The 56,837-nt window shown below is 66.7% G+C and carries 49 protein-coding genes, 1 tRNA gene and 1 pseudogene (1 of these 51 running past the window's edge); 29 read left to right on the top strand and 22 right to left on the bottom strand.

Features of this window, described 5'->3' with window-relative positions; all coding sequences use genetic code 11:
* Together ACSF9G_RS06445 and ACSF9G_RS06450 are read right to left on the bottom strand one after the other, a co-directional pair.
* Positions 1-905: pseudogene (locus ACSF9G_RS06445) on the bottom strand (IS3 family transposase); the annotation flags it as partial.
* Positions 906-979: 74 nt separating this feature from the next.
* Positions 980-1,930 carry a LysR family transcriptional regulator gene (locus tag ACSF9G_RS06450; protein ID WP_436639695.1) on the bottom strand — a complete coding sequence of 317 codons (951 nt, stop codon included), beginning with the start codon at positions 1,928-1,930 and terminating at the stop codon, positions 980-982.
* Between the two features lie 99 nt (positions 1,931-2,029).
* Here ACSF9G_RS06450 and ACSF9G_RS06455 point away from each other — a divergent pair, with 99 nt between their 5' ends.
* The 12 genes from ACSF9G_RS06455 (at position 2,030) to ACSF9G_RS06510 (ending at position 15,280) form a co-directional block, all read left to right on the top strand.
* Entirely contained in the window at positions 2,030-3,322 is a 1,293-nt protein-coding gene (locus tag ACSF9G_RS06455) for an acyclic terpene utilization AtuA family protein (RefSeq protein WP_436639697.1), read from the top strand.
* Positions 3,315-3,713 (top strand): AtuA-related protein, encoded by a 399-nt coding sequence (locus ACSF9G_RS06460; protein ID WP_436639699.1) that lies wholly within the window; start codon positions 3,315-3,317, stop codon positions 3,711-3,713. Before ACSF9G_RS06455 ends, ACSF9G_RS06460 begins: the two co-directional genes overlap by 8 nt.
* A gap of 30 nt (positions 3,714-3,743) precedes the next feature.
* Positions 3,744-4,784, top strand: a complete 1,041-nt coding sequence (locus tag ACSF9G_RS06465; protein WP_436639701.1) for a TRAP transporter substrate-binding protein — start codon at positions 3,744-3,746, stop codon at positions 4,782-4,784.
* A 47-nt stretch (positions 4,785-4,831) separates the two neighbouring features.
* Positions 4,832-5,374 carry a TRAP transporter small permease subunit gene (locus tag ACSF9G_RS06470; protein WP_436639703.1) on the top strand — a complete coding sequence of 181 codons (543 nt, stop codon included), beginning with the start codon at positions 4,832-4,834 and terminating at the stop codon, positions 5,372-5,374.
* Positions 5,367-6,698, top strand: a complete 1,332-nt coding sequence (locus ACSF9G_RS06475; RefSeq protein WP_436639704.1) for a TRAP transporter large permease — start codon at positions 5,367-5,369, stop codon at positions 6,696-6,698. Before ACSF9G_RS06470 ends, ACSF9G_RS06475 begins: the two co-directional genes overlap by 8 nt.
* 62 nt (positions 6,699-6,760) lie before the next feature.
* Positions 6,761-8,200, top strand: a complete 1,440-nt coding sequence (locus tag ACSF9G_RS06480) for an NAD-dependent succinate-semialdehyde dehydrogenase (RefSeq protein WP_436639705.1) — start codon at positions 6,761-6,763, stop codon at positions 8,198-8,200.
* An 11-nt stretch (positions 8,201-8,211) separates the two neighbouring features.
* The gene (locus ACSF9G_RS06485; protein WP_436639706.1) at positions 8,212-9,084 is read left to right on the top strand and encodes a beta-keto acid cleavage family enzyme; all 873 of its coding nucleotides are present in this window, start codon (positions 8,212-8,214) and stop codon (positions 9,082-9,084) included.
* Between the two features lie 68 nt (positions 9,085-9,152).
* Positions 9,153-9,884 carry an SDR family NAD(P)-dependent oxidoreductase gene (locus tag ACSF9G_RS06490; RefSeq protein ID WP_436639707.1) on the top strand — a complete coding sequence of 244 codons (732 nt, stop codon included), beginning with the start codon at positions 9,153-9,155 and terminating at the stop codon, positions 9,882-9,884.
* Positions 9,885-9,899: 15 nt separating this feature from the next.
* On the top strand, positions 9,900-10,631 hold the full coding sequence (locus tag ACSF9G_RS06495; protein WP_436639708.1) for an SDR family NAD(P)-dependent oxidoreductase: 732 nt from the start codon (positions 9,900-9,902) through the stop codon (positions 10,629-10,631).
* Between the two features lie 826 nt (positions 10,632-11,457).
* Positions 11,458-13,575 carry an acetate--CoA ligase family protein gene (locus ACSF9G_RS06500; RefSeq protein WP_436639709.1) on the top strand — a complete coding sequence of 706 codons (2,118 nt, stop codon included), beginning with the start codon at positions 11,458-11,460 and terminating at the stop codon, positions 13,573-13,575.
* Positions 13,572-14,513, top strand: coding sequence for a CoA transferase subunit A (locus ACSF9G_RS06505; protein ID WP_436639711.1), 942 nt, complete (start codon positions 13,572-13,574; stop codon positions 14,511-14,513). The genes ACSF9G_RS06500 and ACSF9G_RS06505 overlap by 4 nt, the downstream gene beginning before the upstream one ends.
* Positions 14,510-15,280 carry a CoA-transferase subunit beta gene (locus ACSF9G_RS06510; RefSeq protein WP_436639713.1) on the top strand — a complete coding sequence of 257 codons (771 nt, stop codon included), beginning with the start codon at positions 14,510-14,512 and terminating at the stop codon, positions 15,278-15,280. Before ACSF9G_RS06505 ends, ACSF9G_RS06510 begins: the two co-directional genes overlap by 4 nt.
* A 10-nt stretch (positions 15,281-15,290) precedes the next feature.
* Here the strand turns inward: ACSF9G_RS06510 and ACSF9G_RS06515 are convergent, their stop codons facing one another.
* From ACSF9G_RS06515 to ACSF9G_RS06530, 4 genes are read right to left on the bottom strand one after another with little or no spacing between them, the layout of a single operon-like run.
* Positions 15,291-16,088 (bottom strand): enoyl-CoA hydratase-related protein, encoded by a 798-nt coding sequence (locus ACSF9G_RS06515; protein ID WP_436639715.1) that lies wholly within the window; start codon positions 16,086-16,088, stop codon positions 15,291-15,293.
* Positions 16,085-17,002, bottom strand: coding sequence for an IclR family transcriptional regulator (locus ACSF9G_RS06520; protein ID WP_436639717.1), 918 nt, complete (start codon positions 17,000-17,002; stop codon positions 16,085-16,087). The genes ACSF9G_RS06515 and ACSF9G_RS06520 overlap by 4 nt, the downstream gene beginning before the upstream one ends.
* Positions 17,003-17,004: 2 nt before the next feature.
* Positions 17,005-17,805: an IclR family transcriptional regulator gene (locus ACSF9G_RS06525; protein WP_436639719.1), complete on the bottom strand. Its 801-nt coding sequence runs from the start codon at positions 17,803-17,805 to the stop codon at positions 17,005-17,007.
* A gap of 22 nt (positions 17,806-17,827) precedes the next feature.
* Entirely contained in the window at positions 17,828-18,613 is a 786-nt protein-coding gene (locus ACSF9G_RS06530; RefSeq protein WP_436639721.1) for an enoyl-CoA hydratase-related protein, read from the bottom strand.
* A gap of 280 nt (positions 18,614-18,893) precedes the next feature.
* On the opposite strand from ACSF9G_RS06530, the gene ACSF9G_RS06535 reads away from it, so the two are divergent.
* Positions 18,894-19,847: a TAXI family TRAP transporter solute-binding subunit gene (locus ACSF9G_RS06535; RefSeq protein WP_436639723.1), complete on the top strand. Its 954-nt coding sequence runs from the start codon at positions 18,894-18,896 to the stop codon at positions 19,845-19,847.
* Positions 19,848-19,942: 95 nt separating this feature from the next.
* Positions 19,943-21,916 carry a TRAP transporter permease gene (locus ACSF9G_RS06540; protein WP_436639725.1) on the top strand — a complete coding sequence of 658 codons (1,974 nt, stop codon included), beginning with the start codon at positions 19,943-19,945 and terminating at the stop codon, positions 21,914-21,916.
* Between the two features lie 40 nt (positions 21,917-21,956).
* Here ACSF9G_RS06540 and ACSF9G_RS06545 read toward each other — a convergent pair whose 3' ends face one another.
* From ACSF9G_RS06545 to ACSF9G_RS06560, 4 genes are read right to left on the bottom strand one after another with little or no spacing between them, the layout of a single operon-like run.
* Positions 21,957-23,051 (bottom strand): NADH:flavin oxidoreductase/NADH oxidase, encoded by a 1,095-nt coding sequence (locus ACSF9G_RS06545; RefSeq protein WP_436639727.1) that lies wholly within the window; start codon positions 23,049-23,051, stop codon positions 21,957-21,959.
* Positions 23,048-24,190 carry an acyl-CoA dehydrogenase family protein gene (locus ACSF9G_RS06550; protein WP_436639729.1) on the bottom strand — a complete coding sequence of 381 codons (1,143 nt, stop codon included), beginning with the start codon at positions 24,188-24,190 and terminating at the stop codon, positions 23,048-23,050. Before ACSF9G_RS06550 ends, ACSF9G_RS06545 begins: the two co-directional genes overlap by 4 nt.
* On the bottom strand, positions 24,187-24,672 hold the full coding sequence (locus tag ACSF9G_RS06555; RefSeq protein ID WP_436639731.1) for a MaoC/PaaZ C-terminal domain-containing protein: 486 nt from the start codon (positions 24,670-24,672) through the stop codon (positions 24,187-24,189). Before ACSF9G_RS06555 ends, ACSF9G_RS06550 begins: the two co-directional genes overlap by 4 nt.
* Positions 24,673-24,700: 28 nt before the next feature.
* Positions 24,701-25,492, bottom strand: coding sequence for an enoyl-CoA hydratase/isomerase family protein (locus ACSF9G_RS06560; protein WP_436639733.1), 792 nt, complete (start codon positions 25,490-25,492; stop codon positions 24,701-24,703).
* 288 nt (positions 25,493-25,780) lie between these two features.
* Between ACSF9G_RS06560 and ACSF9G_RS06565 the strand changes: the two genes are divergently transcribed.
* The 5 genes from ACSF9G_RS06565 to ACSF9G_RS06585 are packed head-to-tail and all read left to right on the top strand — an operon-like array spanning position 25,781 to position 32,221.
* Positions 25,781-27,145, top strand: a complete 1,365-nt coding sequence (locus ACSF9G_RS06565) for an acyclic terpene utilization AtuA family protein (RefSeq protein WP_436639735.1) — start codon at positions 25,781-25,783, stop codon at positions 27,143-27,145.
* Positions 27,146-27,147: 2 nt separating this feature from the next.
* Complete coding sequence (locus tag ACSF9G_RS06570; RefSeq protein ID WP_261614919.1) at positions 27,148-27,462, top strand: AtuA-related protein; 315 nt, start codon at positions 27,148-27,150, stop codon at positions 27,460-27,462.
* Positions 27,463-27,469: 7 nt separating this feature from the next.
* A complete protein-coding gene (locus ACSF9G_RS06575; protein ID WP_436639737.1) occupies positions 27,470-29,062 on the top strand; it encodes a carboxyl transferase domain-containing protein in 1,593 nt (530 codons plus the stop codon).
* A gap of 2 nt (positions 29,063-29,064) precedes the next feature.
* Positions 29,065-31,059, top strand: a complete 1,995-nt coding sequence (locus tag ACSF9G_RS06580; protein ID WP_436639739.1) for an acetyl/propionyl/methylcrotonyl-CoA carboxylase subunit alpha — start codon at positions 29,065-29,067, stop codon at positions 31,057-31,059.
* A 13-nt stretch (positions 31,060-31,072) separates the two neighbouring features.
* Positions 31,073-32,221 (top strand): acyl-CoA dehydrogenase family protein, encoded by a 1,149-nt coding sequence (locus tag ACSF9G_RS06585; RefSeq protein WP_436639741.1) that lies wholly within the window; start codon positions 31,073-31,075, stop codon positions 32,219-32,221.
* 380 nt (positions 32,222-32,601) lie between these two features.
* On the opposite strand, the gene ACSF9G_RS06590 is transcribed toward ACSF9G_RS06585, so the two are convergent.
* Positions 32,602-32,678 (bottom strand) — tRNA-Pro (locus ACSF9G_RS06590).
* Positions 32,679-33,093: 415 nt separating this feature from the next.
* Between ACSF9G_RS06590 and ACSF9G_RS06595 the strand changes: the two genes are divergently transcribed.
* From ACSF9G_RS06595 to ACSF9G_RS06610, 4 genes are all read left to right on the top strand, one after another.
* The gene (locus ACSF9G_RS06595; protein WP_436639746.1) at positions 33,094-34,173 is read left to right on the top strand and encodes an adenylate/guanylate cyclase domain-containing protein; all 1,080 of its coding nucleotides are present in this window, start codon (positions 33,094-33,096) and stop codon (positions 34,171-34,173) included.
* Between the two features lie 374 nt (positions 34,174-34,547).
* Positions 34,548-37,277 carry a PAS domain S-box protein gene (locus ACSF9G_RS06600; RefSeq protein WP_436639749.1) on the top strand — a complete coding sequence of 910 codons (2,730 nt, stop codon included), beginning with the start codon at positions 34,548-34,550 and terminating at the stop codon, positions 37,275-37,277.
* The gene (locus ACSF9G_RS06605; protein WP_436642059.1) at positions 37,277-38,044 is read left to right on the top strand and encodes a response regulator; all 768 of its coding nucleotides are present in this window, start codon (positions 37,277-37,279) and stop codon (positions 38,042-38,044) included. Before ACSF9G_RS06600 ends, ACSF9G_RS06605 begins: the two co-directional genes overlap by 1 nt.
* Before the next feature lie 148 nt (positions 38,045-38,192).
* Entirely contained in the window at positions 38,193-39,503 is a 1,311-nt protein-coding gene (locus tag ACSF9G_RS06610; RefSeq protein WP_436639767.1) for an O-acetylhomoserine aminocarboxypropyltransferase/cysteine synthase family protein, read from the top strand.
* Positions 39,504-39,642: 139 nt separating this feature from the next.
* Here the strand turns inward: ACSF9G_RS06610 and ACSF9G_RS06615 are convergent, their stop codons facing one another.
* Positions 39,643-42,054, bottom strand: a complete 2,412-nt coding sequence (locus ACSF9G_RS06615) for a metallophosphoesterase (RefSeq protein ID WP_436639769.1) — start codon at positions 42,052-42,054, stop codon at positions 39,643-39,645.
* 271 nt (positions 42,055-42,325) lie between these two features.
* On the opposite strand from ACSF9G_RS06615, the gene ACSF9G_RS06620 reads away from it, so the two are divergent.
* Positions 42,326-42,535, top strand: a complete 210-nt coding sequence (locus ACSF9G_RS06620) for a hypothetical protein (protein ID WP_436639771.1) — start codon at positions 42,326-42,328, stop codon at positions 42,533-42,535.
* 84 nt (positions 42,536-42,619) lie between these two features.
* Here the strand turns inward: ACSF9G_RS06620 and ACSF9G_RS06625 are convergent, their stop codons facing one another.
* Both ACSF9G_RS06625 and ACSF9G_RS06630 read right to left on the bottom strand, forming a co-directional pair.
* Positions 42,620-42,952 carry a phage tail protein gene (locus tag ACSF9G_RS06625; RefSeq protein WP_436639773.1) on the bottom strand — a complete coding sequence of 111 codons (333 nt, stop codon included), beginning with the start codon at positions 42,950-42,952 and terminating at the stop codon, positions 42,620-42,622.
* A 107-nt stretch (positions 42,953-43,059) separates the two neighbouring features.
* Positions 43,060-43,551, bottom strand: a complete 492-nt coding sequence (locus ACSF9G_RS06630; protein ID WP_436639775.1) for a hypothetical protein — start codon at positions 43,549-43,551, stop codon at positions 43,060-43,062.
* A 192-nt stretch (positions 43,552-43,743) separates the two neighbouring features.
* On the opposite strand from ACSF9G_RS06630, the gene ACSF9G_RS06635 reads away from it, so the two are divergent.
* The 4 genes from ACSF9G_RS06635 to ACSF9G_RS06650 all read left to right on the top strand — a co-directional run bounded on the left by ACSF9G_RS06635 (position 43,744) and on the right by ACSF9G_RS06650 (position 47,359).
* Entirely contained in the window at positions 43,744-44,538 is a 795-nt protein-coding gene (locus ACSF9G_RS06635; RefSeq protein ID WP_436639777.1) for an ion transporter, read from the top strand.
* Between the two features lie 205 nt (positions 44,539-44,743).
* Entirely contained in the window at positions 44,744-44,986 is a 243-nt protein-coding gene (locus tag ACSF9G_RS06640) for a DUF1127 domain-containing protein (RefSeq protein ID WP_436639779.1), read from the top strand.
* Complete coding sequence (locus ACSF9G_RS06645) at positions 44,973-45,821, top strand: alpha/beta fold hydrolase (protein ID WP_436639781.1); 849 nt, start codon at positions 44,973-44,975, stop codon at positions 45,819-45,821. The genes ACSF9G_RS06640 and ACSF9G_RS06645 overlap by 14 nt, the downstream gene beginning before the upstream one ends.
* Before the next feature lie 239 nt (positions 45,822-46,060).
* The gene (locus ACSF9G_RS06650) at positions 46,061-47,359 is read left to right on the top strand and encodes a flavin-dependent oxidoreductase (RefSeq protein ID WP_436639783.1); all 1,299 of its coding nucleotides are present in this window, start codon (positions 46,061-46,063) and stop codon (positions 47,357-47,359) included.
* Positions 47,360-47,414: 55 nt separating this feature from the next.
* Here ACSF9G_RS06650 and ACSF9G_RS06655 read toward each other — a convergent pair whose 3' ends face one another.
* The 4 genes from ACSF9G_RS06655 to ACSF9G_RS06670 form a co-directional block, all read right to left on the bottom strand.
* Positions 47,415-47,780: an Omp10 family outer membrane lipoprotein gene (locus ACSF9G_RS06655; protein WP_436639785.1), complete on the bottom strand. Its 366-nt coding sequence runs from the start codon at positions 47,778-47,780 to the stop codon at positions 47,415-47,417.
* 138 nt (positions 47,781-47,918) lie between these two features.
* Positions 47,919-48,371: a TadE/TadG family type IV pilus assembly protein gene (locus ACSF9G_RS06660; RefSeq protein ID WP_436639787.1), complete on the bottom strand. Its 453-nt coding sequence runs from the start codon at positions 48,369-48,371 to the stop codon at positions 47,919-47,921.
* Positions 48,355-48,783, bottom strand: coding sequence for a TadE/TadG family type IV pilus assembly protein (locus tag ACSF9G_RS06665; RefSeq protein WP_436639789.1), 429 nt, complete (start codon positions 48,781-48,783; stop codon positions 48,355-48,357). Before ACSF9G_RS06665 ends, ACSF9G_RS06660 begins: the two co-directional genes overlap by 17 nt.
* 24 nt (positions 48,784-48,807) lie before the next feature.
* Positions 48,808-50,049 (bottom strand): pilus assembly protein TadG-related protein, encoded by a 1,242-nt coding sequence (locus ACSF9G_RS06670; RefSeq protein WP_436639791.1) that lies wholly within the window; start codon positions 50,047-50,049, stop codon positions 48,808-48,810.
* Positions 50,050-50,500: 451 nt separating this feature from the next.
* Here ACSF9G_RS06670 and ACSF9G_RS06675 point away from each other — a divergent pair, with 451 nt between their 5' ends.
* Positions 50,501-52,561 (top strand): adenylate/guanylate cyclase domain-containing protein, encoded by a 2,061-nt coding sequence (locus ACSF9G_RS06675; RefSeq protein ID WP_436639793.1) that lies wholly within the window; start codon positions 50,501-50,503, stop codon positions 52,559-52,561.
* Between the two features lie 28 nt (positions 52,562-52,589).
* Here ACSF9G_RS06675 and ACSF9G_RS06680 read toward each other — a convergent pair whose 3' ends face one another.
* The 4 genes from ACSF9G_RS06680 to ACSF9G_RS06695 all read right to left on the bottom strand — a co-directional run.
* On the bottom strand, positions 52,590-53,489 hold the full coding sequence (locus ACSF9G_RS06680; RefSeq protein WP_436639795.1) for a DUF2182 domain-containing protein: 900 nt from the start codon (positions 53,487-53,489) through the stop codon (positions 52,590-52,592).
* 130 nt (positions 53,490-53,619) lie between these two features.
* Positions 53,620-54,237 carry a DUF1326 domain-containing protein gene (locus ACSF9G_RS06685; RefSeq protein WP_436639797.1) on the bottom strand — a complete coding sequence of 206 codons (618 nt, stop codon included), beginning with the start codon at positions 54,235-54,237 and terminating at the stop codon, positions 53,620-53,622.
* Positions 54,238-54,754: 517 nt separating this feature from the next.
* Positions 54,755-55,042, bottom strand: a complete 288-nt coding sequence (locus ACSF9G_RS06690; RefSeq protein ID WP_436639799.1) for a GIY-YIG nuclease family protein — start codon at positions 55,040-55,042, stop codon at positions 54,755-54,757.
* A gap of 560 nt (positions 55,043-55,602) precedes the next feature.
* A protein-coding gene (locus ACSF9G_RS06695) for an AsmA family protein (RefSeq protein WP_436639801.1) crosses the window boundary here: on the bottom strand, positions 55,603-56,837 show its final stretch. It continues 1,978 nt past the right edge of the window; 1,235 of the gene's 3,213 nt are visible here — the last part of the coding sequence; the start codon falls outside the window, past its right edge — the gene reads right to left on this strand; the stop codon is at positions 55,603-55,605.

Raw genomic sequence — 56,837 nt, forward strand, 5'->3', positions numbered from 1 at the left:
TTCTATGTAGAGTGTCTTCACGTCGAGCCTTGCCAGCCAGTCTCGCAGCGCGGTGGCGATGAACTCAGGCCCATTGTTGGACCGTATGTGCTCCGGCGGACCGTGCGTGACGAACAAATCGGCGAGCGTATCCAGCACACGCTGCGAGTTGAGCTTTCGGTCGACCTCGATCGCCAGGCATTCGCGGGTGTGTTCATCGATCACGACCAGCATCCGGAACGCCCTGCCATCATGGGTGCGATCCTGCACGAAGTCATAGGACCAGACGTGGTTGCGATGGGTCGGCCTCAGCCGCACACACGATCCGTCCGCTAGCCACAGACGCCCGCGCTTCGGTTGCTTCATGGGTACCTTGAGCCCCTCGCGCTGCCAGATGCGATAGACGCGCTTGACGTTCACCACCCAACCTTCGGCATTCAGCAGTGCCGTGATCCGGCGGTAGCCATATCGACCATATTGCTCAGCCAGGCGAATGACCGCTCTGGTTAGCGCGGCCTCATCCTGCCGGCCCTGTGGCTGCTTGCGCTGGGTGGAGCGATGCTGGCCGACCACATGGCAGGCACGGCGCACTGAGACGCCGAGATCCCTCACCACGTGGTCGACACAGGCACGACGGCGCGAGGGGCTTAGAAGTTTCCCTTTGCAGCCTCTTTCAGGATCATCGCGTCCAGAGTCAGATCGGCAACGGCTTTGCGAAGCCTCTGGTTCTCACGCTCCAGATCCTTCAGCCGTCTTGCCTGATCGACTTTCAGCCCGCCGTACTCCCGGCGCCAGCGGTAATAACTCTGCTCCGACACCGCCAGCATGCGGCAGATCTGGCCTACCGTCTCGCCCTGGCTGAGACGAACCTCCGCCTCACGCAGCATCGCGATGATCTCTTCAGGGGAATAGCGCTTTCTCGGCATTCTCAGCTCCAGTTTTGGAGCCGAACTCTAACTTAGACCAATGGCCACTTTCCGGGGAGCATACCACGTCGGCCCTAATCGCCGGCCCTCATCATGGCGACACGCTCGCCTTGCCCGGGCGGGTCGAAGGCGGGCTGCGTTTCCTTCAGCAGGCCGTGCAGGATGTCGGCGAAGACCTGTGCGCTCGGGGAACGGGTCCGTCCGCGGCGGCTCACCGCGCCGATCCTGCGGTCGATGGTCGGATCCGCCAGGTACTGGACGGCGAGGTCGTCCCCGTCGTCCAGCCGCAGCGCGAACGAGGGCAGGATGCCGATGCCGATGCCGTTGCGCACCATGGTGTGCATCGTCGCGAGGTTGGTCACCTCGACGACCGGTGGAATGGTGTCGGGGAACTTGGGCAGATGCTTGTCGAGCAGGGACGGGATGCCGGTGCGCTCTGTCATCGCGATGCGCGGCAGCGTCAGCGCCTTTCGCCAGGTCAGCTTGCGGATTTCCGGAAAGTGCACCCGCGAATAGAAGACGCCCAGCCGTTCCACTGCGAGCGGCGTGAACAGCAGGTCGTCATAGGCCAGCGTGTCGGCGCAGATGCCCATGTCCACGGTCCCCTCGCGGACCTGCTGGGCGACGCCGCCGGAATTGGCCTCGTTGATCACCAGCCGGATCGACGGATAGCGCTCCTTCAACTGCCGGACCGCATTCGGCACCACCGAGATGGCCAGCGAGGACAGGCACGCGATTTCGAGGTTGCCGAGCCGGCTGTCGCGGAACGCTTCGATGTCCTTCAACATCGCGTCATATTCCGCGATTACAGCCCGCATGCGCGACACGATCAGGTCGCCGAAGGCGGTGGGGCCGATGTAGCGCGTGGTTCTGTCGAACAGCCGTGCCCCGAACTTCTCCTCGGTGGCCTGTATGACGGCGCTCAGCGACGGCTGGCTGATGCCCAGATGCCGGGCCGCCCGGCTGAATCCGCCGAAGTCCGCGGCTGCGACCACCCATCGCATGTGCTGAACGCTCAGGCTCATAGGCTTTACCTATCAATATATCGATATTCATGGCGTTAACTTGTAAAGGCGGCTATGTCAATTTCCCGCCACCTGAAACCCGAAGCGGATGGCTTGAGAGTGCGCAATTCGGTACGTATCGGTGGCGGCGCGGGGTTTGCGTCCGACCGGATCGACGCGTTGGGGCCCCTGATCAGGAACGGCTCCGTCGATTACATCATTCTGGAAATGCTGGCCGAGCGGACGCTCGCCATCCTGCAGGGCGCCCAGGAAATCGGCCGCGACGGCTTCTTTCCCAGCCTGCTGCACCGCCTGGACCGCTATCTTCCCGAATGCCTCGATAAGGGCATCGGCATCATCACCAATGGCGGCGGCGTGGACCCGCTCGGGGCGGCGAAGCGCATCGCCGAGACACGGTCGCGCCGCGACATTCCGTGCCGCATCGGCGTGGTGACCGGTGACGACGTGCGCGCGGCGATCCTGCGCGACGACGTCATGATCCCGGAATATGGCGTGCGGCTCAGCGAGATCGGCCGCGGCTGCATCTCCGCGCATGCCTATCTCGGGTCCGAGGGCATCGAGCGCTGCCTCGCCGATGGGGCGCATGTCGTGATTACCGGCCGCGTCGCCGATCCGGCGCTGGTGCTCGGCCCGGTGCGTCATGCGCTCGGCTGGTCGCCCACGGACTTCGATCTGGCCGCGCGCGGCCTCGTCGCCGGCCATCTCGTCGAATGCGGCGCCCAGGCGACCGGCGGCTATTTCGCCGATGCCGTCAACAAGACCGTGCCGGATCTCGAGACCGTCGGCTACCCGATCGCCGAAGTCCATTGCGACGGCCGCATCGTCATTTCCAAGCCGTCGGAGACCGGTGGCGTCGTCGATCGCCGCACGGTGACCGAGCAGCTTCTCTACGAGGTGCACGACCCCTCGCAGTATCTGACGCCCGACGCCGTCATCGACCTGAGCCAGGCGGAAGTCGACGAGGCGCAGGACGGCGTGCACGTCACCGGCATCGCCGGCCGGCCCGCGCCGGAGACGCTGAAGGTGCTGGTGGCGCTGGAGAACGGCTATCTCGTCGAAGGTGGCATTTCCTATCACGGGCCGGGCGCGCTCGAGCGCGCGGCGCTGGCCGAGGACATCCTGCGCAAGCGCTTCAAGCTGATCCTTCGCGGCAAGGCGCGGGACATCTGGTTCACCCGATACGGAACCGGCGACGTGCGGCTGCACATGTGCGCGCGGGTGCGCGACACCCAGCAGGCCGACATTCTCGCCGCCGAGGTCGAGGCGCTCTACACCAACGGCCCGGCCGGCGGCGGCGGTGCCCGCGCCGTGGTGCGCCGGTCCCTCGAGATCGTCAGCACCCTTATCCCCCGCGACACCGTGTCCGTCTCCGTGGAGATGATCGATGCCTGAGATAGAGCCTAAGGTTTCACTGCCGCTCTACGACCTGGCCCATGCGCGCGCCGGCGACAAGGGCGACACGCTGAGCATCTGCGTGATCGCCTACGACCGGGCCGACTACGCGCTGATCGGCGAGCAGGCCACGCCGGAACGGGTGGCCGCGCATTTCGGCGACGACGTCAAAGGGGCCGTGCGGCGCTACGACCTGCCACGCCTCGGTGCCTACAATTTCGTGCTCGAGCAGGCCCTGGCGGGCGGCGTCAGCAAGGCGCTGACGCTCGACACCCACGGCAAGGCCAAGAGCGGCACGTTGCTGGCGATGACGGTCGAGGTCCCGCAGGACCATCCCGCCGCCGCCCGGAACGCGGAAGACCGGCGCGACGAAGACACCAGTTCGAAATAGTCACCTAGCTGTAAAATGGAGGAAATACCGATGTCCAAGAGCACGAAGGCGCTCGCAATCACGATGGCGATCTGCGGTGCGACCGCGTTGACGCCGGCCTATGCCAAGACGCTCGAGGTTCAGAGCGTCTACCCGAACAACATGCTGTATCAGGGCGAATCCTCGCTGCGCTTCGCCGAGCAGCTCGAAGCCGTGACCGGTGGCGACCTCAAGGTCAAGGTGTTCTCGGCCAACGAGCTGGTCCCGTCCTTCGAGGTGTTCGACGCCGTCAGCTCCGGCGCGATCGAGGCCGGCTGGGACTGGACCTCCTATTGGGGTTCGAAGATCCCGGTCGCCAATCTCATCGGCGCGATGCCGTTCGGCCCGCAGGGCGAGGTGTTCGTCGGCTGGATGTATCAGGGCGGCGGCCTGGAGCTGCTGCGCGAGGCGTATGCGCCTTACGACGTGGTTCCGGTACCCTGCCACCTGACCGCGCCGGAGCCGGGCGGTTGGTTCAACGTCGAGATCAACGAGCCGGGCGACCTGAAGGGCCTGTCGATGCGTATCGGCGGCCTGGGTGCCAAGGTGGTGGAGAAGCTCGGTGTCACGCCGCTGCTCATCCCCGGCGGCGAGGTGTATCTGGCGCTGGAACGTGGTCGCATCGACGCGGCCGAGTTCTCCCATCCCTCGCTCGACCGTCAGCTCGGCTTGCCGGAAGTCGGCAAGTACTATTACTTCCCGGGCTGGCATCAGCCGGGTAGCTGGAACTCGCTGCTGGTCAACAAGACCACGTGGGAGGGCCTGACCGACGCGCAGCGCGCGGCGATCGAGACCACCTGCCAGGCGAACGTGCTGTGGTCGCTCTACGCCATCAACGCCCTCCAGGGCGACATCCTGGTCGAACTGGAGAAAGAGGGCGTCGAGGTCCGGGAGTTCCCGGAGACCGTGATGGCCGCGCTCAAGACCGCCACCGACGAGACGCTGGCTGAACAGGCCGAGCAGGACGAGCTCTTCAAGCGCGCGCTCGAGTCCATCAACGCCTATGTGGCGAGCGTCGACGTGTGGAACGCGAAAGTGCTGCCGCGCAAGTAACGGCGACGGTTGCCGTCCGCGGGCGGCCGCTGCAAGGAGGACTTGTGGTGATTGGATATCTCGTAAATGGGGCAGGGCGGCTGAGCGCCGCCCTCCTCCTGCCGCTGATCGCTCTGGTTCTGATCGGCATCGGCGCCCGCCTGCTCGGGTTCAACGAGGTCGTGTCGTGGCCCGTGTCGCTGCCCGTCATCGGCAGCGGCGTCACCGCCAACACGCTGATCGAGCTGCAGTCCTTCCTGTTCGGCATCATGTTCCTGTTCGCCGGGGCGAGTGCCTTGCGCCGCGGCGAGCACGTCATGGTCGACATGCTGAGCGGAACGTTCTCGGACAGGACGCGCGCCGTGATCGACAGCCTCGCGATCCTGTTCCTGATGCTGCCCTTCCTGGCGGTGACCGGCTGGGCCTCGATCGGCTTCGTCGAGCGCTCGTGGTTTGCCGCCGAGACGTCGCATTCGGGCAGCCTGACGCACATCTTCCTGTTCAAGGCGGCCATCCCGGTCGGACTTTTCCTGCTCGCGCTGGAAACCCTGTCGCGCCTGTGCGGCAACATCGTCTTCCTGGTCAAGGGGGAGCCCGTCCGCCATGACTGAAATGCTGCCCCTGGTGATGATCGGGCTTCTGATCGTCTTCATCTTCCTCGGCTTTCCGGTCGCGTTCGTGCTCGGCGGCGTCGGTATCGGCGTCGGCCTGCTGGCCGGCCTGCCGCTGGGCTTCTTCAACATCGTGGTGTCGCGCATCTACGTGAACGTCATGATGAACTGGCTGCTGCTGGCCATCCCGCTGTTCATCTTCATGGGGCTGGTGCTGGAACGCTCCGGCATCGTGCGCACGCTGCTGCTGTCGTCGGCGCGCATGATGGGACGCTTTCCCGGCAACATCGCGCTTTCGGTGGTGATCATCGGCGTGATCTTCGCCGCCGCGACGGGTGTCATCGGTGCCTCCGTGGTGCTGCTCGGCATCATCGCGCTGCCGGCCATGCACGCGGCCGGCTACCGCCAGGAGCTTGCCGCCGGCGTCGTCATGGCATCGAGCACACTGGGCATCCTCATTCCGCCGAGCATCATGCTCGTGCTGATCGGCGACCAGATGCAGGTGTCTGTCGGCAAGCTGTTCGCCGGGGCCATCATGCCGGGCCTGGTCATTGCCGGCCTGATGTTCGTGACGATCCTGTCCTATTGCTTTCTCAGGCCCCAGGCCGCGCCCGCCTATGTCGACAAGGACTGGGAGGAGCTCAGCTTCCTGACCCAGCTGCGCGGCTTCGTCGAGCCGCTGGTGCTGATCACCATCGTGCTCGGATCGATCCTGGCCGGCATAGCCACGCCGACGGAAGCCGCCGCGATCGGCGCGGCCGGGGCGATGGTCCTGGCGGCGATGCATGGCGGGCTCAACCGGCGCATCCTCGGCGAGGCGACGCGCTCGACCGTGACCACCACGGCGATGGTCCTTTGGCTGATGGTCGGGGCGACGTGCTTCTCCCTGGTCTTCACCCGCCTTGGCGGCAACGACCTGGTGGCCTCGGCCACCGACGCGATGGGGCTTGGGCCCTACGGCACGATGATCGCCGTGCTGGCGCTCGTGTTCGTCCTCGGCTTCTTCCTGGAATGGATCGAGATCACCTACATCGTCGTGCCGATCTTCCTGCCGGTGATCGTCGGTCTGGATTTTGGTGCAGGCGTGGAACCCCAGGACATCGCCCTTTGGTTCGGCGTGCTGCTGGCTGTCTGCCTGCAGACCTCGTTCCTCACGCCGCCCTTCGGCTTTGCCCTGTTCTACCTGAAGGGCATCGCCAAGCAGACGATAAGCGTCAAGAACATCTACAAGGGCGCGATCCCGTTCGTGCTCATCCAGTTGATCGCCCTGACGGCGACGATCCTGTTCCCCGGGATCATCCTGTGGCTGCCGAGCCTGATGTAGCCGGCGCCCGGGCGGTTTCCCCTGACAACGACCTGTGACCTGCGAATAGAGGGATGAACTCTATGTATCCGACGTTGAAACTGTACATCGATGGTGTCTGGCGCGACGGCTCCGAGGGCGCGTCCGAGCCGGTCTACAATCCGGCGACGGGCGAAGTGATCGCCACGCTGCCGCATGCCAGCCGGGCCGACCTCGATGACGCCCTGGCGTCGTCGCGCGCGGCCTTCGCCAAGTGGAAGAAGGTTTCGGCCCACGAGCGCTCGACCTACCTGAAGAAAGTCGCCGCGCTGCTGCGCGAGCGCAGCGAACAGATCTCGCAGGTGCTGACGCTGGAGCAGGGCAAGCCGTTGCCGGAAGCCCGTGTCGAGATGGTCTACACCGCGGACGTGTTCGAATGGTACGCCGAGGAAGCGCGCCGCACCTACGGCCACATCATCCCCGCGCGCAACACCACCCATCGCCAGATGGTGCTGAAGGAGCCGATCGGCCCGGCCCTCGGCCTGTCGCCCTGGAACTTCCCGGGCATCGTGCCCGCGCGCAAGGTCGGCGCGGCGCTGGCCGCCGGCTGCGTGTCGATCATCAAGGCGTCGGAGGAAACGCCGGGCACCTGCGTCGAGATCGTCCGCGCCTGCCACGATGCGGGCATTCCCGCCGGCGTGGTCAACATGGTGTTCGGCGTTCCCGCCGAGATCTCGTCCTACCTGATGGCGTCCGACGTTATCCGGCAGGTCTCCTTCACCGGCTCGATCCCCGTCGGCAAGCATCTGGCCCGGCTGGCCAGCGACAACCTGATCCGCTGCACGCTGGAGCTGGGCGGTCATGCCCCCGTCATCGTGCTGAAGGATGCCGACGTGCGCAAGGCGGCCCGTGTCGCGGCGACCGGCAAGTTCTACCGCAACGCCGGCCAGGTCTGCGTGTCGCCGACCCGTTTCCTGGTCGAGGCGCCGGTCTACGACGCTTTCGTCGAGGAGATGACGACGATCGCCAACAGCGTGAAAGTGGGCAACGGCGCCGTCGACGGCACCGAGATGGGGCCGCTCGCCAATCCGCGCCGCCTCGACGTGATGGAGGAACTGGTCGCCGACGCCCGCACCCGCGGGGCCAGGATTGCTGCCGGCGGCAACCGGGTCGGCAACCAGGGTAATTTCTGGGCCCCGACCGTGATTGCCGACGTCACGACCGAATGCCAGATCATGAACGACGAGCCGTTCGGCCCGCTGGCGCCGATCATGCCCGTCGACAGCCTGGATGCCGCCATCGCCGAGGCCAACCGGCTTCCCGTCGGGCTCGCCTCCTACGTCTTCACCAGTGCAATGGACACCGCGCGCCAGGCGGCCGAGGAGATCGAGGCCGGCGTCGTCACCATCAACCACGTCATCGCCTCGATGGCCGAGACGCCGTTCGGCGGCGTCAAGCAGAGCGGCGACGGCCGCGAGGGCGGGGCCGAAGGCCTGGAAGAGTTCCTGGTCACGAAATACGTGTCCGAAGGCCCGGCGGTCTGAGAAGCGGCGTCATGAGACAGAACCCGATCATAACCTGCGCCATTACCGGTTCGGCCGATACCGCCGACAAGAGCCCGGCCGTGCCGGTCTCGCCGGCGCAGATCGCGGACTCGGCGCTCGCGGCGGCCGAGGCCGGCGCGGCGATTGTGCACCTGCATGTGCGCGAGCCCGAGACCGGGCAGCCCTCGATGCGGCTCGATCTCTACGAGGAGACGGTTGCGCTGATCCGTGAGCGCAATCAGGAGGTCATCGTCAACCTGACGACGGGCGCCGGCGCGCGCTTCGTTCCCGACGAGGCGCGTCCGCAGGTCGGCGCGCCGGGAACGACGCTCGAGGGCACGGCCAAGCGCATGGAGCATGTGCTTAAGATCCGCCCTGACATCTGCACCCTGGATGTCGGCAGCATGAACTTCGGCGAGCATGTCTTCGTCAACACGCCCGGCCACCTGCGGACGATGGCCAGCGAGATCACCAGGGCCGGCGTCACGATCGAGGCCGAGGTGTTCGATCTCGGCCACATTCGCCTGGCGCGGCGCCTGTTGGACGAGGGCGTGTTCCACACCAGGCCGATCTTCCAGCTCTGCCTGGGCGTGCCGTGGGGCGCGGAGGCCGATCCGGCGACGCTCCTGCAGATGCGCGACCGCTTGCCGCAGGATGTCGAGTGGTCTGCCTTCGGAATTGGTGCCATGCAGTTCCCCATGGTGGCGCAGAGCTGGCTCGCGGGTGGGCATGTGCGCGTGGGGCTGGAGGACAACCTCTATATCGCCCGCGGCGAACTGGCCGACAGCAACGCGCAGCTGGTCAGGCGCGCCGTCGATATCCTGGCCAGTCTTGGCGCGAGCCCGGCATCGGCCACGCAGGCCAGAACGCTCCTGGGGTTGTGACGGGACGCGCCGTCTTCCGGGACGGCCCCCCGAACCGCCTATTCGAAAAGCAGACAACGAGGCGCTGAATGTTCAGCTTTGAAAACAAGATCGTCGTTATCACCGGGGCCGCCGGCGGCATTCCGACCGCGACGGCGAAGCTCTTCTATGATCTCGGCGCCAGCCTGGCGCTGGGCGATCTGGACGTCGACAAGATCACCGGCGCGACCGCCGCCATGGACGGCGACCGGGTGCTGTGCCACGCGCTCGACGTCACCAGCACGACGTCGTTCGACAGCTTCAAGGCCGCGGTCACGGAGCGGTATGGTCGCTGCGACGTGCTGGTGACGGCCGCCGGGCTCTATCGCGACCGGATGGTGGCCGAGATGACCGACGCGGAATGGGCGGCGATGATGGCCGTCAACGTCGACGGCGTGTTCCGCGCCTGCCGCGCTTTCGGCGATGCCATGGGCGAGGGCGGAGCGATCGTCAACATCGCCTCGCTGGCCGGCCACAAGGGATCGCGCGAGCATGCCCACTACGCCGCCGCCAAGGGCGCCGTGCTGAGCTTCTCGCGCAGCCTTGCCGCGGAACTTGCGCCGCGCGTGCGCGTGAACTGCGTCTCGCCGGGCCTCGTCGACACCGGCTTCGTCGCCTCGCTTCTGGAGAAGATCGGCACGGCGATGGAAGACGCCACCCCGATGAAGCGGCGCGGCGAGCCCGAGGACATCGCCCGCGCGATTGCATTCCTGGCCAGCGACTGGGCGAGTTTCGTCACCGGCGAAACGATCCACGTCAATGGCGGTTTCAGCATGCTCTGACGAAAGGTCGAGACAATGAAAGACAACCCCTTCTCGCTGCAGGGGCAGCGCATCGTCGTGACGGGCGGACTGGGCGGCTTCGGCTTCGCCACCGCGCAGGCCGCGCTCGGCATGGGCGCGCGGGTCTTCCTGCTCGACCGTGAGGAGCGGCCAGAGGCGATGGCACGGCTCGACGCCTATGGCGATCAGGTCAGCTTCCATGCCTGCGACGTCTGCGACCGGCAGGGCGTCGAGCGCCTGGCCGCCGAGATCGGCCCCGTCGACGGGCTCGTCGTCAATGCCGGCGTGCTGCCCTTCGACGATTGGGAGGCGCCCGACTGGGACAGCGCCTTCGACCGCGTGATCGACGTCAACCTGCGCGGCGCCATCAATACGGCGCGGGCTTGGTTCGGCTCGATGTGCGAGGCGGGGCAGGGCCGTATCGTGTTCGTGGGCTCCGCTTCCGGCAAGATGGGCGGGCTCCAGGCCGGGCCGCACTATGTCGGCTCCAAGGGCGGCATCCACGCCGTGACCAAGTGGCTGGCGCTCAAGGGCGCGCGCCACGGCGTGCGCGTCAACGCGATCGCGCCGGGTAGCGCCGACACCGGCCTTCTCGATGGCCAGCCCTTCGCCTCCGACAAGGTGCCGCTGGGGCGCATGGCCACGGCCGAGGAAATCGCCTGGCCGATCGTTTTCCTGCTCGGCGAGGCATCCAACTACATGTGCGGCAGCATCCTGGACGTGAACGGCGGCCTGTACATGGACTAATCGTCCCGGACTTGCCCCGGGGGCTCCGGCGCTCGCACGCTCGGAGCCCCCGCGCTATTCAGGCAGTCGGAGGTGATCCGCCGACTGCCTGAATAGCGCGGGTCATCACCGATGCCCGCATGCTCCCGCACGATAGCGACCGCCCTCGCAGACGAGACGGGTCATCCCGGCGCAACGCAGCCGCTCCGTATGGACGCGGCTATCGGTCTGACTGGCTGAGCGGCTCCAGGGGACATCGATGTCCTCGGCATTCGGAGCGCGCGGAAACGCCAGTCCAAAGCAACACAGCTTTAACAAGAGTCCGCATTTCCCTTCCGTTTCGGGCTCGACGCCTCGAAGGCGCGTCCGTGGACGCTGGCACGCACAGCCACGTGCCTTTCCGCGCCCTTCTGCACTCCGTAGGCATGCGGTCTCGCACGTTGCGCCTTCACTCTGGATGAGCCGCTTGAGCCGATAGCGGACACATGTCGATCGCGAAGCCGGATGCGTGGGGTGGCGCGGTCTGCGCTGACGACATGCGGAAGAGGGCGGGCGCCCGTCGAGGGCCGTGGCGACAGCACCTCTGGCTAAACGGCGAAGCCACGATATGCGCCTGCGGTCGCGAGCGAGCCGCTTGATCCGGCCACAGCGTTGTCCCCGGGGTCCCACCTTTGCCAGCGCATGTCGTATAATCAGCGAGCGGAGACGGGACAAAATCTCTGTGACGAGAGGATCGTTTGTCGTCGATATTAAATCACTATGCGGAATGAAGTTTTATTTTTCTTGATTTTCTGGACATGGCCGCTATCAATTCGTCGTGTCCGCATCATCAAACGAAGTCAGAACCGTGTCTCTAGATAAGCTGTTCAATCCCCGGTCTATCGCCATCGTCGGTGTCTCCACCAAGAAGGCCATTTTTCAGGTCGGGGGGCGCGCCGTCTTTGATCATTTGCGCCTGCACGACTATCCGGGTCGGATAGACCTCGTTACCCGTGAACCGGTGGTGATAGACGGCGTAGAGAGCGTTACCGATCTTGCCATGCTTGAGCACACGCCTGATTGCGTTCTGGTATCGGTGCCCGCCGACGACGTCTTTCCGGTTGTAGAGAAGGCACTGGGACTCGGCTGCCGTTCCTTCGTGGTCATTACGGGCGGTTTTTCGGAATCAGGATCCGATGGTGCGGCGCGCCAGGCCAAACTGGCGGAATTGGTTGCCGCGCGTGGCGGGGCGATGCTGGGCCCCAACACCACGGGCTTTGTGAACTTTGCGGAGCGCGTGGCGATGAGCTCGACGAGCCGCATCAGTGCCGCGCTGGCGCCGATAGGCGAGATCGGCATCGTCGTTCAGAGCGGCGCGCTTGGCAGCGCGCTTCTGGAGGAAGCGGCACGCAGCGGCATCGGCCTCAGCCATCTCATCTCGACCGGGAACGAAGCGGTGACCACCCTGGCCGATTGCGTCGACTATCTGGTGGACGATCCCGCGACGCGTGTGATCGCCCTGTATGTCGAGGGGTTCCGCCAGCCCGACCGGATGCTGGAAGCGGCGCGGCGGGCCCATGCCGCGGGCAAGCCGATTGTCGTGTACAAGACGGGCCGCTCCGATGCGGGGCGCAGAGCCGCCGCCGGTCATACAGGAGCGTTGGTCGGAGCGCGCGGCAGCTATGAAGCCGCCGTCCGCCAGCTCGGCTGGATTGATGTGCGTTCGATTGAGGATCTGCTGCCCGTCGCCCACTACGTGGCGCAGCCCGGCGCGGCGGCACGTACGATGGGCATCATCACCGTCTCCGGTGGCTTTGGCGGCTGCGTCGCCGATGCTCTGGAAGAGACCGGCGCGATCAGCCTGCCGACGCCGGGCCCGGCCACCGTCGAACGCATGCGAAACGACGTCCCCGCCTTTCTGTCCGCCAACAATCCCGTCGACATTGGCGGTACGCCATTCCGCAGGCCCGGTGGTTTCGCGGAATGTCTGGACGCATTCGCCGACGATCCCGCTCTCCATGCCATTGCGGTAGCCAACACGCCGATCGTGCCGCCTTGGGGCGCCGACGTGGCCGAGGCGGTGAAGGCGACGCACGCGCGCACCGGAAAGCCGGTCTCGGTGATCTGGCCGTCCGAGATCTTCAATGGTGAGGCCCTGCGCGACCTTCGCGCGGCCGGGACGCCCACGTTCACTCGTGTCGATACCTTCACCGCGGCCGTCGCGGGGGCCGCCGCGCTGGCGACGGCGCGGGACAAGCCGTCGCGGCTTCTCCGCGAAGGGCGCAGCAACAGCACGCCGAGCCTTGATGTCGATCTGGAAACGCTCGACGAAGCCGCAAGCAAGTCCTTCCTGAAGCTTGCCGGCCTTCCTTTTCCGGCCGAGACCTTCGTGTCCGGGATGGATATGGCAAAGGTGCGGGAGGCCGCTGGCACGATCGGCTATCCGGTAACCCTGAAGGGGATCGCGCGTGGCGTCGTCCACAAGTCCGAGTTCGGCCTTGTGGCCGTCGCGCTGCCGGACGCGGAAGCGCTTGAGACACGTGCGGCTGCCATGCTCGAAAGCGCCGACCGGAACAACCTCGAGTTCGAAGGCTTCCTGGTGGCCGAGACGGTCCGTCCGCAGGCGGAAGTGATCGTCGGTCTCGGTCTCGATCCGGAGTTCGGCCCAACACTGACTTTCGGTGCCGGCGGCATCTACACCGAGATCATGCAGGATGTGGCGACACGCGTGTTGCCGCTCGACGAGGACGAGGTCCGCGGCATGATCGAAAGCTGCCGCATCTCGCGCATTCTTCAGGGCGCGCGCGGCCGTCCTCTACTCGATGTCGACGCGCTCGTGTCGTTGGTATCCGGCGTCGCCGCGCTGGCCCCCAGGCTCGGGCCTGATTTCGCCGGCCTGGAGTTGAATCCCGTGGGCGTCGGGCTGGCCGGCGAAGGCGCGTGGCCGCTCGATGCGAGCGTGTTCAAGGCACGGTGCGGCGCATGAACGAGACGATGCAACGGCGACGCAAACTCGTCGAAACCGACGCGGCCGCAGCGCTTATCGGCGAATGGCTCGGCGACGGTGATCTGCTCGCGCTTGGCGGCCTCTTCAAACAGGGCCGGCCGATGGCGTTGGTCCGCGAAGTGATCCGATCGGGTCGACAGGATCTAAAACTCATCTCTTCGCCGGGCTCCGGTTTCGATGCCGATCTTATGATCGCCGCGGGCTGCGTGGCCGAGACGTTTCTGCCGGCGGTAACGCTTGAAGATCGCATGTGCCCGTCGTTCCGCGCGGCAGCGGAAGCCGGAACCATCACGGCGCACTGCGTCGACGCATTGTCGGTCGTGGGCGGATTCCTGGCGGCGGCAAACGGCGTTCCGTTTCAGCCGGTCGCCGCCTGGAAAGGCTCCGACGTACCGTCCAACAACCCGCTGATCGCTCCGATCGAGTGCCCCTTCACCGGCGAGACGCTGTTCGCCACAAAGGCGATCCGGCCGAAGCTGGCGCTGCTTCATGCGCAGGAAGGCGATGTCTATGGCAATGTGCGGCATCTCTCGACGATGACCTATGCCGACCAGATGATCGCGCGGGCGGCGGAACGGGTGATCGTCAGCGTGGATCGCATCGTATCGACCGAGAATATCGTAGAGCGATCGCGAGAGACGACGATCCCCTGCATCTATGTCGACGCGATCGTGGAGCTGCCCTATGGCGCCCATCCGACTGGCAGCTTTCCGCTCTACAGCATCGACGAGGCCCATATCGAGCACTATGCGACCGTGGCCGAAGCCGTGCGGCGGGGCGGTGATGCAGCGCGCCCCCAGCTCCAGGCCTACCTCGACCGCCACGTGCGTCGCACGCGGGATCCGCAGGCCTACGTCGATAGCGTCGGTGGAGCCGCGCGCATGAAGGAACTCGAAAACGAGGCGGCCGAACTATGACCGAACGTCCCTGCACCCCTGCCGAATTGCAGGCGGTTGTCCTGTCGCGCGAATTGCAGGATGGCGAACTGGGCGCCGCCGGAGCGTCGGCCGCGATCCCCATGGCCGCCATGATGCTGGCGCGACTGACACATGCGCCCGACCTCCAGATCGCCGGGGAGATGTTCGTCAATCCAAGGCCGAAGCAACTTTGGAACTCGATGCTGGACGATCGCGCGCTCGGCGCCTGCGAAGCCGCCGAGACCTTCCTGGAGCTTTTCGGCCATTCGCACCGGGGCCTCGACTTTTTCTTCCATAACGGCATGCAGGTGGATGCCTACGGCAATATCAACCTGCATCATATTGGCGGCACCATCGACAAACCGAAGATGCGGGGCCCCGGTGCGGCCAATATTTCCTACGCGGCGACCTCACGTCGCTTCTACATCTGCACCGGCAATCACTCGTCCCGCACGTTAGTGCCACGCGTCGATTTCATTACCTCGCCCGGCTATCTCGACGGACCCGACAGCTTTCGGGCGGCCGGGCTCACCGGCGGTCCGCGCCTGTGCGTCACGCCACTTGCGGTGATGGACTTCCATCCCGACACGTTGCGCATGCGCCTGAAGTCGGTTCATCCGTGGAGCTCGCCGGAAGAGGTGGCCGCCAACACCGGTTTCGACCTTCTCACGGAAAACGATACGGCCACGACCGCGCTGCCGAGCGATCGCGAACTCTCGCTGCTGCGCGAGACGGTGGACCCGAAGGGCCTGTTGCGCGAGGCGTAAAGCCGGACCGTCAGCGCGGCCGGCTGCGCCTTTCAACGAACGCCGCGACGGCGGCCGCGTGCTCGTCCGTGCCGTGGGCGGCCGCCTGCATGGCGCCGACCGCGGCGAGATAGTCCTGAAGATGCGTGCGCTCCGCCATGCGCAGCAGGCGCTTCGTCATGCGAATGGCCGGCACCGGTTTGGCTGCAATCTCGGCGGCGAGCTCGAGCGCGCGGTCCATCAGGTCTTCCGGTTCGTGAACGTCCAGCACCAGGCCCAGCGTCAGCGCCTCGGCCGCTTCGACGGGGCGGGCACGAAAACTGATCTCGGCCGCGCGCTGATAGCCCAGGTGGCGCACGAGGAACCAGCCGCCACCGTCGCCGGACACGAGCCCGAGATCGACGAACACCTCGCCGAAGACGGCGTTGGTGGAGGCGAGCCGCAGGTCGCACATCAGCGTCAGGTCGCATCCCGCGCCCATCGCCGGCCCGTTCACGGCGGCGATGGTGGGAATGTCGATTCGCGACAGGATCATCGGCAATTGCTGCACGGCGGCGCGATAGGCCTCTGCGATATCGGACGGTGATCCGCCGAAGATGCCTGTCTTCTGGTGCATCTCCTTGACGTTGCCGCCAGCGGAAAAGACCGGCCCCGCACCGGTGATCACCAGCACGCGGGCATCGCGATCGCGTTCCACGTCCTGCAGTCCGGCAATGAGAGCCTCGATCATCTCTGCGTCCGACATCGGATTGCGATGCTCGGGGTCATTGAGCGTGAGCACCACGACGCCGTCTGAACGTCGGTCGATCAATACACGTGGCTCACTCACGACTGGTTCTCCGCAACGATGGGTTCGATGAATGCACCGCCGTCGCGGAGCTGCTTCTCTATGGTGTGCGCCACGGCGACGAGGCGCTGTCCGATGGCGCGTTGCTTGACGGCGGACAGGTGCCGCGCCGGGGCCCCGCAGGCCAAGGCATAGACCGGCGAGCCACCCGGAAAGATCAGAGGCGCCGCAACACCGTTGATATCCGTATTCCAGCTTGCAGACGCTGTTGTGTAGCCGTGGTCGGCGACCTCGCTTCGGCCCTTCTCGATGCTGGCCTTCAATTCGTCCCAATGCTTCTCGTGACGGACCTTGAGATGCGAGAACAGATAATCGAGCTCGACCTGCGGCAGCGGCGCGATCAGCGCGTGGCCGGTCGCGGTACCAGCCAGCGGGATGCGCGAGCCGACCTCGAGCCGAAGCGTCATCAGCGTGTTGAGGCTGTGGCAGACTTCCAGTTCGATCACGTCGAGCCGGTCCCGCCCGGCCAGCGAAGCGTGGACATTGTAGGTGTCGGCGAGTTCCTTGAGATAGGGACGGACCAGGTCGCCGAGGCTGAAGGGCTCGCGCGCGGCAAAGCCGAGGCTGAGCACGGAGGTTCCCAGTCGGTACTGGCGCCGCCGCGGCGAATAATGCAGATAACCGAGCCCGGTCAGGGCCTGCAGCAGCCGCGAGGTCGTCGGCTTCGGCAGGCCGACGCGCTGAGCGACTTCCATGCCGTTCAGCCACACCTGCTCGGTTGTGCTGAAGGCCTCGAGAACGGCCAGCCCGCGTGCCAGTGCATTGACGAAATCACGATCCTTGGAAACGACGCCACTGGTACGCCTCCGCCGGACCCGTTCGCGCGGAGACGGCTCCGAACCACTCGAGTCGGCATCCTGCCCTGAAGCAGCGGAATCGTCGCGACTTGTCGCCATGCTCACTCGTCCCAAAAGCTCGCGCCGAGCTGATCCATGCGATGGCCGAGCTCGCTCGAGAGCGCCATCAGTTCGGGACCGAGCGTCTCCTGGAAATGCGCCTCGTCCAGGCCACGCCGCCGCGTGCCGCAGTTGAGTGCCAGCACCGTCTCGCCACGATCTAGCCAGACCGGCGCCCCGACGGCGAAAATCTCGCGCCGCCAGGCACCGAACGACACCGAGAAGCCGCGCCGGTCGACCTCGGCGATCTCGGCGCGCAGCTCCGCCTCAACCGTGTCGGCCTTGTCGCCCGCGGCAGCGCGAATGGCCTGCATGTGATGCTCGCGCTCTGCCTCCGGCAGCGCCCACATATAGGCACGGCCCATCGCCGACTGCGCGATCGGCACCAGGGAGCCGATACGAAGACGCATGGTCACTGTCTCCGGCCCGGAGCAGTAGTGAAGATAGACCATGTCGGGACCGTCGCCGATACCAAGCGCGACCGACATCTCGTACTTGTCGGCAAGCGCCTGCATCAGCGGTTCGGCGACCCGGCGCACCGGCAGGGAACGCAGTAGCGCATGCCCCAGCGCGGTTACCTTGTCGCCGAGATGGTACTGGCCGTGTGGCTCGACCTGCCGCAGATAGCCCATCTGCGACAGCGTGTAGGACAGCCGCGCCACGGTCGCCTTCGGCAACGCCGTCCGCTCGGCGATCTCCTTGTTGCCGAGTGGCGCATCGATCGCGCGGAAGGCCCGCAGGATGTTCAGGCCACGCGCGAGAGAAACGACCATGGTCGTGTCCTTCGCCTTCACCGCAGCCATTTTCGCACCACTCCCCACGCGTTTATTTGCCGCTCCACACGGGCGGGCGCTTCTCGGCGAAGGCACGTGGCCCCTCCTGCGCGTCTTCGCTCGCATAGACATGCTCGTATATTCGTTTTGCGCTCTCAAGGCCTTCGGCGCAACCCAAGTCCATGGTTCGCAAGATTGATTCTTTCCCGGCCGCCACCGACAACGGCGCATTGTCCCGGATCGTCGCGGCCAGGGACCGGGCACGCGCCAGCACGGCCTCCACGGTCGGCTCGATATGGTTGACGAAGCCCAGCGCGTGCAGCCTTTCGATCGTCTGCAATTCGCCGGTGAGGACCATTTCCATCAGAATCGGCTGGGGCATTTGCCAGAGCAGCGGCATCGCCCAGGGGGAACCGCGCCCGCGCTTCGCTTCGGTGATGCCTCCGCTCGTGCCGGCCAGCCCCACGCGCAAATCGGCGTTGAGCGAGATCATGAAGCCCCCGGCTGCGAAATGGCCGGTCATCGCCGCAATGATCGGCTTGCGCACCTGACGCATCCGCTCATGGAACGGATCGCGGATCAGGGTCAGAACGTCGACACCACGTGTTGCACGAAGCTCGCTCGCTTCCTTCAGGTCCATGCCGGCACAGAAGGTGCCGCAAGGCGCGGCCGTCAGGATCGCCACCCGGATGTCGTCACGGCGATCTACCTCTTCCCACAGGTCGTACAGCCGGTTCGCGGCGGCCACGGACAGTGCGTTTCGCCGTTCGGGACGGTTGAGCGTGATCGTTGCGATGCCCTCCGAGTCTTCGAAGAGCACGGTTTCCGCTGCCAGCATACGAGTGCAATCCTCCATCGCCTTGCGCCGGTCCGGCGCGATCGAGGCAACACTAGCAGAAACTCATAGTGCGGAACAATATTTCAAAATATGCTTGTGTGCGGTTGCCCGCTGTGCCATTTTTGCCGGCGTGGAATGCAGGTTTTTGCCGGGCCACACATGCTCTGACATGCCAGGTGCGGCCTTACCGAAAGGAAGGCCCGCGACCTCGGCAGCGGGCGTCGCAACGCGCTTTTCGATAGGCCGCAGGCAGGCGGCCACCTACGATAGGGAGGATTGAATGCAGACGAAGCTACGCAGAACGCTTTTGGGTGCCGCGATGTGCCTTGCTGCAGGCACATTGAGCCCGGCAGCGGCACAGACGTTCAGCTTGGGTTCGACGAACGCGACATCGAGCCACTACCAGATCGCCGTAGCGATGGCCCAGGCCATCGAGGCCGGCATCCCCGACTCGACCGCCACTGTCGTGGAGACCGGTGCCAGCGTCGACAATGTGCGTCGCCTGGTGCGTGGAGAGATCGATCTCGGCCTCGTCGCCGGAGACGTGTTCGTTCAGGCGAAGCAGGGCATCGGCCAGTTTGAAGGCCATGCGGTCGAGGATCTCGTCGCGCTCTATCCCTACAACGACTCGGTCATCAACATCGCGGTGCGTGCGGATTCGGGCATCACCACGCTGGAAGAGCTCGATGGCAAGAAGTTCACCCCCGGCATCCGCGGCAGTGGCGGCGAGCTTCTCATCACGCAGAGCTTCGAACAGTTCGGCATAAATCCGGACTACGTGTACGGCACGGTCACCGATGCGATCGAAGGCGTGCGCAACGACCAGTTGGTCGGCTACAGCAAGTATGCTGCCGCCAATCGCGTCGACTCCACCTTGCAGGAACTGATGACGTCGGTGGATATGCGCATCCTAGGCTTCACGCCCGAACAGCAGAAACTTGTCGCCGAGAAGATCCCCGGCGTCGGTTTCACCACGCTGCCGGCAGGGTTCATCAAGGACAATCCGGCGGTCGTCACGCCGTCCGTCCCGATCGTTTATGCTACCCGCCTCTCGCTCATGGACGATGAGACCGCGCGCAAGGTGGCGCAGGCAATCGGTGAGAACAAGCAGATCCTTATCGATGTCTGGCCGCAGCTCGCCGACTACGACTTCAAGGGCTCGATTCTGTCGACGGTCGGCATCGGCATCGAAGTGCATCCGGGCGCCATGTCGTACTGGGAGTCGGCCGAGTAGTTCGCGCCGGATTCCGACCACAAGCGACCGCTCCGGGGCTAGGCGCCCCGAGCGGTCGCCGTCATTCACCGACAGTTCCACGCCGGAAAACCAACATGGTCGACGCTTGGTCTGATCGCAGGTTCCACGAGGCGATCAACGCGCTGCTGCGGGTCGTCCTCGTAACATATGCCCTGTTCCAGATTTACACGTCATTCTTCGGAATGATGGAGCCTCTGGTCCAGCGCGGCATCTTTCTCGGCCTCGGGCTCGGATCGGTCTTTCTGCTGACGGCGGCAAATCGGCTCGGACAGGGCAGGCCGACCGTCGCAGTCATCGTCAACGTCCTCCTGGCTGCAGCCGGTTACTACGTCTGCTTCCATATCGTCTTCAGTTCGAAGCGCCTGTCCGACTTCATGGTGGAACTGACCACCTGGGACATCGTGCTCGGCATCGCGACGATCGGCCTCGTACTCGAGGCGGCGCGCCGCACGATCGGGTGGTTCCTACCGGTGCTGGCCGTTATCGGCCTGGCCTACTACTACTTCGGACACGGCGTCATTTCCGGCACATGGCAGCCGCCGCGCGTCTCCACCCTGACGTTCGTGGAGACCTACTACGCCTCCACCGAAGCCATCTTCGGCTATATGGTCGATATGGGGACGCGGGTAATCGCGATCTTCATCATCCTCGGGGCGCTCCTGCTCAGCACCGGCGCAACGGAGATCTTCATCAAGCTCGCGACCATGATCGCCGGCCGCAGCTATGGCGGCCAGGCGAAGGTCTGCACGGTTTCGTCCGCCCTGTTCGGCACGGTCACCGGATCGGCCGTCGCCAATGTCATGGCCATGGGACCGGTCACGATTCCGACCATGCGACGTTCCGGCTACAGCGGGAGCTACGCCGCCGCCGTCGAGGCCGTGTCGTCAGCCGGAGGCCAGATCATGCCGCCGGTGATGGGCGCCGGCGCCTTCATCATGGCCGAGATCCTCAACATTCCGTACTCGCAGGTCATGACGGCCGCGCTGATCCCGGCGCTGCTTTACTTCCTGGTGCTGTGGTTCAGCATCGGAATGCGCGCGCGGCGCCTCGACATCCGCCCGTTGGATCGCAGTGAGATGCCGCAATGGCGGGACCTCGCTGACCCCTTCACCGCGCTTCCGATGTACCTGCCGGTCGTGAGCCTCATCGTCATGCTGGCGCGCGATTTCACGCCGACGCTGGCCGGCTCCGTCGCCGTCGTCGTTCTGATCGGGACCCTGTTCGTGCTGCGCACGCTGAGGTGCCTGATCGACGGGGAGCCGCACAAGCTCGGCGCCACCTACCGCACGCTCGTGCGCGAGATACTCAAGGGTCTCTACGATGGCGGCAAGGCCATCGCCATGGTCGCCGTTCTGCTCGCCTGCGCGGCGATTGTGGTGAAGGTGCTGACGGCCACCGGAATCGGCGTCAAGATCTCCAGCCTCATCCTGTCCTTCTCCGACGACAGCCTTGTGCTCGTGCTGATATTCACGGCCGTACTGGCTATTCTTCTGGGCATGGATGTGCCGACGACGGCCTCCTACATTCTCGCATCTGCGGTCGCCGGCCCGATTCTGATCAAGCTCGGAATCGAGCCGCTCAACGCCCATATGTTCATCTTCTACTTCGCCATCATGTCGGCGATCACACCACCGGTTTGCGCCAGTGTCTTTGCCGCAGCATCCATCGCGGGCGAGAACTTCTGGCGCGTCGCCGGACATGCCGTTGTGATGGCCATCGCGCTCTATCTCATTCCGTTCCTTTTCATCTTCCGCACCGGCGTGCTGATGGAAGGCAGCGCTTTCGACATCATTCACAATACGGCGATGACGGCGCTCGCGGTGATCGCAATCACGGGCGCCTCGGCGGGCTACCTGCTCGGGCTGCTGGCCTGGCCGATGCGGATCGCGCTGTATGCGGGCGGTGCGATGCTGTTCTATCCCGCTGTCTGGAGCGACGCGGCCGGAATTGCCGTCGTCGTCGTCGTGGCCGCTCTGAGCCGCTGGCGGACGACATCCAGCCGGGCCTTGCCCCCGACGGGCCGGGCGGCTCTGGACAAGAGACTGTAGGGGACGGAAACGAAGCGGCGCCGTCGGGTCGGCGACCGCCCTAGGTGCGCTGGCGGCGCGCCAGCCACCAGCCGAACGGGGTCGGCCAGCGCTCGAAGGGGCGATCGTCGAGTACGTTCGCCGCGTGAAGTGCCCAATTGGGCTCTACCAGCATCTGTCGTCCGATCGCGACGAGATCGGCCTTGCCGGTCCGTACGATCGCGTCGGCTTGCGCCGCTTCCGTGATGCCGCCCACCGCCATGGTGGCGATGTCCGCTGTGGCGCGTAGGTCCGCGGCGAAGCCAACCTGGAAACCCGGCCCGCGCGGCACCAGCATCTCCTTGCGCGGCAGGATCATGCCGCCCGACGAGCAATCGACCAGATCGACTCCCAGTTCGCGAAGCCGGGCGGCGAGATAGCGGGACTCTTCGAGCGACCATCCCACATCGACGCCGTCGACGGAGGAAATCCGGCAGGCGAGGGGCTTCTGCGCCGGCCAGGTCTCCCGAACCGCCGCCACCACGCGAAGCGGAAAGCGCACCCGGTTCTCGAGGCTGCCGCCATAGGAATCCGTGCGCAGGTTGGAAAGCGGCGACAGGAAGCTGTGCAGCAGGTAGCCGTGCGCCATGTGGATCTCGACGAGGTCGAACCCGGCATCGTTGGCTCGCCGGGCGGCATCACGATAGGCCGCGACCAGCCTCTCCATATCCGCCTCGGTCATCTGACGCGGCACGTGGCCACCCTGGGCCGCAGGCGTCGCACTCGGCCCGATCACCTCCATGCCTGGCGCGATCGGAGCGGGAGCGAAGCCCTGCCACGGCGCGGAAGTCGATGCCTTGCGCCCGGCATGCTGAAGCTGGATGCCGATGGCCGCGCCGCAGCCATGGACCGCTTCGGCCAGCTCGGCGAGGGGCCCGGCCTGTCCCTCGCTCCATATGCCGAGATCGGCATCGGTGGAGCGTCCCTCCGGACTGACGGCTGTGGCCTCTGTCATGACGAGGCCCGCTCCGCCTAGGGCGAAGCGGGCCAGATGGGTGCGGTGCCAGGCCGTCGGCACCGCGTCCGGTGCCGAATAGGTCTGCATGGGCGAGACGACGACACGATTGGCGAGCCGCAGATCGCGGAGCGCAAAGGGCTCGAACAAGCCCTCTGTCATCTGGCGCGCATGGCCTTGCTGATGATGGCGCGCTGAATCTGCGACGTGCCGCCCCCGATCGTGCACTGCATGCCTTCCCGGAAATAGCGCTCCATATCGGCCTCCGGCAGCATGGAATGTCCGCCCAGGATCTGCATGCCCTGGCGCGAAACGGTCTGCAGCGTTTCCGAGGCGAACAGCTTGGCCATCGCCACTTCCTTGCCGCACGGCTCGCCGCGCGCGGCCACTTCCGCCGCCCGGTAGACCAGCAACCGTGCCGCATCCACCTGTGTCTGCATGTCGGCCAGCATATGGCGGATCACCTGGAAGTCGAAGATCGGCTGGTCGAACTGAACGCGTTCATGGGCATAGCCGAGCGCGTCGTCGACCGCCGTCTGCGCATTGCCGACATACGCCGCCGCCACCGCGATACGCTCCAGTTCGAGATGGTCGGTGATGATTTCCCAGCCCTGTCCCTCATGGCCCAGCCGGTTGGCGACCGGCACGCGGGCATCGTCGACGAAGATTTCGGTCGTACCCGTCGACCGCCGCGCGAGCGTCGGCAGCTTCCGGATATCGAGGCCGGGCGTATCATTGGGGACGATCATGACGGACAGCCCCTTGTGCTTGGCCGCCTCCGGATCGGTCCGCACGAGCATCGCGATCTTGACGTCGCGGGCGGCCGCGCCGCTGCACCACAGTTTCTGGCCCTTGATCACGTACTCGTCGCCGTCGCGATGCGCGCGGGTGCGGGTGGAGGCCGCATCCGAGCCGGCACTTGGCTCCGAGATCGAGATCGAGAAGCGGATGGCGCCGCTCATGAAGGGCTCGAGATAGGTTTCTTTCTGCGTATCGGAGCCGAATTTCACGATGTTCATCGCGGTAAAGGTCGGCACCAGCACGGAGGTGGCGAAGTCGAAGCCGAATTTGCCGAGCCCTTCGCACATCAGCGCATAATCGAAAATGTCGCCGCCGAAGCCGCCGTGATCCTCGGGGATCAGCAGCCTCAGCCAGCCCTCGTTGGCGATCTTCTCGTAGGCCTCGTAGGGATAGGCCCGCTCCATGTCGTGCTCGCGGATGTACTCGCGCGTCACCTCCTTTTCCATGAAGCGGTCGACGGTCTCGTGCCAGGCGCGCTGCTCGCTGTTGAGGAAGTTCATGACTTGGCAAACTCCATTTCGGCAAAGGGATCGCTGGCGGCCGGCTCGAGCCGTTCGCCGCGGATGAGTAGGCTGAATTCGCAGCGCAGGATCGTCTCGCGGCGCTGATTGACGCCCAGCAACTCGCAGGTCGCCACGCCGGCACCGTCCTTCTTGGGGCGCAGGGCGATGATCTCGGAGCGCGCCCAGACGGTGTCGCCGATGAAGCTCGGCTTGAGGAAGCGCAGGCGGTCGACGCCATAGAAGACCTCGACCACGCCGGCATCGAACGGCATGAGCGCGTTGACGATCGAGAAAACCAGCGAGCCCTGCACGAGGCGCTGGCCGTAGAGCGCTTCACGGGCAAACTCGACATTGGAATGGATTTCCAGCCAGTTGCCGGTGAGCATGCAGAAATTGACGACGTCGGTCTCCGTCAGCGTGCGCCCGCGCGACGTGCGAACCTGTCCGACCTCCAGTTCGCCGAATGTCTGATCGATCATAGTGTCTCCCGTGATGCTAGGGGCTGGATCAGCGACCCAACCAGCGCGGCTTGCGCCTCTCGGCAAAGGCGCGGGCGCCTTCGCCCGCGTCTTCGCTGGTATAGACCGCGCGATGGAGTTCGGCAGCTTTGGCAAGGCCCTCGGCGCAGCCAAGATCCATGCCCGCCGCAAGGCTCGCCTTGGCCGCGCGCACTGATAGTGGCGCGTTCTCCGCGATACGTCGCGCCAGTGCCATTGCCCGGGTACGGACATCGGCAACGCTTTGCTCGACATGATTGACGAAGCCGTGACGGGCCAGGTCCTCGACGGAGACGGGATCGCCGGTGAGCATCATTTCCGTAAGCACCGGCTGCGGCAGCATCCATAGGAGTGGCACCGCCCACGATGTGCCCCGCCCGAAACGCGCCTCCGAGATCATGGCCACCGAGCCGGCGAGACCGATCCGGATGTCGGCCCCCATCGCAATCAGCATGCCGGCTCCGGCGAAATGGCCGACAAGGGCGCAGACGATCGGCTTGGTGACGTCCCGCATGTCTGCCTGGAACGGATCCTCCATGCGGTCCAGCGGATCGTCGCCCGCGGCGCGGATCGCCGCCATGTCCTTCAGGTCCATGCCGGCGCAGAACGTCCCGCAATCGGTGGCATCGACGACGACGGCGAGGATGGAGGTGTCCTCCTCGACCTGCCGCCACAGGGCGGTCAGCCGATTGGCGGTCTCGACGTCGATGGCGTTGCGTCGATCCGGCCGGTTCAGCGTGATGCGCGCGATTCCGTCTTCGACGCCGAATATCACGGGCGCATTCGTCTCCGCGTCCTGCATGCCATCCGCGCCTTCCCACGCCGTCGTCTTTTCTCCGAGGACAGCATCTATTCGCCGCCCGTCGAGGCCCGTGCCAGGGCCTTTCCCGGAACTTAGTCGAGGCCGCTGGAAAGGGTCAATCAAATTTCCACCTTGCGGAACGGATTTTCGAAAAACTGTTGACGCCCCATCTTTCGCATGACAAGAAACCGGTCTGTCTACGACCCGTCAGAGAGGGCAGGCCGGCTCGCATTTCGGCCCGTTCGGACAGGGATGTCGGGGGCAATTCGGAAGAATCGGGAGCACCGGATGACGAAACACGTAAGGCTCGGCGCAGGCTCGGGCTTTTGGGGCGACGCGCTTGATCCGGCGGTCGAGCTGCTCGAGAAGGGCGATCTCGACTACCTCTCGATGGACTACCTGGCCGAGTTGACCATGGCGCTACTTCAGCGTCAGAAGCTGAAGAACCCCAAGGCCGGCTACATCCCCGATCTGCCGGACCACATGCGGGCCCTTCTTCCGCTCGCGCGTCAGTCGGGCACGCGGATCGTCTGCAATGGCGGCGGCGCGAACCCGCGCGCGGCAGCCGAGCGCATCCGCGAGGTTGCCCGCGAGCTAGGCCTCAGCGGTACGCGCATCGCTGTAATCGAAGGCGACGATCTTCTGCCCCGGCTGGACGAACTGGTCGCCTCCGGCACCGACCTCACCAATTTGGACACCGGTGAGAACAACTTCGTCGGCATCCGGAACCGTGTCGTTGCCGCCAACGTCTACACGGACGGTTCCGCCATCGTTTCGGCGCTCGAGCAGGGTGCCCATGTCGTTATCGCCGGCCGCGTTTCCGACAACGCCCTGTATGTCGGCCCGATCATGCATGAGTTCGGCTGGTGCTACGACGAGGCCCATTCCGATCGCATAGGGGCGGCCATCACGGTCGGTCACATCGTGGAGTGCGCCGCCGCAGCAACGGGCGGCATGTCCTCGCGCTTTGCCGAGATGCCCAACATGGGCCGGGCAGGGTTTCCGATCATCGAGTTCGGAGAGGACGCCAACGCCGTAATCACGAAAGTCGATGGGTCCGGCGGTCACGTCGACGCGTTCACGGTCAAGGAACATCTCGTCTACGAAATCGGCGATCCGTCGCGCTACATCATGCCGGACGGTGTCGCGGATTTCACCACCGTTCGGATCGCGGAGGAGGGCCCCGACCGGGTCCACCTGTCCAACATGACCGGCCGTCCCCGCCCGGATCAGCTCAAGCTCGTCGTGGGCTATGAAGACGGCTGGATCGGCGAGGGCATGCTGTTCTTTCCCTGGCCTTACGCGCTGGAGCGCGCGCAAAAGGCGAAACAGACCCTCACGGAGCGCTTCGAGCGTCTCGGGCTCAAGTCCGATGCCGTGCACTTCGACTTCGTCGGCGTCGACATGCTGCACGGACCTGCCTCGCCCGCACCGGACCACGATCCGGCTGAGATAGGCCTCCGCGTCGCGGTTCACACCGAGACCAGGGCCGAAGCGGAAAAGGTCCGCCGGGCTTGCTCCCAGCTGTGGATCATGGGTCCCGGCGGTACGGCATTCGGCACTCCGATCAAGCCGCGCCCGGTCTACGGTCTGTGGCCGACCTTGGTGCCCCGATCCTTCGTCACCCAGACTGCCGAGATCCTGGAGGCATGACCATGAAGCTTCTTCGCGACATCGCTTACGTGCGTTCCGGCGACAAGGGGGACGTGGCGTCCGTCGGCGTCATCGCCCGCGCGCCGGAACATTATCCCGCACTCCTGCGCAGCCTCACGCCGCAGAGCGTGAAGTCGCTGTTTGGCGACTGGGTGAAAGGTGAGGTTGAAATCTATCCGATGGACAACATCGAAGCCGTTGTTGTCATCATGCGCGGCGCACTGGGCGGCGGTGCCACGCGCACGTTGCGGCTGGACCAGACCGGCAAGGCGATGGGCAACGGTCTGCTCCGCCTGCCCGTCGTCGACCAAGCGTAAGTGGAAAATGACTGGTGCCGCATCCATAGCGGACCAGGGCGCCGCGATCGCGCGGGGCTACGAGCGGCATAGCGAAGCGGTCGACGCGGCGCGTCGGACCGCCATCGCCGGCGGGCCGCCGGATGCCGTCGCCCGCCACCGCGCGCGTGGCAAGCTGACCGCGCGCGAACGCATTTCGCATCTGCTCGATCCCGGCACGCCCTTCATGGAGATCGGCCAACTCGCCGGCCATGAAGTCTATGACGACGCGGTGCCGTCGGCCGGCATCATAACCGGCATCGGCATGGTCGAAGGCCGCCTCGTCATGGTCATGGCGAACGACGCGACGGTGAAGGGCGGCACCTACTATCCGTTGACGGTGAAGAAGCAGATTCGCGCCCAGAACATAGCGCGCGAGAACGGGCTCGCCTCGATCTACCTCGTAGACTCGGGCGGCGCCTTTCTGCCGATGCAGGAAGACATCTTCCCCGACGAGCATCATTTCGGCCGTATCTTTCGCAACATCGCCGAGATGTCGTCGATGGGCCTGCCTCAGATTGCAGCGGTCATGGGCTCGTGCACGGCCGGCGGCGCGTATATTCCGGCTATGTGCGACGAGACCGTGATCGTGCGCGGCACTGGCACCATCTTTCTCGGCGGACCCCAGCTTGTTCAGGCGGCGACCGGCGTCGTCGTCGATGCCGAAACGCTGGGCGGCGCCGACGTCCATACCGCCAGCTCTGCCGTCGCCGATCATCTCGCGCAGGACGACCACCATGCGATCGCCCTGGTGCGTGCGGTCGTTGCACGAAAGCCCGCGCAGCCGTTGCCGGCCCCGCCGCTGCCACCCCGCGAACCGCTCCATCCCGCCTCCGGCATGGCCGCGCTGATCCCGTCGGACAGCCGTCTGCGCATCCCGGGGCGCGACATCCTCGAGCGCCTGCTCGACGCCGGATGCCTCGACGAGTATCGCGCACGCTACGGCCAGACGATCATCTGCGGCACCGGCGCGATCGGCGGCTATCCCGTCGGCATCGTCATGAATGACGGCGTCCTGTTCTCGCAAAGCGCCCAGAAGGCCACGAACTTCGTAGAGCTTTGCTGCCAGCGCGATGTCCCGCTGCTCTTTCTGCACGACATCAGCGGCTTCATGGTCGGTCAGGAATATGAGGCCGACGGCATCGCCCGCCACGGCGCCAAGCTTGTCAATGCGGTCGCCACCGCGCGGGTGCCCAAGTTCAGCCTCCTCATCGGTGGCAGCTACGGCGCGGGCAACTTCGCCATGTGTGGCCGCGCGTTCGGCCCCCGGCTGATGGGGATGTGGCCCAATGCCCGCACCTCGGTCATGGGGGGAGAGCAGGCCGCCACGGTGCTCAGCCTCGTGCGCGAAGCGCAATTGCATAAGGCCGGCCGCAGCTTCACCGAGGAGGACCGCCAGACGTTCGAGGCCCCGGTGCGGGACGCCTATGAGCGCGCCAGTCATCCTGTCTATGCCGCCGCCCGGCTGTGGGTCGATGCGGTGATCGATCCTGAAGACACACGCGAATGGCTGACGCTCGCGCTTGCCATGGCTGCCGCGTCGCCGAAGCAGGAGACGCGCTTCGGCGTGTTCCGGATGTAACGATGTTCGAGCGCGTCCTGATCGCCAACCGCGGCGAAATTGCCCGGCGTGTCGCCCGTACCTGTCGGCGGATGGGCATCGACTATGTAGCCGTTTACTCCGACGCCGATCGCGACGCGCCGCATCTTCGCGGCGCCGCCGCACGCGTGCCGATCGGTCCCGCCCCGGCGGCCCTCTCCTATATCAATGGAGAGAAGCTGATCCGTGCAGCGCTCGATACAGGCTGCGACGCCGTGCATCCCGGCTACGGGTTCCTGTCGGAGAATGCCGCGTTCGCGGACGCCGTGGAGTTGGCAGAGCTTGCCTTTGTCGGTCCGGCTCCGAAGACGATCGCCGACATGGGCGACAAGGCCACCGCGAAGGCGATCATGGCCGGGGCAGGCGTGCCGGTCGTTCCCGGCTCCAGCGAGGCCAGCGACGACGCCGATACCATCGCGGCGCTTCTGGCGCAGACGGGATACCCGGCCCTCCTGAAGCCGGTCGCCGGTGGCGGCGGCAAGGGAATGGCGGTTGTCGAAAGCGGCGACGGCCGCGAGGAAATCGAATCGGCCATCCGGACGGCGCGCTCCAGCTTCGGTGACGGACGCCTGCTGGTGGAACGGTTCGTGCGCGATCCGCGCCATATCGAGGTGCAGATATTCGGCGACGGCCAGGGCAACGTCGTCCACCTGTTCGAGCGCGAATGCTCGCTTCAGCGCCGCCACCAGAAAATCGTCGAGGAGGCCCCGGCCGCGAACCTGCCGGGCGACCTGCGCGACGCGATGATCGATGCCGCGCTTCGCGGAGCCCGCGCGTTGGCCTATCGCAATGCAGGCACCTTCGAGTTCATCGTCGGCGCCGACGGCGGGTTTTATTTCCTCGAGGTGAACACGCGCCTCCAGGTCGAGCACCCCGTGACCGAGGAAATCACGGGCCTCGATCTCGTCGAATGGCAGTTGCGCGTCGCGGCGGGGGAAGCCCTGCCGCTCACTCAAGCGCAGATCGCAAGTCGCGGACATGCAATCGAATGTCGCCTCTATGCCGAGGATCCGGCGGCGGGCTTCCGTCCGTCGCCCGGCCGCGTCGCCCGGCTTTGCTGGCCGCCGAACGTTCGCGTCGAAAGCGCCGTGGAGAACGACACCACGGTGCCGCCCGACTACGACCCGATGATCGCGAAGCTCGTTGTCCATGCCGCCGACCGGACGGCCGCGATCGCGGCTATGACGACGGCGCTCGACGCGACCGCGATCACCGGCATCACCACCAACCTCGGCTTCCTGCGCCGGCTGCTCGAAACACCGGAAGTGGTGGCCGGAACCGCGTCCACCGGCTTTATCGATTCCGAGCTGCCGCGGATCATGCCGACGGTCGATCCCGCCGACGCCATCGCGGCTGCCGCGGCCGCGGTCGTCTGCGCCGCCCGGACCGAACCGCGTTCGGCGTGTTCGCCCTGGACCCGCCCCGCTCCGTTTGATCGGGCGACACTCGATGCACGGGCGCCCTTGGGGCGCATCGCATTTTCAGTCGGGGGCAAGAGCCGGGTCGCCCACTTGAACGCGCTCCACGGCGACTGCGCGAATATCGAGATCCAGCCTGAAGACACGGGCGAACCCGTCAGTCGCATCGTCATGGCGCGCCGGCAGGACGATCTGGTGACCGGCACGGTGGGCCGGCAGCGCTGGTGCGCGCAGGTCACGGCGCGCGCGGTCGATCTGACACTCGCCGGCACACGGGTCCTGGTGGACCGGATTGCCGCGGGCCAGGACACGGCCGGCGACGGCGGCGACGAGGCGAAATCGCCCATGCCCGGCGTCGTCGTGGCACTTTCGGTCGTCGCGGGAGCCGCGGTTTCTCGGGGCGACGTCGTCGCCGTGGTCGAGGCCATGAAATTCGAAAATCCCGTCGTCGCGCCACGCGACGGCGTCGTCGGGGAGGTCTGCTGCGCGGCGGGCGATCAGGTGCGCGCAGGCCAGGTCCTTGTACGACTTCTTGAAGAATCCGGCATGGCCGTCAGCTAAGGAAGACAGGCGATTGGCACTCGATAGCGAAACCCTTGCGCAACTCATCGGCACCATGCAGCGCTTCGTGGAGGAGAGGCTGATCCCGGCGGAGCCCCGCGTCGAGGCCGAGAACGCGATTCCGCCAGAAATCGTCGAGGAGATGCGTCACCTCGGCCTGTTCGGCATGTCGATCCCGCAGGAGCATGGCGGGCTCGGCCTTACGATGACGGAAGAGGTGGAGATCGCCTTCGTGCTGGGGCGCGCCGCGCCCGCCTTCCGCTCCCTGATCGGCACCAACAACGGAATCGGGTCGCAGGGCATCGTGATCGACGGAACGCCGGAGCAGAAGGCGCATTGGCTGCCGCGCCTGGCCTCCGGCGAGATGATCAGCTCGTTCGCACTGACCGAACCCGATGCCGGATCGGACGCGGCTTCGATCTCGCTGTCCGCCCGGCGCGACGGTGACGACTACGTCCTCAACGGGACCAAGCGCTTTATCACCAACGCGCCGGTCGCCAGCCTGTTCACCGTCATGGCGCGCACCGAGCCCGATGTGAAAGGCGCCAAGGGCATCTCCGCCTTCCTGGTGGAAGCCGATACGCCGGGGCTGACCGTCGGCAAGCCCGACCGGAAGATGGGGCAGCGCGGGGCGCTGACCGCCGACGTCTTCTTCGAGGATTGCCGGGTGCCCGCATCCGCGATCATCGGTGGCGTTCCCGGGCGCGGCTTCGCAACCGCCATGAAGGTGCTGGACCGCGGCAGGCTGCACATCTCCGCGATCTGTGCGGGCGCCGCCACGCGGCTTCTCGACGATGCGCTCGCATTCGCGCTGGAACGGAAGCAGTTCGACCAGCCGATCGCGGAATTCCAGCTTATCCAGGCAATGCTGGCCGATAGCCGCACCGAGCTCTATGCCGGCCAATCCATGGTCCGCGATGCGGCCCGCAGGCGGGATGGCGGCGAGAGCGTCTCGCTGGAAGCCAGTTGCTGCAAACTGTTCTGCTCGGAGATGGTCGGCCGCGTCGCGGATCGGGCGGTTCAGATACATGGCGGCGCCGGCTACATGGCGGACTACGCGGTTGAACGGTTCTATCGCGACGTCAGATTGTTCCGGATCTACGAGGGGACGAGCCAGATTCAGCAACTCGTCATCGCCCGCAACATGATTGCCGGTGCCTAACGCGGTTTTGGCATCCCGATCTCTTCGAGTGGATTGCGAATAGACCGTCCAGGGCACTGGTCCGGACGACATCTTGGCTCAGGGCAGGGCGCTGCCCGTCTGGCGGCGGCATCCACGAGACAATTTGCGCTGACCGGGTAGCGACAGCGGTCGCAGGAGCCCGATTTCGCTTGGTTCCGGCCGTTCGGCGCGGCCTGCGGAATGACCGATCCCAACTTCCAGACCCACCTTGTCGCAGGCAGATCATGTTCTGCCGGTCGACAGAAGTAAGCAAATGCCATCGCCACCCCTCCAAGGGAGGCGTTTTTGATTCTGGGGCAATCTTCTGGGGGGCGTTTTCAGTATGGGTCTTTCGCTCTTGGAAAAACCCCGGGAAAAATTGGTCGGAGTGGCAGGATTTGAACCTGCGACCCCCTCGTCCCGAACGAGGTGCGCTACCAGGCTGCGCTACACTCCGTACCGCTGGTGAGCCGCTATATAGCCGCCCGTTCTGGCTGCCGCAACCCGCCTTTTTCGGACGTTGTGTGGTGGTTCGGTGTCTGGCCGCGCGCGGGCCGGCGCGATCCTCCCGGAATCCCCCGTCTCGCCGCCGGTCGCCCCGTCCTTCGACTGAAACAGGATCGAAACACGCGCAAAATCTTTCTGATACCGAACCACCCCATTAAGGCCGGCACGCACGCCGCCGCCGGTATGCGGATCGGATACGCGCGGGACGGTCATCCCGGCGGTCCGGCGCAGGTTCGGCGCGCAACCGACCGTGGACGCGCTTGGGGCGAACCGCCCCCGGCCACCTGGTAGGGGTGCTCTGTCCTGGCGCCGCCCGGTTGCGGGCGGCCCAGGTCCGGGGCGGCATGGTTTTGGAGATCGGGAAAATGAACGCCATCGCGCTGGAGCCGCGGCATGAACCGGTTGTGCTCGTCGTCGAGGACGACGAGGCGAACCGCGAGCTGTTGCTCGACGAGCTGGACTTCATCGGCTGTCGCGGCATCGCCGCCTCGAACGGTGAGGAGGCCCTGTTGGTCCTCGATGCCACGGATATCGACGTCGTGCTGCTCGACGTGCAGATGCCCGCGATGAACGGCTTCGAGGTGCTGCGCCGGCTGCGCGCCGACCCGCGCCGCCGCATGCTGCCGGTGGTGATGATTTCGGCGCTGTCCGACATGGTCAACGTGGTGCGCTGCCTCGAGCTCGGCGCCGACGACTATCTGCCCAAGCCGTTCAATCCGGTGCTGCTGAAGGCGCGGATCTCCGGCTCGTTGCAGAAGAAGCGCTGGCGCGACCAGGAGGCGACCTATCTCGCCCGCATGGAGCGGCAGCTCGCCGAGATCGAGAGCGAGCGGGCCCGCGCCGACAGCCTGCTGGAGGTGGTGCTGCCGACGGCCGCCCTGCGCGAGCTGAAGCTGACCGGTACGGTCGCCCCGCGCCGCTACGAGAACGTCGTCGTCCTGTTCTCCGACATCGTCCAGTTCACCCGCTACTCGGAGACCCATTCCGCCGAGGAGGTGGTCGCCAATCTCGACCGGCTCATCGAGGTCTGCGAATGGGGCCTCGCCGAGCACGGGCTGGACAAGATCAAGACCGTCGGCGACGGCGTCATGGCGACCGCCAACATGTCGGTGCCCCATGGCGACCCGGTCATGGCGGCGGTGCGGGCGGGGCGGGCGATGGTCGCCGCCGCAGCGGACAACCCGGCGGGCTGGCGCCTGCGCGTCGGCATCAGCTTCGGCCCCGTCGTCGGCGGCGTGGTCGGCCGCTCGAAGTTCAGCTTCGACGCCTGGGGAGACCCGGTGAACGTCGCTGCCCGCCTGTCCGGGCTGGGCGACGAATCGGCCGTCTACCTGAGCCAGGACGCCTTCGATCGGATCGCCGGCCGCGCCGACGCGACCCGTCTCGACGGCATCCCGCTGAAAGGCAAGGGCACCGTTCCCGTCTACAGGATCGACGCGGATTAGCCCTGGCGATCCGCGTCGGTCGCCCCGTTGGCCGCCCGTTGGCCGCCCCGTTGGCCGCCCTGTCGATTGTCGTGTCGATTGTCGGGGCGGCGAAGGTCCTGAAACAATTGAAACAATTCCAAAGCCGCGCGACGCCGATCTGAAAGAAAACTGTCGTACAGGACGGGTCGTACCGCGGGTGCCAGGGCATGAGGCTCGGCAATTGCGTGAGCGAAAGGCTTGCGTGTGAGGAGTTCGTACCTTTGGAAGCGCAGGGACTTCGACCGGATGCGTCCGATCGCGCCGGGGCCTCGGCCCGTGCGCCCGGAACCGACGCGTCCGGAACCGACGCACCCCGACCCGACGGGCGCGGAACCGACGCGGGCGGACGCGACATGAGCGGCGCCTGCGAAGGCGACGTCGGCAAGGTCGGCTGCGTCGGCGGCGACGAAAACCGCATGCTGCTCGATTTCGCGGTGTCTCAGTCTCCCGCGGTTTTGTATCTCGGCGCCTTCACCAATTCCGACACAGTTCGCTTCGTCAGCTCCAACGCCCAGTCGGTGATCGGCTGGACGCCATCAGAGATGGTCGGCGCCGCCTCGATCTGGCGCGATCGCGTGCATCCCGACGATCTGCCCGGCTACGACGCCGCCGTCGATCGGGTCCAGAAAGACGGCGCGCTGAGCCAGGAATACCGGCTGCGGACGCCCGACGGCGACTACCGTTGGATGCGTGACCAGCAGCGGCTGACCACGCCCGGCGACCCTCGCGGCGAATATGTCGGCTGCATCATCGACATTACCGCGGAAAAGGATGCCGAGGCCGATCTGGTCCGCGCCGAGGCGATCCATCGCGCCATCGTCGATGCCGCGGTCGACTCCGTCATCACCACGGATCGCGACGGCCTGATCATCGATTTCAATCCCGCCGCCGAGGAAATGCTTGGCTACCGCGCCCACGAGGCGGAGGGCGTGCTGCTTTGCGATCTGACCATGCCCGAGCCGGTGCGCGAGCGCCGCAGAAAGAGCTTCGCGGCCTACCGCAAGGGCGTTGCGGGCTCGACCATGCCCGATTGCTTCGAGACCGACGTTCTGCGTCGTGACGGCTCGACCTTTCCCGCCGAGATCCGCATGCGGCGCGTTCTGGCGGGCTCCGAAATGTTCGTCGTCACCGAGATCCGCGACCTGTCCGAGCGCGCCGAGGCCGAGGCGACCCACCGCCGTCTCACCCAGATGCTGCGCGATGCCGTCGACAGCCTTCCCGCCGGCTTCGCGATCTCGGATGCCGAGGAGCGCATCGTGCTGTGCAACGACGCGTTCGCCGAGCCGTACGGCGTCGACCCGGACGAACTGATCGGGCTCGACCGGCACCAGCTTGTCCCACGGCTCTATCGCAAGCTGCGCCGCTTCAACGGCGTGAGCGTCGACGGCAGCGACCGCCACGCCGAGATGGTCGCCGAGCGCCTGGGAAATCCCGACGTGGCGCCCTCCGAGCTCGAGATGAAGAATGGCGAATGGCGGCTCGTGTCGTCGTTCCCGACCGCCGACGGCGGCATGGTCACGATCCGCACCGATATCACCGCGCTGAAGCAGGCCGAGCAGGCCATGCACGCCTCCGAGTCGGTGATCCGCATGGCCGTCGAGGCCTGCCCGGTGCCGCTCGGCCTGGTGCGTGCCAACGATGGCATGATCATCTACGAGAGCCCGGCCTCCAAGGAGCTGTTCCGGCGGCCGCGCGCCGATAGCGAGAGCTACACGGCCGGCATCTTCGTCAGCCGCGAGGATCGCCAGCACTTCCTCGATACGCTGCGCGAGGACGGCGGCATCGACGGCTTCGAGGTGGAGCTGCGCCGGGCGGACGGCGAGCAGTTCTGGGGATCGATCTCGGCGAGCCTGATCGACTACAAGGGCCAGGATTGCGTCGTCACATCGGTCTACGATCTGACCGAGAAGCGCATCGTTCAGGAAGAGATGGCCCGCCAGCGCGAGGCGCTGCACCAGAGCGAGAAGCTGGCCGCGCTCGGCGAGCTGCTCGCGTCCGTCGCCCACGAGCTCAACAATCCGCTCTCGGTGGTCGTCGGCCAGGCGCTGCTGCTCAAGGAAACCGCCAACGACAAGACGATCGCCGAGCGCGCCGCCAAGATCGGCGGGGCCGCCGACCGCTGCTCGCGCATCGTCCGCACCTTCCTCGCGATGGCCAGGCAGCAACCGATGGAGCGCCGTCCCGTCGACCTCAACCGGGTCGTCGAACTCGCCATGGAGGTGACCGGCTATTCGCTGCGCGCCGCCGACATCGACGTGCGCCTGTCGCTGAGCCGCGAGTTGCCGATGGTCTGGGGCGACGCCGACCAGCTCAATCAGGTACTGACCAACCTGATCCTCAACGCCCAGAAGGCGCTCGAGGGTTCGAAGGCCCCGCGCCGCGTCAAGATCATCACCAGCTATCGCGAGCAGACCCGCGAGCTGGTCCTCAAGATCAAGGACAACGGCCCCGGCATTCCCGAGCCTATCCGCTCGCGCATCTTCGAGCCGTTCTTCACCACCCGGCAGGTCGGCTCGGGCACCGGCATCGGCCTCGCCTTCTGCCATCGCATCATCACCACCCACGGCGGCACGATCTCGGTGGAAACGGGAAACGACGGCGGGGCCAGCTTCGTCATCCGGCTGCCCGTGACGCGCATGGGCACCGTTCCCGCCGAAGGCGATATCCCCCACGAGGCGGAAACCGCCAGGGCCGCCATCCTCGTCGTCGACGACGAGGTCGCGGTCGCCGAGATGCTGGCCGACATCCTCGAGGAGGACGGCCACAAGGTCGAGATCGCCCATTCCGGCAGCCAGGCGCTCGACCGGATCGAGCTGCGGGACTTCGACCTGGTGCTGTCGGACCTGCGCATGCCCGATATCGACGGTCCCGCCATGTTCGACGCCATCCGCGAAGCCCGCTCCGAGATGGTGCCGCGCGTCGCCTTCATCACCGGCGACACGATGAGCGCGCGGATCCGCAGCTTCCTGCAGGAATCGGAGCGGCCCTACATCGAGAAGCCGATCGTCCCCCAGGACGTACGCGACCTCGTGCAGCAGATGCTGCGCGAAGCCGATCAGACGAGTGAGGAGACCGCATCATGATGACCGGACTGGAGATCGCGGCGACGCCGCGCTCGGCCATGCTCGCGCCGGCAGCCATGCAGCACATCGCTGTCGTCGACGACGAGGCCGATATCCGCGACACTGTCGGCGAGTACCTGGAACTGAAGGGCTTCCGCGTGACCCGCTGCGACGGCGGCGCCACGCTGCGCGCCCTACTCGAGACCGATACCGTCGATCTGGTGCTGCTCGACGTCGCCATGCCCGAGGAGGACGGTCTGTCGATCGCCCGCCACCTCAGCGCCAATACCGATGTCGCCTTCGTCATGGTGACGGCGGCCGGCGAGGTGGTCGACCGCATCGTCGGGCTGGAACTCGGCGCCGACGACTATCTGGCCAAGCCCGTCGACCTGCGCGAACTGCTCGCCCGCATCAAGACGGTGCTGCGCCGGGGTGCCCGGCGGGCCGCGAAGAGCGGCACCGATGCCGTCGAGACGCCGCAGCAGGTGAAGTTCGGCAACTGCACGCTGGATACCGACGCGCATCGCCTGAGCGGGCCGGACGGCGCCGACATTCCGATCACGGCGATGGAGTTCGACCTGCTCAGGGCCTTCGCGGAGCATCCCAACCGGGTGCTCAGCCGCGACCAGTTGCTCGACATGGCCCACAACCGCGGCTGGGAGCCGTTCGATCGCTCGATCGACATCCGCATCGCCCGGCTGCGCCGCAAGGTCGAGTCAAACCCGGCCAAGCCGCAGGTCATCAGGACCGTGCGCGGCGCCGGCTACATGTTCGCGCTGGCCGGATAGCCGCCCGGCTGTTACCGCGCAGAAACAAAGTCGCGCGTTTCGGACATCCGACCGAAACCTCGGTCTACGAAAAACGCCCCGGTAATTGCCGGGGCGTCTTCGTTTTCGGGGCGCCCGTTCTCCGCCCAAGAAAATGAAGGGAACCGCTATGACCACCATGAAGCCCGAGACGCTGGCGATTCATGCCGGCTATCGCAAGGACCCCGCGACCAACGCCGTCGCCGTGCCGATCTATCAGACCACGTCCTACGAGTTCGACTCGACCGGCCATGCCGAGCGTCTGTTCTCGCTCCAGGAGCTGGGCAATATCTACACCCGCATCATGAACCCGACGACGGCCGTGTTCGAGGAGCGCATGGCGGCCCTCGAGGGCGGCGCCGCGGCGCTGGCCGTCAGTTCCGGCCAGGCGGCCTCCGCCCTGGCGATCCTGAACATCGCCCGCGCCGGCGACAACGTGGTCTCCTCGACCGACCTGTATGGCGGCACCTGGAATATGTTCGCCAACACGCTGAAGGCGATGGGCATCGAGGTGCGCTTCGTCGATCCCGCCGATCCGGAGGCGTTCCGCCGGGCGACCGACGATCACACCCGCGCCTACTACGCCGAGACGCTGCCCAATCCGAAGCTGATCGCCTTTCCGATCAAGGAGGTGGCCGCCATCGGCGACGAACTCGGCGTGCCGCTGATCATGGACAACACCGCCGCGCCGGTGATGTGCCGTCCGATCGACCACGGCGCCCACATCGTCGTCTACTCCACCACCAAGTATGTCGGCGGCCACGGCACCTCGATCGGCGGCATCATCATCGATTCCGGCCGCTTCGACTGGGAGAAGCACGCCGATCGCTTCCCGATGCTCAACCAGCCGGACCCGAGCTATCACGGCGCGGTGTGGACCGAGGCCGTCAAGCCGCTGGGGCCGATCGCCTACATCCTCAAGGCCCGCGTCACCCTGCAGCGCGACCTCGGCGCCTCGGTCAGCCCGTTCAACGCCTTCCAGTTCATCCAGGGGCTTGAGACGCTGCCGCTGAGGATGCGCGAGCACTGCCGCAACGCCGAGGCGGTCGCCGAGCATCTGGCCAAGCATCCCGCCGTCTCGACCGTTATCTTCCCCGGCCGGATGACCGGCGAGGCGCGCCGGCGCGCCGACGCGGTGTTCACCGGCGGCTATGGCGGTCTGGTCGGCTTCGAGCTGGCCGGCGGCATGGAGGCCGGCCAGCGCTTCATCGACGCGCTCGAGCTGATCTACCACGTCGCCAATATCGGCGACACGCGGACGCTGGCGATCCATCCCGCCTCGACGACGCACCAGCAATTGACGCCCGAGGAGCAGCATGCAGCCGGCGTCACGCCGGGCTACGTGCGCCTGTCGGTGGGCATCGAGCATATCGACGACATTCTGGCCGATCTCGATCAGGCCCTGGATGCGGCGACCTCGGGTCAGGCCCGCGCGGCCTGATCCGTCCTGTGGCCCGGACCGTCGGCGTCGGAATGCGCATCGCGACGCCGCCTGCCGCCGGACGGTCCGGGCTTCCATCCGGGGCTTCCCCGGATTTCGGGACCCCGTTGCCCAAGCCGGTCGGATGGCCGGCCAGCGCCTAGCCGTCCGGCGCCGACAACGGCACGACGAACTCAACGGGCGCGCCGGGATCGCCTGACGCCCAGCCCTCCGGCGAAATCTGCAGATCGACGCGCGGCACCGGCCCGTCGACGCCGTGGAGCGCGAACACGACCCGGTTGCGCGACCGCTCGACCCGCACCTCCATGAAGCTCTGGAAGAACGGCGCGTTGTTGAAGTCGAACATGCCCGACAGGGTCTCGATCTGGATCGGCCAGGCGCCGAACCGCTTGATCCATTGCCAGAACGGCTGCTTCCAGGCCGGCGTCTCCTCGTCGAGCTTGAGCCGGATCGCCGCGCGGCTGGGATAGAAGCCCCAGGTCCGTGCCGGCGGATCGTCCGGCCAGGCCAGTGCCCCGCCGATGCTCAGATAGGCGCCCCCGCCGCCGTTGACGAAATGGTGGATCGGGTCTTCGCCCGGCGCCGTCTCCTCGGCGTAGTACTCGAAGGTGTGCGTGTCGCCGGCCATCAGGACGCGCGCGCCGGCATCCTCCAGCATGGCGTACAGGGCCGCGAAGTCCGCATCGCCGAGGCTGGTGTCGACGCCGGCGGCATAGCGCGGGTGACCGACGATCGCCATCAGGAACTTGCCGCGCGACCTTGCGAGCGCCGCTTCGAGCCAGGCCCGCTGCCGCGGATCGATCGTGCGCCGGATGCCGGTATCGACGGCGACGATGGCGAAGTCCGGCGTCTGGATCTCGAAGAAGGCGCCGCGCTGATGGTCGTTGTCGATACGGTAGAGCGTGCGCAGCCGTTCGGCGCGGTCCAGCAGCCGGTCGATCCGGCTCCTGTCCGTCGAAGTCAGGTTCATGTCGGCGTCGGCGCGCGCCGACAGCGACAGGCGCGCCGCCTTCGGCTCGAGGAAGTTGGCGTTGAAGCCCTCCAGCGCGTCGAACCAGTCGTGGTTGCCCGGAATGGCGTAGATCGGTTTGGTGAAGCCCTTGAACGGCATGTAGAAATTGGCCTCGTAGTCGACCATCGCGCCGGCCGGATAGATCACGTCCGAGGAGATCACCAGGAACTTCACGTCGTCGCGCCGGCCAAGGTCGAGATACCGGTCGACCAGCGAATACTGCGACGGGTCGCCTTCACCGGTATCGCCGATGACGATGAAGCTGAAGTCGCCTTCGTCGATGCCGGGCGGATGCACCGCGAACAGCCCGTCGCGATCGCCCGGATAGGCGCGTTCCACCGCATCGATCATCCGCTCCCGCCAGATGTCGACGCGCAGCTCCGTCACCTTCTGATAGAAGGCGCTCGCCCAGCTTTCGGTGTTGAAGTACCAGCTGAAGCCCCAGATCGGATTGACGGCGGCGAACAGGATGGCGAGGGGCAGCCCCAGCCGGATGGCAAGCCCGAAAGTGGCCGGCAGCGAGGCCCGCGCCTCCCGCAGCATGGCCGAGAAGGCGAAGCGGGCGTCTGTCCAGGCCCGCAGCAGCCGGCGCGGCAAGGGCGCCATTTGCCGGTCCTCGCCGGCGATCCTCAGGCGCCACGCCTTGCGCTCCAGCGGCCGGCTGACCCGCCGCCAGAGGAGGCGCAGGGGCAGGATCACGAGCGCTCCGAGCCCGACCGCCATGATGATGTCGCCGAAGGTGGCGACGAACGGCGAGGCGATGCCGAGCCAGGTGTCGGTGGTTCGCATCCGCGCGACATGGGTGAAGAACAGCACGAGGCCGATGGTCGCCAGCCAGTAGACGTCGGCGCGCCGCGTCGCTGGCGCGCTCCGGGCAAGGCGCGCGCGCGTTTGCGCGAACAGGGCCTGCGGGCCGAGAGCGAGCCCCGGGTCCGGATGGACGTCCAGCCCCCGGTCGGTTTCCGCCGCCGTCGGCACCGTCGGCGAAGCCAGCAGGCGCCAGCCCGCCATCGCCGTGTAGCCGGCGATCGCCACCCCGATCGCGGCGTCGACGCTGACCGCCTTCCATAGCAGCCAGCCGGCCGCGGCCAGCGCCAGGCTGGAGGCGCCATTGACCGCGAGCACCGTGCGCGACCGGCCTGGCGCCCCGCGCGACAGCGCCTGGCCGAGCTTCACGACACCGTCCAGCACCAGGACGCCGATCAGGAGCACGACGATTCCGGTGACGACCAGTCCGGGGCTCACATACAGGAGAAACGTGACCGCAAGCGCCAGGAGGCCGGAGGCGTAGGCCGCCGGGCGCGACCTGAGCGCCGGGTTGGCGATCGTCGAATAGAGGTCGGTCAGCCCGACGGCGAACGGAAGCAGGCCGAGGAATTGCAGCGACCATGTGCCGGTCGCAAGCGGTGCGGCGAGCGCCACGACGCTGATGGCGATCAGCCCGATCCCGATGCTGGCGCGCGTCAGGCGGACATGCCAGCGCCGTCCTGACGAACGCGCGCGTCCGGTTTCATCGTTCGGTGCGCCACCTTCTGGCACCTGACCCACCCCCGGTCCATATCGGAGGGGCCATCCCGCCGGCCCCTCTTGCGACTCTGGCACGCGACGGGGAAATGGCAAGCCGGGTCGGCCACTCCGGGATGAACCTGCCGCTTTCACCATGCCTGATTACTTAACCTGACAGGTATTTTTGGATTAACAGGCAATTAACCGCATGGTTTTGTTCGCCGCTCGTCCGACCGGTTCTGTCGCCTGATATCAGGACTTGGCGCGGATGTGCTTGCGGCTGCCGCTCGGGCAGGGGGCCGTCTTGCTTTTCGGTGTGATGGTCGCGGCCAATGCAGCCCTTGCAGGCCCGACGACCACCCGGGTCGAAAGCACGCTGACCCCCAGCGCTGTGGGCCAGGAAGTGACCTTCACCGCCACGCTAGCCACCGGCGGCTTGGCCATCACCTGGACGGGCGAGGCCGCCGGCAAGGGGCGCGACGACATCTATGGCGCGATCGTTCCGCGCGACTGACCGATGAGGCATTGGATCGCGCAGGCCCGGCGGGGCGATCGATGGCCGCCGCGCCCCGCGCCACGCCCGACCCGAAGCGCCGCATTACGGCCGCGCCGGATATTGGCCGTCGTAGGCGATGCAGCGGATGAGCGTCTTCTCGTTGACGTCGACCTCGGGCTTCAGCATCGGCAGCGCGAAGGTCCGCCGGCCGTCGCCGCCGAATTTGTTGGCGAAGAGGCTGAACAGCTTCACGTAGACGCCGCCGACCGGGAGGAGGCGTCCGTCCGCCGGCAGGAAGTCTCTCGGACACCAGTCAGCGGCGAAGGTCCGGACCTCCCCGACGATCGGGTCGGCGGATTGGGCGTGTGCGGTGGTCGCGCCGGCGAGGGGGCTCGCGCCGGCGAGGCTCGCGACGATCAGGGCTCTGATCTTCATGGTTCATTCCTTGTGTCACGGCCGCCGCGGGCGGGCGTCCGACAGGGGGCACCCGATGCTGGCCTACGATGCGGGCCAACGATGTGCGGCATACGATGGGGGGAGCGTCAGTCTCGATAGATGGCTTTGACTGGCACCGAGCAGTCCGGAAAATTCAGGCGGAACGTGGACTTGAGACGCCCCGCGCGCCACGAATAGCGCTCCTTGTAGTTCGAGAAGGTCGGCTGCCGTACGCCTTTCGGGAGATCGCGCGCGAAATCGAAGTGCAAGGTGCCGGTCGTCGCGGTCTTGAACTTGAGCCGGGCCATCCCGGAAACCGCGTAGAAGGCGTTTTCGTTTTGATAGCTCACGTCGTCCAACGACACATTGACCGCTTTGCGGCCTTCGACCTCGAACGTCGAGGGGCCTGAAGCGACGGCGCACCAGCCCGTCTCCGACCGCGCGGCCGTTGCCGCCGTGGTGCCGTTGAGAAGGACGTTCTTGGGTGCGCCGGATTCCGCCGTTGCCGCTGTCGCCGACGGCAGCAGCAGCGCAAGCGCGAGACTGATCGTGTGAATGCGATTCATGGTGGATTTGTCTGAGCGGTTGGTGAGGAACACGGGTGGAATGAAGGTGCCGTATCGGCAGGTGGGACGGCGAAACTAGCCGGGAAGGGTAAATCGGACGTCACCGCGATCGCGCCGCGTCGATTGCCCGGCGGAGGGTTTCGGAAATGGCGGGGGACCACCGTCTTGCGGACGGGGCGGACGCTGCCCAAATAGCCGGTCGTCGTTCCCGCCCGAAAGCCCTCCATGCCGTCCTTGAAGTCCATCATTGAATCGCGCCGCTTCGAAGTGGTGATCACCGTCCTCATCATCGTCAACGCGATTACGATCGGCCTGGAGACCGTGCCTGTCGCCATGGAGCGGGCCGGCGATCTGCTCGTGTTTCTCGATCGGGCTGTCCTGAGCGTGTTCGTCGTCGAGCTGCTCGCCCGCTTCGCCGTCTACCGGGCCGGTTTCTTCCGCGATCCCTGGCGCATCTTCGATCTCGTCGTGGTGGGGCTTTCGCTGGTGCCCGCCACCGCCGGCCTGTCGGTGTTCCGCGCCCTGCGCATCCTGCGTGTCCTGCGCCTGATCGTCGTCGTGCCGTCGCTGCGCCGCGTCGTCGGCGGCCTCGTCGGCGCCCTGCCGGGCATGGGCTCGATCATGGCGCTGCTGGCGCTGATCTTCTACGTCTTCGCGGTGATCGCCACCAAGCTCTACGGTCCCTCGTTTCCCGATTGGTTCGGGACCATCCCGGCGTCGGCCTATTCGCTGTTCCAGATCATGACGCTGGAGAGCTGGTCGATGGGCATCGTCCGCCCGGTCATGGAAGTCTATCCGATGGCCTGGGCGTTCTTCTTGCCGTTCATCATCTGCACCACCTTCACCGTGCTCAACCTGTTCATCGGCATCATCGTCTCGGCCATGCAGGCCGAGCACGAGGCCGAGGCGGTCGCCTCGCGCGCCGAACTGCAGAACGAGCAGGAGGTGATCATCGCCGAGCTGCGCGCCATGCGTGCCGAAATCGCCGAACTGGCGGGGAAAGCCGGCGCCGGCCGCTGAGCCGGCCGGCTACGGGCCTGAAACACACCGCTTACAACTGCAACAATTTTCTCGGCCGCGGACGTCATCCGGAAAAAGGCGGTCCCTAGAAAGGCCGCCGAGATGCACGGCATCGCAAGCGACGCCGCGGAGATACCCGCGAAGATGCACCCAGTGATGTCCCCGGTGATGCCGTTGCCTCGCTGAACCTTGAAAGGAGACTACGATGACGACCGCCGAATATTTCGGACTGGCACGGCCGCAGAGCCCAAGCCTCTTCGGCGCCGGTCAGTTCGTCCATTCCACGTTTGCCATGGTCCGCCGCTGGTGCCGCATGCGCCAGGCGCTCGTCGAGCTGAGAGAGCTCGACGACCGCATGCTGACCGATATCGGCCTGTGCCGCTCGACGCTGTATGCCACCGCGCGCGAGGTGCACGGTTTCAAGGATCGCGGTCATGGCGGCTTCTGACCTTCCGGTCCGGCCGCGGGCCGGCGGGCGCCCCGTCGTTCTCGTCCACGGCTCGCTGTCGTCGGGCGGTATGTGGAAGGGCGTCCGCCGCGCGCTCGCCGACCGGTTCGCCGTGCTGACGCCGGATCTGACCGGCTACGGCGCGCGTCCGGCCTGGACCGGGGACCGCCCGTTCCGCCTCGCCGATGACGTCGACGTGCTGGCCGGCGCGGTAGCCGGTCTCGAGGCGCCCTTCGATCTCGTCGGCCATTCCTACGGCGGCCTGGTCGCCCTGCGCTTCGCCTGGGAGCACCGCTCGCGCGTACGCAGCCTGATGCTGTTCGAGCCGACGCTGTTCCGCATCCTGAAGGACCCCGAGATCGGCACGCCCGAGGCCTGGGCCGAGATCGACGCGATCGCGCGCGTCGTCGCAGATGGTGCCAGGGCGAACACGTCGGAAACCGCCATGCACCGCTTCGTCGACTACTGGAACGGCGCCGGCGCCTGGCAGGCCCTGCCGGAGGATCGCCGGCGCGCCTTCGCCGCGCAAGCCGCGACCGTGTCCCGCAATTTCATCGCCGGCGCCGCAGACGACATGCCGCTGCGCGCGCTGCGCCAATTCGATATCCCGACCTTCGTCGTCGCCGGGGCGAATTCGACCGGCGCCGCGCTGGCAACGTCATGGACGCTCGCCGCGCAGCTTCCCGTGGTCGACCACGTCACCGTCGCCGGCGCCGGCCACATGATGCCGGTCACCCATGGCACGGAAAGCCTGAAGCTGATCGACCGCTGGCTCGACAAGCCGCGGTCGCCATTTCGGGTTCCGATGGGGGCACCGATTCACGCTGCCGCCTGAAAGGACTGACGGTCGAGCCGGGTCCGCTCCCGAAAGTCCCTGTCGTGCCCGTCACCGCTCCCTTGGAACGCGGGCACGCGACCTGAGCCCCGGATCGTCAGGATCCGGGGCTCTTTCGTGCTAGAATTCCGCCGTTCCGGCCCCGTTCGCTCCGGGCCCATTCATCTGGGGGGCGTCCACGGACATTGCGAACCCGGTCCGGCGCGGTAGAACCGTGATCCCATAGGAAGGACAGGACCATGCCCGAACCTCTCGTGCTGATCGCCGGCGGCGGTATCGGCGGGCTCGCCGCCGCCCTGACGTTCCATCAGATCGGCGTGCCCTGCGTCGTGTTCGAGAGCGTGCGGGAGCTGCGTCCGCTCGGCGTCGGCATCAATCTGCAGCCCAACGCCGTGCGCGAGCTCTACGATCTCGGCATCGGCGCGGAGGATCTCGACCGCGTCGGCCTGCCGGCGAAGGAATGGGCGATGGTCGGCCTCAACGGCAACGACATCTATGCCGAGCCCAGGGGACTGCTCGCCGGCTACAACTGGCCGCAATACGCCGTTCACCGCGGTCTGTTCCACGTGCTGCTGCATGAGGCGGTGCGCGCGCGCATCGGTCCGCATGCCGTGCGGCTCGGCGAGCGCGTGACCGGATACGAGACCAACGCCGACGGCACCGTCACGGCGATCGTCGAGCGCGCCGACGGGACCGTCGCCCGCCACGCCGGAACGCTGCTCATCGGCGCCGACGGCATCCATTCGGCGGTGCGCGCGCAGATGCACCCCGATCAGCCGCCGATCCACTGGGGCGGCGCCATCATGTGGCGCGGCACGACGCGGGCCAAGCCGATCCGGACGGGCTCGTCCTTCGTCGGGCTGGGCACCCACAGGCAGCGCATGGTGATCTACCCGATCTCGCACCCCGATCCGGACACCGGGCTCGCCACCATCAACTGGATCGCCGAGGTCACCGTCGACAACTCGCATGGCTGGCAGTCGAGCGGCTGGTTCAAGCAGGTCGATATCGACGCCTTCATCCACCACTTCGAGGATTGGCGCTACGACTGGCTCGACGTGCCCGCGCTGCTGCGGGCCGCCGACATCGTCTACGAGAACCCGATGATCGACCGCGATCCCGTCGCCACCTGGCGCGATGGCGCCGTCGCGCTGATGGGCGATGCCGCCCATGCCATGTACCCGACGGGATCGAACGGGGCGAGCCAGGCGATCGTCGACGCGCGCGTGCTTGGCGCCTGCATGGTAGAGCAGGGCGTCACGCCGGACGCGCTGCAGGCCTATGACGACCGGTTGTGCGGGCCGATCTCGGACGTGGTCCTGCGCAACCGCGGGGCCGGCCCCTTCGGACTCCTCAACATCGTCAACGAGCGGTGCGGTGGTGAATTCGATGCGATCGACGACGTCATTCCGCCGCGCGAACGTGCTGAATACGTGGCCGGCTACAAGGCCGCCGCGGGCTTCGCCATGGAGAAGCTGAACGCCGCCCCGCCCACCATCGCGCCGGGCGCGCGGGCACGCGCGGAATCTCCTGCCTGACGGCCGGACGGCCGGCCGTCGTGCGGCCGGCCCCGCTATCAGGTAGGCTGCGCCATCAGGTGCGGCGCGTCAGCGAGAACTGCCCGCCGTCGGTGCGCGCGCAGGCCAGGTTGTCCGGCGTCACCAGGTTGCAGTTGACGATGGTGGTGGTGTCGCGCAGTGCCGAGCGCATGGTGATCTGCACAGTCCGCCCGTCGACCATCCGATAGGTTCCGTCGGACACCGTTTCGCCGGTCGCCAGCACCGTGGTCTGGAAACGCCCGGCGCCGAATCGCGTGGCGGTCAGTCCGTCGGCACTCGTCCAGTTGCCGTCGATGGCGCCGCCGCTCAGGCTTCTCCCCGAGCTGCCGTTGCAGCCGGCGACACCGAGCCCAGCCACGATGATGGCGGCGGTTGTCCAGAAAGTTCGCGTATTGCGCATGCCGTGATCTCCTCGTCTCTGACCCGTTTTACAGAGATTCTTGAGATTTGCGGAGTGTGGCAAGAGTTTGATCGTGTCATGCGGCGTGGGCCCGCGCCTCCGACCACGACCGCAGGCGCGGCCGTACGGAGAATGACGTCATTTCGTCGCCGCGATAAGGGGGGCGACCGTGTCGACGCCGAGCGTGACGGTGCTGAGTTCTCCGAACGGTACCAGGAGGTCGAAGGGAAACTTGACCGAGATCTTCATGTACGGGCTGCCGGATATCTGGGCATTGGCGACGGCGACCTGAAGATCGTCCGGTCCGTAGGTGCTCAGGTCCGCGGCGAGCAGGGACGCGATCTGCGACGAGCTCTTCTTCGGATCGATGTTGAGCACGCGGACCACCTTGCTAAGCGCATGGCTCATCTCGTTGCGCGCCTGCAGGGCGCGGCCGTATTCGATGGAGGCGCCGACGACCATGATGAGCAGCGGGAACACGAACGCGAACTCGATCGCCGCCACGCCCCTGCGATCGCGCAGGAACAGTGAGGTCAGCCGGCGTGCAACGCCGCGCTTCGCCGCCGGGCTGGTGCTAGCGGAGCTGGACATGGGTCTTCGATTCCAGTGTCAGGGCCGGCAGCATCAGGCCGCTATAGGCTTCGGTTGCACTGATATTGATGAACACGGAGGGGGGCACCTCCGGCGCGCACCAGCTGGTGCAGCTCGCGGCCGCGCTTCCGCAGGTGCAGGTCTTGCCGACGGCGACGGAAATCGCCTCGGAACCGTTGGCCGACGCCAGCACGACGCCCTTGATCGCTTCGAGATCGGAGACGTTCGACATTGCCGCCTGGACACCGGCGCGGACGTTGCGGTCGAGCTCCATGCGGGCTTCGACGGCAAGCCCGATATCGGCCATCAGCACGACGCCGATGATCAGCGGAGGGGCGAACAACCCCATTTCGACGGCCGCGACACCGCTTTCGCATTTCAGGAATGAAACCAGCTTGCGGAAGATGGACATTGGGTTGGCTCCGGAACGCTGCCGCTACTCGACCAGGATGACGAGCTGTTCTTTCTGGATCTGCCGGATCGACTTGCCGACACAGTTGGTGCCGAGCCCGGCCGTGCCGATCACGGTGATGGTGGAGGCGACGATCTGGCTGCAGCCACCACTGCTCATGCTGTTCCCGGCCCATTGAAGGTGGGCATTGGGCGCATAGAAGGCCCCGTCGAAGAACGACGACGAGTCGCCGTTGATCATGTGATCCGAATTCGGATCGTCGGGATCGACGAACAGCAGGATGCCTTCATAGGGGCCGCTCGTCGCGGCTGTGAGTTCGATATGCGCGCCGCCGGCGAAACCGACGGTCGCGCCGCCCGTCAGGTAGAACATGACGCCGGATCCCTGGACGTTGGCCGTGGAGTTGATCTTCAACTCACCGCCATTGACCACGTAGACGCCCGGATCGAGCTTGACGTTGCGGCGCATGTACAGCCCGCCGCAATAGGTCGCCGGCCCGATCGTGTGGTTTGTCCCGGGGGAACCGCCGAAATCGTTCTGTGGCGCGCAGCTGCTGTCGACCGGCGGCTTGGGGGTGTCCGCATAGGGATCTTCCACCGTGTCGGCGTTCTCGACGGCCGAGGTGCACTCGGTCATGTTAAGGCCCGGGGAGGCTGCGACATTCCCGACCGCGGTGACGCACGGGGTCTCGACCCTCGCTGTGCCGCTGACTCGCACGGCATCATTCGCCAGCGAATTGGCGTGCACGTTGCAGCCGCTGAGGACCGCATCCGCGGTTCCGTTGAAGTCGACCGCGGCGGAGGCGGTCTTGCTGAGCGCCAGCAGGCAGGTCGGCTCGGTCGGCGTCACGCGGGCCACGGCCCGCCCCGACAGGGGTACGTCGCCGCTCAGGAAGAGCGAGGACAGGAGGCGCGGCACGTTTTCCTGGATGACGACCTCGACGGCATTGCCGTCGCCGGCAAAGCCACCCGCGGTCGGCGGGTTCTTGGTCGCGAGCGTGCCGATGGTCGCGTCATAGCCCGTCTCCGCGGCCGCCGCCATGGCGGCGGCGTCGATGACCGTCCTCGCCATGCCGTTGCGCAGCTCTACCGCGCCGGCATAGGCGGCGACGTCGGCGGAGTTCTGGATTTTGCGCTGGTTGAAGTACCAGTAGCCGGCTTCGGCGCCCAATCCAATCCCGCCGATCACGACAGGCATCAGCACGGCCACCAGGATCGCCACGGAACCGGACTGGTCGCCCGGAAACTTCTTGCACGCCAGACTCATCGCTGCTCTCCCCAGCAAGGGAACTTCGTGTGCGTTAAGAATCGGGGAGACATCTAAAAAGCGAGTGAAGTCGACTAATAAAATTTTCCCTATCTTTAGTCTTGATTTGGGACGCTTTGTCAGGATCCCGCAGGGTGTTGATATATATGGGAAATTTCGGAACGGATGTATGCTCTAGAGCTGCCGTCTTCATACGAATTCAGGTCTCGGAAACGATCATTTCGGGACTGCCCTAGGGTTAATACCCGTCATGCCCTAGCGTCAGGAATGGCGTCAAAGAATGCTAACTTACGACGGCGCGCGCGGACGTGAGCACGATCCGGAGTGCTCTGCGCGATCCGGCGCCGCCATCCCCCGGTCTGCGCCTGATCTGCCCGTGATCCAAAGGTGAGGTTTCGTCACTCGCCTTCACGCCCCGTTTCCCCGATAGTGCCGCGTCGGGAGAGGTGTCATGCGAATAGGGGTTCGGCTGGCGCTGACGGCCTTCGTGCTGGTCTCGATCGCGGTCACCGCCGCGATCGTGCACCTGTTGTGGTGGCGCACGGCGCGGGACAATTCGCGCGAGCTGGCCGCCACCATCAACGCCCAGATCGTCCAGGCCGTCGAGGCCGAGATCCAGGATGTCGCCACCCAGGGCCGCTCCGCCTACTGGGCGATCCGGACCCTGTTCCAGAACAACGTGCTGGAGACGCGCGAGGCGGACAAGCGCGAATTCGTGTTCCTGGCGCAATTGCAGGCCCAGCCCTCGGTCTCCTGGATCGCGCTCGGCTGGCCGGACGGCGATTTCTTCGCCGCCCACAAGTTGGGTGACGAGAAGCTGGAGATGATGGAGATCGGTATCGTCGACGGCGCGCGCACCCGCCGCGTCGACCGCTATCAGGTCTTCCCCAACGACATCGAGTTCCGCGAGCGCTTCTTCGAGCCCTCCGACTTCCTCTCGACGGATCAGCCGTGGTTTTCGACCACCATCGACCGCGAGGGGCCGCACTGGGTCGACGTCGTCGACCATCCCACCGGTCCGCGCCCCGCGCTCGTCTTCGCCGGTCCCGTCGTCGTCTATTCCAGGACCGTGGCCGTGCTCGCAGTCATGATCGAGCACGACCGCCTGTCGCGCTTCCTGTCGGGCCTCACCGTCGGAAAGAGCGGGGCCGCCTTCATCCTGGCGCCGGACGGGCGGCCGATCGCCGTGCCCGACCCGGAGGCCGACGAGCTGATGGGGACGCGGTTCGACATCCGCCCGCGGATGCTCGCCGTCGCCGAACACGCGATCCACGAGGCCATGGCGCCCGACGCCACCCGCATGAAGGCGGCGCGCGAGATGCGCCTCGTCGGCGCGGACGGCGAGGCCTACGGGGTGACGCTGACGCCGCTCGCCTATGCCGGCTGGACGCTGGCGACCGTGATCCCGGAATCCGAGTTCCTCGGCGAGATCGACCGCACCACGCAGCGCCTCGCCGTCGGCGTTCTGGCGCTGGTGATCGTCGCCGCCCTGCTGTCGGCCTGGCTCGGCCGGCGCCTGCTGGCCAAGCCGCTCGGCACCGTCGCCGGCGAGCTCGACCATATCGAGCGCTTCGACCTGGAGGCGGTCCGCTACCATCCTTCGCGGCTGACCGAGCTCGACGAGCTCAGCGGCACGATCTCGCGTATGGCCGGGGGGCTCGCCGCCTTCCGCAAGTATCTGCCCGCGGATCTGGTGCGCATCCTCGTCTCCGAGGGCATCGAGGCCCGGCCCGGCGGCGACCGCCGCGAGCTCACCGTCCTGTTCGCCGACGTCGCCGGCTTCACCGGCCTGTCGGAGCGCATGGGCGAGGACGTGGTGCCGCTGCTCGGCCGCTATCTCGACCTGATGTCGAACACGGTGCAGGCGGAATCCGGCACCGTCGACAAGTTCATCGGCGACGCGGTGATGGCCTTCTGGGGCGCGCCATACGAGATCCCCGACCACGCCGCCGCCGCCTGCCGCGCCGCGGTGCGGGCCGTGCGGGCGATCGAGGGCGCGGGTCTCGCCGACGATCGCGGCGCGCCGATCCGCATCCGCGTCGGCATCAATTCCGGCCCGGTGCTCGTCGGCAATATCGGCTCGCGCACCCGCCTCAACTACACCGTCATCGGCGACGCGGTGAACGTGGCGAGCCGGCTCGAGGGCGCCAACAAGGCCTATGGCTCGTCGATCATCATCGGCGAGCGGACGCGCGAACTGGCGGGCGATGCGATCCTGACGCGCAGGCTCGACAAGGTCGCCGTCTACGGCCGCGCCGGCGGCACCGCGATCTACGAGCTGATCGGCCTTGCCGGCGAGGCGCCGCCGCCCTGGGTCGCGCCCTACGAGGAGGGGCTCGCCAGCTATGCCTGGGGCGATTTCTCCACCGCCATCACCCATTTCGGCCAGGCCGACCGGCTGCGCCCGGGCGGCGACGCGCCGTCGCGGATGCTGATCGCCCGCTGCCGCGGCTTCCTCGCCGATCCGCCGCCCGCCAACTGGGACGGCACCACCGCGCTGCTGTCTAAGTAGCACCGCCCCCTGGACCTGCAGGGCGGTCTTATGCGACGAGGAAGGGCCGGACGATGATGGCGAGGCCGGCGAGCGTCAGCGCCGCGCCGGTGGCCGCGGTCAGCCAGCGCCGGCCGCCGGCGAACTTCTCCACGCCCACATAGACGGCGATGCCGGCGATCCAGATCAGGTTCATGATGCCGCCGACGAACAACAGCGCCATCAGGAACCAGCAGCAGCCCAGGCAGTAGCCGCCGTGCTCCAGCCCCATGCGGAAGGCGCCGCCGGGGCCGGCCCGCCAGTGCTCGGCGATGAACATCAGCGGGTTGCGGCAGTGTCTCAGGCAGGCCTGTTTCAGGGGCGTGAGCTGATAGAGCCCGGCTGCGACCAGCAGCAGGCCGGCGATGAGCGGGCTTGCGATCTCCATCATGCCGGTGACGACGCCGATGCTCTCCAGCGCCCATTGCAGGCCGGTCGCAATCAGGCTGAACGCGGCCCACATCGCCAGATAGCCGGCGACGAACAGGGCCGAGGCGACAAGCGGCCGCCCGCCCGATCGCCCGCCAGTTCCCTGTGCGCCCGAAACCTGTGCGCCCAATGCCTGCCCGCCGGGGGCCTGCCCGCCGGGGGCCTGCCCACTGGTGGCCTGCCTGCGCGCGATCGCGGTGTAAAGCAGCACCGTCGGCGCCGCGCTCGGCACCATCATGGCGACCATCATCACCCACCACATCAGGAAGACCAGCGCCGCGTAGCCGGCCGACCACGCCGCCGGCTGCATCGCCATGCCGGGCATGGCGATCGCCATCTTCGTCATGGTCAGCGCCGACATGCCCATGCCGATGCCGGCGACCGTATAGGCCGCGGCGAGCGCGACCACCAGCGACAGGCCGGCGATCACCACCAACCGGTCGCGTTTCAGGACGGATTCAAGCGCTAGCGTCGCCGTCATCGCACGGCTCCGGGCGCTTGCGGGCCCCACGGTCGTTGGGATCCCTCTCGTGGGACCGATGATCGTGGGGCCGGCGGTCTGGGGGCCAGCAAATGCGAGGGCGCAGAACCGGCCGGAGAACCGGCGGCCGTCACGCCGCCCAGGCGAACGGCGCGAAGTGGCCGTTGCGGGTGGTGGGCCCGCTGGCGTCCCACGTGATGCCGAAGGCGTCGAAATGGCTGCGCGTCGCCTTGGCCAGCGCCAGCTTGGAGTTGGCCGGATGGGCGGTGTTGTCGAGGTAGATCGGCGCGCCGTCCTCCGCCTGGCTGGGGATGCCGACGACGGCCTGGTCGATCAGGTCGCCGGCCTTCACCGCGCGTGTCATGCCGTCCATCTCGAAGGTGATCGGCCGCCGGTCCACGCCGGCGAACTCGCCGACCAGCGGCGCCAGCACGGCCATCGGCCCGCCGGCCGCGCCCGAGGCGATTTCGCCGATCGCCTCCACCTGCTGGTCGGTGGCCTTTTCGTCGACGATCAGGCCGACCTTCATGTTGCCCTCCGCCATGGCGCCGGGGGAGTGGAGCAGCACGATGAACGACACGCCGTCCAGCGGCACGTCGCCCATGTGGCCCTTGTCGATGCGCATGGCGATGGCCGCCTTGCAGTCGCCTTCGCTCGGCACGGCTTCCATGTTGGTGCCGATGCAGGGGCAGATGAACGCGCAGTTGCACGTTTCCATGTACTCCCCTTCGATTTTCCAGGCCGCCATATCTCCCTCCTTCTGTTTAATTAGCCGCATTATAGGTCAGGTTTCCCCGCCATGCCAGCGCCCCCGCGCCAGTCTCGCCAAGCGCTTGCCACGCGAAGAGCCCGGCCGCCGATGCCCGGATGCTGCGGCCCGAGATCGCCGGGTCGCGCCCGGCGATGACGCCGAGGGTGGCAGGGCGGTGACAGGAGGTCGGATGGGCGGGGCAGGCGGTAGTGGGGCGAAAGACACGGGGACGTGAGCGGCGTCGTCCCTTCCCCCGCCATGCCCGGGATTTTCCTGTCTACGTCATGCCCGGGCGTGACCCGGGCATGACGTGCTATCCGGCACGGCGGCGGCGCGCGGGGGAGATTTCCGGGTCACGCCCGGCGATGACGCGGAGGGAGCAAGGCCGTGACAGGAGGTCGGATGGGCGGGGCAGGCGGTAGTGGGGCGAAAGACACCTGCACGTGAGCAGAGTCGTCCCTCTCCCACGTTATGCCCGGGCGTGACCCGGGCATCTCGTGCCGTATCCCTCGGTCTACGTCTGGATCTCCTCCCAGAGGTCCCGCCAGTCCGGATTGACGCTTTCGATCAACGCCACCTTCCATTGCCGCGACCAGTGTTTGAGGTTCTTCTCGCGTTGAATGGCGTGGGCGATGGTCGGATGCGGTTCGGCCAGGACGAGGCGTTTCAACTGGTATCGTTTGGAGAACCCGGGCACGAGACCGTTTCGATGCTCGACGGTGCGGCGGATAATATCGTTGGTGACGCCGACATAGAGCACGCCGCGCGGTTTGTTGGTGAGGATGTAGACCCAGCCGCCCATGCCCAGATGGTGCGGCCCGAGATCGCCGGGTCAAGCCCGGCGATGACGTGGAGGGGGAAACCGTGCCCCCATTTGCACGTCGTGCCACCCTCTTTGCGGCATGCCCGGGCTTCGCTTCTCCCACGTCATGCCCTGGATTTTCTTTTCTACGTCATGCCCGGGCGTGACCCGGGCATCTCGTGCCGTCCGGCACGGCGGTGGCACGCGGGGAGAGCGTCGGGCAGCACCTGGCGATGACGTGGCGCGTGGCAGGGCGGTGACAAGAGGCCGGACAGGCCGGGGGACAGGGCCTTGCGGCCCGTGACGGACGCGTGCCCCGGACCTGATCCGGGGCCCAAGCGGCGGTGCCGCGTAATCGGCGCTCCGTCTCCGACACGCCGGTCTCGCCGAGCGCTTGTCACGCGAAGCGCCCGACCGCCCATGTCCAGATGGTGCGGCCCGAGATCGCCGGGTCAAGCCCGGCGATGACGTAGGGATTTTTGACGTCATGCCCGGGCGTGACCCGGGCATCTTCTGCCGTCCGGCACCCGCGGTTCGGCTCGCGCCGATAGAGCGGCCCCTCACTCCTTCTTCAGCAAGTTCTGCAGCAGCTGCTTGGCCGCCTCTTCCGGGTCCATTTCCTCGGTCTGGTCGGCCTGATCCGCGTTCTTCTTCTTTCGCCGCTTCTTGGTGTCGCCGTCGGGTTCGTTGGCCGGCTCGTCGGCGGTCTCTTTGGCGGCGGCGTCGGCCTTGGCCTTCTTGCCGCCCTTCTTGTCCTGGGCCGCCGGCGCGTCCTTGCCTTTGGGCTGCTGCTTGCCCTCGGCCTTGCCCTTGGGCTGGGCCTGCGGCTTAGCCTGCGGCTTCGCCGCCGGTTGTCCGCCGGTGGCCTGGCTGCCTGATCCGCCGCCCAGAAGCTGCTCCAGGCCCTTGAGCGCGCCGCCCTTCAGCGCCTCCTCGTCGATCTTGCCGTCCTTGAGGATGTCGCCGATGTCGACGCCGGTCTCCTCCTTGATCTTGTCGGCGACGCCGCCGAGGGCGTCGTCCTTGCCGCCCAGCGCCCCGGCGCCCAGCGCCCCCGCGCCGGGCAGGTTGAACAGCCCGCCGCCGAGCTTCTGCAACTGCTGGTAGGCGGCCTGCGGGTTCTGCAGGATGCCGGCGATGTCGGGATAGATCTTCGGGCTCGCCCACGGGCCGGCGACGATGACCGGCACGCCGAGGCCCTCCAGGTCGGACTTGCCGCCCTGGCCCTCGAGGCTGGCCACCACCTTCGGGTCGACCTTGAGGTCGAGCGACTGGGCCGGCATGTCGACGGTGCCGGCGCCGCTCACGCGCACCAGCGGGCCGTAAAGATGCAGGTCGTCGGTCCTGGCCTTGCCGTCGGTGACGGCGAAGCTCGCGCCCAGCGAGGCGAAGTCGGTCTTCTCGGCCTCGCCCGAGCCCCAGCCCGACAGGACGCCGGAGGTGAGGTTGCGCGCCATCTTGGCGACATTGATGCCGCGGACCGCACCGTTCTTGAACTCGAAGCTCGCGGTGCCGTTCAGCGCCGAGACGATCTCGCGCTGGCTCTGGCCGCGCGCGGTCAGGTCGATGGCGATCGCCGCGGTGCCCTCGATGCGCGAGAAGCCGGCGGCGTCCCGCAGGAAGGGGAAGGCATCGAGGCCGGACAGCGAGAATTTGAAGCCCTGCGTCGGCGTCTGGCCCGAGGCGTCGACCTGCAGCGTGCCGGTGCCCGCCCCCTTGTAGAGCTTCAGGTTGGACAACTGCGCGTCGAGCTTGCCGCCGGAAATCTTCGCCGAGATCGCCACCGGCCCGGTCT

It is taken from the genome of Microbaculum mangrovi (assembly GCF_051390635.1).
Classification (GTDB): domain Bacteria; phylum Pseudomonadota; class Alphaproteobacteria; order Rhizobiales; family Tepidamorphaceae; genus Microbaculum.

Excerpts from the sequence above, each read along its gene's own strand:
- ACSF9G_RS06550 (WP_436639729.1), bottom strand. The coding sequence starts at position 24,190 with ATGAACTTCCTCAACAGCGAGCAGCGCGCCTGGCACGAGACCGTCGAC.
- ACSF9G_RS06635 (WP_436639777.1), top strand. The coding sequence starts at position 43,744 with ATGCCGTCCTTGAAGTCCATCATTGAATCGCGCCGCTTCGAAGTGGTG.
- ACSF9G_RS06505 (WP_436639711.1), top strand. The coding sequence starts at position 13,572 with ATGAACGAGACGATGCAACGGCGACGCAAACTCGTCGAAACCGACGCG.
- ACSF9G_RS06465 (WP_436639701.1), top strand. The coding sequence starts at position 3,744 with ATGTCCAAGAGCACGAAGGCGCTCGCAATCACGATGGCGATCTGCGGT.
- ACSF9G_RS06650 (WP_436639783.1), top strand. The coding sequence starts at position 46,061 with ATGCCCGAACCTCTCGTGCTGATCGCCGGCGGCGGTATCGGCGGGCTC.
- ACSF9G_RS06685 (WP_436639797.1), bottom strand. The coding sequence starts at position 54,237 with ATGGCGGCCTGGAAAATCGAAGGGGAGTACATGGAAACGTGCAACTGC.
- ACSF9G_RS06600 (WP_436639749.1), top strand. The coding sequence starts at position 34,548 with ATGAGCGGCGCCTGCGAAGGCGACGTCGGCAAGGTCGGCTGCGTCGGC.
- ACSF9G_RS06595 (WP_436639746.1), top strand. The coding sequence starts at position 33,094 with ATGAACGCCATCGCGCTGGAGCCGCGGCATGAACCGGTTGTGCTCGTC.
- ACSF9G_RS06670 (WP_436639791.1), bottom strand. The coding sequence starts at position 50,049 with ATGAGTCTGGCGTGCAAGAAGTTTCCGGGCGACCAGTCCGGTTCCGTG.
- ACSF9G_RS06640 (WP_436639779.1), top strand. The coding sequence starts at position 44,744 with ATGACGACCGCCGAATATTTCGGACTGGCACGGCCGCAGAGCCCAAGC.
- ACSF9G_RS06665 (WP_436639789.1), bottom strand. The coding sequence starts at position 48,783 with ATGTCCATCTTCCGCAAGCTGGTTTCATTCCTGAAATGCGAAAGCGGT.
- ACSF9G_RS06545 (WP_436639727.1), bottom strand. The coding sequence starts at position 23,051 with ATGACAGAGGGCTTGTTCGAGCCCTTTGCGCTCCGCGATCTGCGGCTC.
- ACSF9G_RS06610 (WP_436639767.1), top strand. The coding sequence starts at position 38,193 with ATGACCACCATGAAGCCCGAGACGCTGGCGATTCATGCCGGCTATCGC.
- ACSF9G_RS06540 (WP_436639725.1), top strand. The coding sequence starts at position 19,943 with ATGGTCGACGCTTGGTCTGATCGCAGGTTCCACGAGGCGATCAACGCG.
- ACSF9G_RS06485 (WP_436639706.1), top strand. The coding sequence starts at position 8,212 with ATGAGACAGAACCCGATCATAACCTGCGCCATTACCGGTTCGGCCGAT.
- ACSF9G_RS06690 (WP_436639799.1), bottom strand. The coding sequence starts at position 55,042 with ATGGGCGGCTGGGTCTACATCCTCACCAACAAACCGCGCGGCGTGCTC.
- ACSF9G_RS06495 (WP_436639708.1), top strand. The coding sequence starts at position 9,900 with ATGAAAGACAACCCCTTCTCGCTGCAGGGGCAGCGCATCGTCGTGACG.
- ACSF9G_RS06605 (WP_436642059.1), top strand. The coding sequence starts at position 37,277 with ATGACCGGACTGGAGATCGCGGCGACGCCGCGCTCGGCCATGCTCGCG.
- ACSF9G_RS06530 (WP_436639721.1), bottom strand. The coding sequence starts at position 18,613 with ATGCTGGCAGCGGAAACCGTGCTCTTCGAAGACTCGGAGGGCATCGCA.
- ACSF9G_RS06450 (WP_436639695.1), bottom strand. The coding sequence starts at position 1,930 with ATGAGCCTGAGCGTTCAGCACATGCGATGGGTGGTCGCAGCCGCGGAC.
- ACSF9G_RS06560 (WP_436639733.1), bottom strand. The coding sequence starts at position 25,492 with ATGCAGGACGCGGAGACGAATGCGCCCGTGATATTCGGCGTCGAAGAC.
- ACSF9G_RS06580 (WP_436639739.1), top strand. The coding sequence starts at position 29,065 with ATGTTCGAGCGCGTCCTGATCGCCAACCGCGGCGAAATTGCCCGGCGT.
- ACSF9G_RS06520 (WP_436639717.1), bottom strand. The coding sequence starts at position 17,002 with ATGGCGACAAGTCGCGACGATTCCGCTGCTTCAGGGCAGGATGCCGAC.
- ACSF9G_RS06490 (WP_436639707.1), top strand. The coding sequence starts at position 9,153 with ATGTTCAGCTTTGAAAACAAGATCGTCGTTATCACCGGGGCCGCCGGC.
- ACSF9G_RS06660 (WP_436639787.1), bottom strand. The coding sequence starts at position 48,371 with ATGTCCAGCTCCGCTAGCACCAGCCCGGCGGCGAAGCGCGGCGTTGCA.
- ACSF9G_RS06480 (WP_436639705.1), top strand. The coding sequence starts at position 6,761 with ATGTATCCGACGTTGAAACTGTACATCGATGGTGTCTGGCGCGACGGC.
- ACSF9G_RS06460 (WP_436639699.1), top strand. The coding sequence starts at position 3,315 with ATGCCTGAGATAGAGCCTAAGGTTTCACTGCCGCTCTACGACCTGGCC.
- ACSF9G_RS06475 (WP_436639704.1), top strand. The coding sequence starts at position 5,367 with ATGACTGAAATGCTGCCCCTGGTGATGATCGGGCTTCTGATCGTCTTC.
- ACSF9G_RS06680 (WP_436639795.1), bottom strand. The coding sequence starts at position 53,489 with ATGACGGCGACGCTAGCGCTTGAATCCGTCCTGAAACGCGACCGGTTG.
- ACSF9G_RS06525 (WP_436639719.1), bottom strand. The coding sequence starts at position 17,805 with ATGGCTGCGGTGAAGGCGAAGGACACGACCATGGTCGTTTCTCTCGCG.
- ACSF9G_RS06645 (WP_436639781.1), top strand. The coding sequence starts at position 44,973 with ATGGCGGCTTCTGACCTTCCGGTCCGGCCGCGGGCCGGCGGGCGCCCC.
- ACSF9G_RS06535 (WP_436639723.1), top strand. The coding sequence starts at position 18,894 with ATGCAGACGAAGCTACGCAGAACGCTTTTGGGTGCCGCGATGTGCCTT.
- ACSF9G_RS06570 (WP_261614919.1), top strand. The coding sequence starts at position 27,148 with ATGAAGCTTCTTCGCGACATCGCTTACGTGCGTTCCGGCGACAAGGGG.
- ACSF9G_RS06555 (WP_436639731.1), bottom strand. The coding sequence starts at position 24,672 with ATGATCGATCAGACATTCGGCGAACTGGAGGTCGGACAGGTTCGCACG.
- ACSF9G_RS06510 (WP_436639713.1), top strand. The coding sequence starts at position 14,510 with ATGACCGAACGTCCCTGCACCCCTGCCGAATTGCAGGCGGTTGTCCTG.
- ACSF9G_RS06675 (WP_436639793.1), top strand. The coding sequence starts at position 50,501 with ATGCGAATAGGGGTTCGGCTGGCGCTGACGGCCTTCGTGCTGGTCTCG.
- ACSF9G_RS06655 (WP_436639785.1), bottom strand. The coding sequence starts at position 47,780 with ATGCGCAATACGCGAACTTTCTGGACAACCGCCGCCATCATCGTGGCT.
- ACSF9G_RS06625 (WP_436639773.1), bottom strand. The coding sequence starts at position 42,952 with ATGAAGATCAGAGCCCTGATCGTCGCGAGCCTCGCCGGCGCGAGCCCC.
- ACSF9G_RS06565 (WP_436639735.1), top strand. The coding sequence starts at position 25,781 with ATGACGAAACACGTAAGGCTCGGCGCAGGCTCGGGCTTTTGGGGCGAC.
- ACSF9G_RS06575 (WP_436639737.1), top strand. The coding sequence starts at position 27,470 with ATGACTGGTGCCGCATCCATAGCGGACCAGGGCGCCGCGATCGCGCGG.